52 protein-coding genes, 1 tRNA gene and 1 other RNA gene (1 of these 54 running past the window's edge) are annotated in these 56,420 nt (G+C 64.3%); 36 read left to right on the plus strand and 18 right to left on the minus strand.

The genetic code is table 11. The features are described 5' to 3' along the window. Together AU465_RS16880 and AU465_RS16885 are read right to left on the minus strand one after the other, a co-directional pair. Nucleotides 1–1,129: adenylate/guanylate cyclase domain-containing protein (locus AU465_RS16880; RefSeq protein WP_192249880.1), on the minus strand; the 1,129-nt coding region annotated here is incomplete at its 3' end. A gap of 522 nt (nt 1,130–1,651) precedes the next feature. Further along, nucleotides 1,652–1,727, minus strand: a tRNA-Thr gene (locus AU465_RS16885). A 346-nt stretch (nt 1,728–2,073) separates the two neighbouring features. Here AU465_RS16885 and AU465_RS16890 point away from each other — a divergent pair. Together AU465_RS16890 and AU465_RS16895 are read left to right on the plus strand one after the other, a co-directional pair. Continuing rightward, nucleotides 2,074–3,276, plus strand: coding sequence for a hypothetical protein (locus tag AU465_RS16890; protein ID WP_192249883.1), 1,203 nt, complete (start codon nt 2,074–2,076; stop codon nt 3,274–3,276). A 113-nt stretch (nt 3,277–3,389) separates the two neighbouring features. Further along, on the plus strand, nt 3,390–3,794 hold the full coding sequence (locus tag AU465_RS16895) for a YybH family protein (protein ID WP_192249886.1): 405 nt from the start codon (nt 3,390–3,392) through the stop codon (nt 3,792–3,794). On the opposite strand, the gene AU465_RS16900 is transcribed toward AU465_RS16895, so the two are convergent. Next, nucleotides 3,791–5,395, minus strand: coding sequence for a cisplatin damage response ATP-dependent DNA ligase (locus tag AU465_RS16900; protein WP_192249889.1), 1,605 nt, complete (start codon nt 5,393–5,395; stop codon nt 3,791–3,793). The genes AU465_RS16895 and AU465_RS16900 overlap by 4 nt on opposite strands. A gap of 100 nt (nt 5,396–5,495) precedes the next feature. Beyond that, nucleotides 5,496–6,506 (minus strand): ligase-associated DNA damage response exonuclease, encoded by a 1,011-nt coding sequence (locus AU465_RS16905; RefSeq protein ID WP_192249892.1) that lies wholly within the window; start codon nt 6,504–6,506, stop codon nt 5,496–5,498. A 108-nt stretch (nt 6,507–6,614) separates the two neighbouring features. Here AU465_RS16905 and AU465_RS16910 point away from each other — a divergent pair, with 108 nt between their 5' ends. Both AU465_RS16910 and AU465_RS16915 read left to right on the plus strand, forming a co-directional pair. After that, on the plus strand, nt 6,615–7,532 hold the full coding sequence (locus tag AU465_RS16910; protein ID WP_192249895.1) for a class I SAM-dependent DNA methyltransferase: 918 nt from the start codon (nt 6,615–6,617) through the stop codon (nt 7,530–7,532). 134 nt (nt 7,533–7,666) lie between these two features. Then, nucleotides 7,667–8,053, plus strand: coding sequence for a hypothetical protein (locus tag AU465_RS16915; RefSeq protein ID WP_192249899.1), 387 nt, complete (start codon nt 7,667–7,669; stop codon nt 8,051–8,053). Here the strand turns inward: AU465_RS16915 and AU465_RS16920 are convergent. The 7 genes from AU465_RS16920 to AU465_RS16950 all read right to left on the minus strand — a co-directional run bounded on the left by AU465_RS16920 (nt 8,047) and on the right by AU465_RS16950 (nt 17,511). After that, nucleotides 8,047–8,988: a 2-hydroxyacid dehydrogenase gene (locus AU465_RS16920; RefSeq protein WP_192249902.1), complete on the minus strand. Its 942-nt coding sequence runs from the start codon at nt 8,986–8,988 to the stop codon at nt 8,047–8,049. The genes AU465_RS16915 and AU465_RS16920 overlap by 7 nt on opposite strands. 38 nt (nt 8,989–9,026) lie before the next feature. After that, nucleotides 9,027–10,655 (minus strand): ABC transporter ATP-binding protein, encoded by a 1,629-nt coding sequence (locus AU465_RS16925; protein ID WP_192249905.1) that lies wholly within the window; start codon nt 10,653–10,655, stop codon nt 9,027–9,029. Beyond that, a complete protein-coding gene (locus AU465_RS16930; protein WP_192249908.1) occupies nt 10,652–11,791 on the minus strand; it encodes an ABC transporter permease in 1,140 nt (379 codons plus the stop codon). The genes AU465_RS16925 and AU465_RS16930 overlap by 4 nt, the downstream gene beginning before the upstream one ends. Then, nucleotides 11,791–12,885 carry a microcin C ABC transporter permease YejB gene (locus AU465_RS16935; protein ID WP_192249911.1) on the minus strand — a complete coding sequence of 365 codons (1,095 nt, stop codon included), beginning with the start codon at nt 12,883–12,885 and terminating at the stop codon, nt 11,791–11,793. The genes AU465_RS16930 and AU465_RS16935 overlap by 1 nt, the downstream gene beginning before the upstream one ends. Before the next feature lie 30 nt (nt 12,886–12,915). Beyond that, complete coding sequence (locus tag AU465_RS16940; RefSeq protein ID WP_192249914.1) at nt 12,916–14,793, minus strand: extracellular solute-binding protein; 1,878 nt, start codon at nt 14,791–14,793, stop codon at nt 12,916–12,918. After that, on the minus strand, nt 14,793–16,688 hold the full coding sequence (locus AU465_RS16945; RefSeq protein ID WP_192249917.1) for an extracellular solute-binding protein: 1,896 nt from the start codon (nt 16,686–16,688) through the stop codon (nt 14,793–14,795). Before AU465_RS16945 ends, AU465_RS16940 begins: the two co-directional genes overlap by 1 nt. 157 nt (nt 16,689–16,845) lie before the next feature. Further along, the gene (locus AU465_RS16950; RefSeq protein WP_192249920.1) at nt 16,846–17,511 is read right to left on the minus strand and encodes a c-type cytochrome; all 666 of its coding nucleotides are present in this window, start codon (nt 17,509–17,511) and stop codon (nt 16,846–16,848) included. Between the two features lie 193 nt (nt 17,512–17,704). Between AU465_RS16950 and AU465_RS16955 the strand changes: the two genes are divergently transcribed. Together AU465_RS16955 and AU465_RS16960 are read left to right on the plus strand one after the other, a co-directional pair. Continuing rightward, a complete protein-coding gene (locus tag AU465_RS16955) occupies nt 17,705–18,433 on the plus strand; it encodes a 3-deoxy-manno-octulosonate cytidylyltransferase (protein WP_192249923.1) in 729 nt (242 codons plus the stop codon). Between the two features lie 26 nt (nt 18,434–18,459). Beyond that, nucleotides 18,460–19,323: a prephenate dehydratase gene (locus AU465_RS16960; RefSeq protein ID WP_192249926.1), complete on the plus strand. Its 864-nt coding sequence runs from the start codon at nt 18,460–18,462 to the stop codon at nt 19,321–19,323. 12 nt (nt 19,324–19,335) lie between these two features. On the opposite strand, the gene AU465_RS16965 is transcribed toward AU465_RS16960, so the two are convergent. The 3 genes from AU465_RS16965 to AU465_RS16975 are packed head-to-tail and all read right to left on the minus strand — an operon-like array spanning nt 19,336 to nt 21,057. After that, on the minus strand, nt 19,336–19,635 hold the full coding sequence (locus tag AU465_RS16965; RefSeq protein WP_192249930.1) for a Dabb family protein: 300 nt from the start codon (nt 19,633–19,635) through the stop codon (nt 19,336–19,338). 14 nt (nt 19,636–19,649) lie between these two features. Then, nucleotides 19,650–20,591: an NAD(+) diphosphatase gene (nudC, locus tag AU465_RS16970; protein ID WP_192249933.1), complete on the minus strand. Its 942-nt coding sequence runs from the start codon at nt 20,589–20,591 to the stop codon at nt 19,650–19,652. A gap of 46 nt (nt 20,592–20,637) precedes the next feature. Beyond that, nucleotides 20,638–21,057, minus strand: a complete 420-nt coding sequence (locus AU465_RS16975) for an HIT domain-containing protein (protein ID WP_192249936.1) — start codon at nt 21,055–21,057, stop codon at nt 20,638–20,640. 180 nt (nt 21,058–21,237) lie between these two features. Between AU465_RS16975 and ffs the strand changes: the two genes are divergently transcribed. The 12 genes from ffs to AU465_RS17035 all read left to right on the plus strand — a co-directional run bounded on the left by ffs (nt 21,238) and on the right by AU465_RS17035 (nt 32,970). Next, nucleotides 21,238–21,334, plus strand: an RNA gene (gene ffs / locus AU465_RS16980) — signal recognition particle sRNA small type. Between the two features lie 106 nt (nt 21,335–21,440). Then, nucleotides 21,441–23,252, plus strand: a complete 1,812-nt coding sequence (locus AU465_RS16985) for a DNA polymerase III subunit gamma/tau (RefSeq protein WP_192249939.1) — start codon at nt 21,441–21,443, stop codon at nt 23,250–23,252. Nucleotides 23,253–23,274: 22 nt separating this feature from the next. Then, nucleotides 23,275–23,598, plus strand: coding sequence for a YbaB/EbfC family nucleoid-associated protein (locus AU465_RS16990; protein ID WP_192249941.1), 324 nt, complete (start codon nt 23,275–23,277; stop codon nt 23,596–23,598). A gap of 217 nt (nt 23,599–23,815) precedes the next feature. After that, nucleotides 23,816–24,802 (plus strand): cell wall hydrolase, encoded by a 987-nt coding sequence (locus tag AU465_RS16995; protein WP_192249943.1) that lies wholly within the window; start codon nt 23,816–23,818, stop codon nt 24,800–24,802. A gap of 194 nt (nt 24,803–24,996) precedes the next feature. After that, nucleotides 24,997–25,602: a recombination mediator RecR gene (gene recR, locus AU465_RS17000; RefSeq protein WP_192249945.1), complete on the plus strand. Its 606-nt coding sequence runs from the start codon at nt 24,997–24,999 to the stop codon at nt 25,600–25,602. Between the two features lie 188 nt (nt 25,603–25,790). After that, the gene (locus AU465_RS17005; RefSeq protein WP_192249947.1) at nt 25,791–27,065 is read left to right on the plus strand and encodes a lytic murein transglycosylase; all 1,275 of its coding nucleotides are present in this window, start codon (nt 25,791–25,793) and stop codon (nt 27,063–27,065) included. A 274-nt stretch (nt 27,066–27,339) separates the two neighbouring features. Continuing rightward, on the plus strand, nt 27,340–28,977 hold the full coding sequence (locus AU465_RS17010; protein ID WP_192249949.1) for an ABC transporter substrate-binding protein: 1,638 nt from the start codon (nt 27,340–27,342) through the stop codon (nt 28,975–28,977). Nucleotides 28,978–28,995: 18 nt separating this feature from the next. Beyond that, the gene (locus AU465_RS17015) at nt 28,996–30,063 is read left to right on the plus strand and encodes an ABC transporter permease (protein ID WP_192249951.1); all 1,068 of its coding nucleotides are present in this window, start codon (nt 28,996–28,998) and stop codon (nt 30,061–30,063) included. Next, nucleotides 30,060–30,980, plus strand: a complete 921-nt coding sequence (gene nikC / locus AU465_RS17020) for a nickel transporter permease (RefSeq protein WP_192249953.1) — start codon at nt 30,060–30,062, stop codon at nt 30,978–30,980. Before AU465_RS17015 ends, nikC begins: the two co-directional genes overlap by 4 nt. A gap of 28 nt (nt 30,981–31,008) precedes the next feature. Next, nucleotides 31,009–31,851, plus strand: a complete 843-nt coding sequence (locus AU465_RS17025) for an ABC transporter ATP-binding protein (RefSeq protein ID WP_192249955.1) — start codon at nt 31,009–31,011, stop codon at nt 31,849–31,851. Next, nucleotides 31,848–32,597, plus strand: coding sequence for an ABC transporter ATP-binding protein (locus AU465_RS17030; RefSeq protein WP_192249959.1), 750 nt, complete (start codon nt 31,848–31,850; stop codon nt 32,595–32,597). Before AU465_RS17025 ends, AU465_RS17030 begins: the two co-directional genes overlap by 4 nt. Before the next feature lie 46 nt (nt 32,598–32,643). Continuing rightward, nucleotides 32,644–32,970 carry a DUF2185 domain-containing protein gene (locus AU465_RS17035; RefSeq protein WP_192249962.1) on the plus strand — a complete coding sequence of 109 codons (327 nt, stop codon included), beginning with the start codon at nt 32,644–32,646 and terminating at the stop codon, nt 32,968–32,970. A gap of 12 nt (nt 32,971–32,982) precedes the next feature. Here the strand turns inward: AU465_RS17035 and AU465_RS17040 are convergent, their stop codons facing one another. The 3 genes from AU465_RS17040 to AU465_RS17050 are packed head-to-tail and all read right to left on the minus strand — an operon-like array spanning nt 32,983 to nt 38,134. After that, complete coding sequence (locus tag AU465_RS17040; protein ID WP_281396780.1) at nt 32,983–36,081, minus strand: efflux RND transporter permease subunit; 3,099 nt, start codon at nt 36,079–36,081, stop codon at nt 32,983–32,985. Next, nucleotides 36,081–37,154 carry an efflux RND transporter periplasmic adaptor subunit gene (locus AU465_RS17045; protein WP_192249965.1) on the minus strand — a complete coding sequence of 358 codons (1,074 nt, stop codon included), beginning with the start codon at nt 37,152–37,154 and terminating at the stop codon, nt 36,081–36,083. Before AU465_RS17045 ends, AU465_RS17040 begins: the two co-directional genes overlap by 1 nt. Further along, the gene (locus tag AU465_RS17050) at nt 37,151–38,134 is read right to left on the minus strand and encodes an efflux RND transporter periplasmic adaptor subunit (protein ID WP_246506186.1); all 984 of its coding nucleotides are present in this window, start codon (nt 38,132–38,134) and stop codon (nt 37,151–37,153) included. Before AU465_RS17050 ends, AU465_RS17045 begins: the two co-directional genes overlap by 4 nt. Between AU465_RS17050 and AU465_RS36610 the strand changes: the two genes are divergently transcribed. Together AU465_RS36610 and AU465_RS17055 are read left to right on the plus strand one after the other, a co-directional pair. After that, on the plus strand, nt 38,133–38,387 hold the full coding sequence (locus AU465_RS36610; protein WP_246506187.1) for a hypothetical protein: 255 nt from the start codon (nt 38,133–38,135) through the stop codon (nt 38,385–38,387). The two genes, AU465_RS17050 and AU465_RS36610, sit on opposite strands and share 2 nt — an antisense overlap. Nucleotides 38,388–38,529: 142 nt before the next feature. Then, nucleotides 38,530–39,807 (plus strand): 4-aminobutyrate--2-oxoglutarate transaminase, encoded by a 1,278-nt coding sequence (locus tag AU465_RS17055; protein WP_192249971.1) that lies wholly within the window; start codon nt 38,530–38,532, stop codon nt 39,805–39,807. Nucleotides 39,808–39,813: 6 nt separating this feature from the next. Here AU465_RS17055 and AU465_RS17060 read toward each other — a convergent pair whose 3' ends face one another. Then, nucleotides 39,814–41,067, minus strand: a complete 1,254-nt coding sequence (locus AU465_RS17060) for an NAD(P)/FAD-dependent oxidoreductase (RefSeq protein ID WP_192249974.1) — start codon at nt 41,065–41,067, stop codon at nt 39,814–39,816. Between the two features lie 458 nt (nt 41,068–41,525). Here AU465_RS17060 and AU465_RS17065 point away from each other — a divergent pair, with 458 nt between their 5' ends. The 16 genes from AU465_RS17065 to AU465_RS17140 form a co-directional block, all read left to right on the plus strand. Further along, nucleotides 41,526–42,815 (plus strand): imelysin family protein, encoded by a 1,290-nt coding sequence (locus AU465_RS17065; protein ID WP_376774863.1) that lies wholly within the window; start codon nt 41,526–41,528, stop codon nt 42,813–42,815. Nucleotides 42,816–42,876: 61 nt separating this feature from the next. Beyond that, complete coding sequence (locus AU465_RS17070) at nt 42,877–43,188, plus strand: (2Fe-2S)-binding protein (RefSeq protein WP_192249981.1); 312 nt, start codon at nt 42,877–42,879, stop codon at nt 43,186–43,188. Further along, on the plus strand, nt 43,154–43,639 hold the full coding sequence (gene bfr / locus AU465_RS17075) for a bacterioferritin (protein ID WP_192249984.1): 486 nt from the start codon (nt 43,154–43,156) through the stop codon (nt 43,637–43,639). The genes AU465_RS17070 and bfr overlap by 35 nt, the downstream gene beginning before the upstream one ends. 12 nt (nt 43,640–43,651) lie before the next feature. Next, nucleotides 43,652–45,244 (plus strand): di-heme oxidoreductase family protein, encoded by a 1,593-nt coding sequence (locus AU465_RS17080; RefSeq protein WP_192249987.1) that lies wholly within the window; start codon nt 43,652–43,654, stop codon nt 45,242–45,244. After that, a complete protein-coding gene (locus AU465_RS17085; protein ID WP_192249990.1) occupies nt 45,244–46,323 on the plus strand; it encodes an imelysin family protein in 1,080 nt (359 codons plus the stop codon). The genes AU465_RS17080 and AU465_RS17085 overlap by 1 nt, the downstream gene beginning before the upstream one ends. Before the next feature lie 4 nt (nt 46,324–46,327). Next, nucleotides 46,328–47,434: a DUF1513 domain-containing protein gene (locus tag AU465_RS17090; protein WP_192249993.1), complete on the plus strand. Its 1,107-nt coding sequence runs from the start codon at nt 46,328–46,330 to the stop codon at nt 47,432–47,434. 108 nt (nt 47,435–47,542) lie between these two features. After that, nucleotides 47,543–48,274, plus strand: coding sequence for a tRNA (adenosine(37)-N6)-threonylcarbamoyltransferase complex dimerization subunit type 1 TsaB (gene tsaB, locus AU465_RS17095; protein WP_192249996.1), 732 nt, complete (start codon nt 47,543–47,545; stop codon nt 48,272–48,274). Further along, nucleotides 48,274–48,768, plus strand: a complete 495-nt coding sequence (gene rimI, locus AU465_RS17100; RefSeq protein WP_192250001.1) for a ribosomal protein S18-alanine N-acetyltransferase — start codon at nt 48,274–48,276, stop codon at nt 48,766–48,768. Before tsaB ends, rimI begins: the two co-directional genes overlap by 1 nt. 30 nt (nt 48,769–48,798) lie before the next feature. Further along, entirely contained in the window at nt 48,799–49,599 is an 801-nt protein-coding gene (gene olsA, locus AU465_RS17105; protein ID WP_192250005.1) for a lyso-ornithine lipid O-acyltransferase, read from the plus strand. A gap of 52 nt (nt 49,600–49,651) precedes the next feature. Then, a complete protein-coding gene (gene miaB / locus AU465_RS17110) occupies nt 49,652–51,061 on the plus strand; it encodes a tRNA (N6-isopentenyl adenosine(37)-C2)-methylthiotransferase MiaB (RefSeq protein WP_192250009.1) in 1,410 nt (469 codons plus the stop codon). 83 nt (nt 51,062–51,144) lie between these two features. Further along, a complete protein-coding gene (locus tag AU465_RS17115; protein WP_241855517.1) occupies nt 51,145–52,137 on the plus strand; it encodes a PhoH family protein in 993 nt (330 codons plus the stop codon). An 11-nt stretch (nt 52,138–52,148) separates the two neighbouring features. Next, a complete protein-coding gene (gene ybeY / locus AU465_RS17120) occupies nt 52,149–52,646 on the plus strand; it encodes an rRNA maturation RNase YbeY (protein WP_192250025.1) in 498 nt (165 codons plus the stop codon). Between the two features lie 27 nt (nt 52,647–52,673). Continuing rightward, entirely contained in the window at nt 52,674–53,750 is a 1,077-nt protein-coding gene (locus AU465_RS17125) for a hemolysin family protein (RefSeq protein WP_192250029.1), read from the plus strand. A gap of 12 nt (nt 53,751–53,762) precedes the next feature. Beyond that, nucleotides 53,763–54,233: a VOC family protein gene (locus tag AU465_RS17130; protein ID WP_192250032.1), complete on the plus strand. Its 471-nt coding sequence runs from the start codon at nt 53,763–53,765 to the stop codon at nt 54,231–54,233. A 90-nt stretch (nt 54,234–54,323) separates the two neighbouring features. Beyond that, nucleotides 54,324–55,913: an apolipoprotein N-acyltransferase gene (lnt, locus tag AU465_RS17135; protein ID WP_192250035.1), complete on the plus strand. Its 1,590-nt coding sequence runs from the start codon at nt 54,324–54,326 to the stop codon at nt 55,911–55,913. Nucleotides 55,914–56,053: 140 nt separating this feature from the next. Then, a protein-coding gene (locus AU465_RS17140) for a helix-turn-helix domain-containing protein (protein ID WP_126086026.1) crosses the window boundary here: on the plus strand, nt 56,054–56,420 show its 5' portion. Its footprint extends 56 nt past the window's final position; the window shows 367 of its 423 coding nt (coding positions 1–367); its start codon is at nt 56,054–56,056; its stop codon lies beyond the right edge, outside the window.

Genomic DNA, 56,420 nt, shown 5'->3' on the forward strand with positions numbered 1-56,420 from the left:
AGGCGCCGAGTGCCTTCGCCAAGTTGAAGCTAGGGTCGATGCTGAGCGCCTCGTTGGTGAGCCGGCGCACGTCGGCAAAGCCTTCGCGTGTCATGCTGTAGAAGCACGGCAGCGCGCGAAGGTAGAGGTCGTAGGCGCTGATGTAGTCGGTCGGCTTCATGCGCGCCTGCTTGATCTCCTCCAGCCGGATGCTCGGCTCGACAGCGCCGACAACGCTCTCGGTCACCTTGTCCTGCAGGTCGAAGATGTCGCTCACGTCGCCTTCGAAGCGGTCGGTCCAGACATGGTGTCCGCTGATCGCGTCCACCAACTGCCCACTGATGCGCACCCGCGATCCGGCTCTGCGGATGCTACCTTCGAGCACGTAGCGGACGCCCAGCTCGCGCCCGACCTGGCGCAGGTCCACCGCCCGGCCCTTGTAGGTGAAGGACGAGTTGCGGGCGATCACGAAGAAGGAGTTCACCCGGCTCAATCCCGTAATGATGTCCTCCACCAGCCCGTCGGCGAAGTATTCCTGGTCGGGGTCGCCGCTCATGTTGGTGAAAGGCAGAACCGCGATCGAGGGTTTTTCGGGCAGGGGAGGCGGTGCAGCCACCGAGGCGCTGGCGTCGGTCTCGACGCGGTAGGCGCGCACAGGCCGCTCGATGTTCTTGAGGCGCAGGTTGCCGAGCGGCGTGAAGCCGCAGTCGAGCTTGCCCTGAAGGTGGTCGTAGGCGGTGCCCGAGACGACCACGGTGCCGGGATCGGCGATGCTTTCGAGACGGGCGGCGATGTTGACCCCGTCGCCGTAGAGGTCGCCGTCCTCCTCGCAGACCACGTCGCCGAGATTGACGCCGATGCGGAAGCGAATCCGCTCTTCCTTGGGCGTCTCCGCCTCGTGTTCTGCCAGGGCCTGCTGGATCGCCATCGCCGAGGTCACCGCGTTAACGACGCTCGCGAACTCGCACAGCATGCCGTCGCCGGTGAGCTTCACGATCCGACCCTGGTGCTCGGAGACCAGCGGTTCGAGGAGGTCCTTGCGGTAGATCTTCAGCCGCTCGAGCGTGCCGCGCTCGTCGCGCTCCGTCAGGCGCGAATAGCCGACCACGTCGCAAGCCAGGATCGCTGCGAGGTGGCGCTGCGTGGTCATTGCACCGCTCAGCCAAGCGCCTGCACGCGGGCCGCCCCGCGTCCATGTCCTGCCAACTTCCAGACGCCTCACGTGCATGGTATCCATCTCTCCCAGTCTCCGCCCGTCGCCGATACAGAACGGAGAACGCAGCTTGACCTTGTCTTCACGAGATTTCGCTATTCCGCTTGCGAGGCGTGGAGCGTTCCAGTCGCCGCGCCAACAGCCAACCGACGACACGCCCACGCAGCCTCTGGGGACGCTGACACGCCACTCCCAGAAGGCCGGAGATATTTCCTGCCCTGTGTAACCGGTTGACGCCACCGTGGCGGTTCTTTTGTATCGGGCATCACACCAGACGTTGTGCGTGACGCGCTGGCTGAGCTCGCGTCGCTCAATGCGCAGATCGAAAGCTCAAGACCGAGGGACCGGCGAAAGTCGAATTGGAGCGCCAGCGTCGTCGTGACGATGCTGTTGAGACCGCACTGCGCGACTCGCTCAGCAAGGCGGGCGTCAAACCGACTCCATTTGTTGGGAAATTTTTGGTGCCGCTTGCGTGACTCGAACACGCGACCCCATCATTACGAATGATGTGCTCTACCAACTGAGCTAAAGCGGCCCGGGAAGCCCTTGGGCTTCCAAGATGCGCCGGTTGATAGACTCAACCGCCAGCTAATTCAAGATGGGTGCGGCGAAATCCGGTGCCTATGCGCGGCAATTTCGGTTGGTTGCTGCCCCACGACAACCTTCGGCGCCCGCCACAGCGGCTCGCAGGCCCGTTGGCGGGCTGGCGTCCGGTCCGCCGGGGTTGATCCGGCGGCGGCGACAAAAAATGTTGATTCTTCAACAAAAAACGCCGAAATGGGCGTTGGATGCGTCGGCTAGGCAGCCGCTCGTCCGTTGATTGATTGGTCGCCTGCGGCTAACGATCGATAACTGTGAGCGAACGCGCAGAGGGAGCTCGCTTGGACGCCATCGAGAAAGCGATCCGCAACGCCTTCGAGAAAGGCAATGCCGAGGACAGGGCGTTTCGCGAGAAGGTCTATCGCTCGGCCTTTGCCGCGCTGGACCGCGTCCTGCAGGCCAATCCGAACGTGACGGTGGAGGCCGCCATCAATCGCCGCAAGGCGGTGCAGGCCAAGATCACCGAGATCGAGTCCGAATTCCTGCCGGCCGTCCACGCAGTCCCGGACGTCACACTCCCGTCCGAGAGCGGCACGCCCGCCGGCAACGCCGCGCCCGCGCCCTCGGTCGATACGCCGACCCAATCTTCCGCGCCGTCGGTGGATGCGACGCGAGGTCCCGACCAGGCAGCGCCGTCGCCGTCGATCACTTTCGATGGTCCGGTGCAGCCCGATGCGTCGGATGCGCCGCGCTCGCGCGTGCTGCCCCGCGTGCCCGACATCATGCCGGACGAGGCGCTTCCGAACGCGCCGACCCTCGACGATTCTCCCGGAGCGTCCGTCGGCAACGGCGCCGAAGTGGCGCCGGACCGCGATGAACGGCGGATCAGGGGGCGGCGCCTGCCGCTCACCGCCATCTTCGTCGTGGCGACGCTGCTGGCGGCCGCCGGCATCGGCCTCTATTTCGCGAAACAGACCGGCGTCTTCAAGACGGCGGCTGAGCTCAACACCGGTCCGCCGGAGCCCACCCCGACGCTGGAAGACGAAGACTCCTCACAGCCGGGCGAAACCGAGTCGCCGCAAAAGCCCGGCGAGGCCGACCAGTCGAAGAACTGGATCAACGTCTTTTCGCCCGCCGATCCGACCCATGTCAGCACCCCGTCCGACGCCGGCGCCGACGTGATGAAGGACGACACCGGCCAGTTCCTGCGCATCCGATCCGGCGCATCCGGCTCGGCCATCGCCTTCGACGTCGGCCAGGGCGTGCTGGAAAAGCTCGTCGGCAAGCATGCCATGTTCGACATCATCGCCCGCTCGGAAGAGGGCAAGGAGACGCAGATCTCGGTGGACTGCAATTTCGGCGAGCTCGGCGATTGCGGCCGCAAGCGCTATGCCGTCGGCCACGAGCGCAACGAATACCTGTTCGATGTGCAGTTCCCCGACAAGCATCCGGGCGCCGCCGGCACCATCGCCGTCAATTCCGACTTCGACAAGCAGGGCAAGTCCGTCGACATCTACGAGATACGCGTCTCGATAGCCGAGTAATTGCGGAAGCAATTCACGTCCAGGATCGTTCTTCCGAGGGAAGACCATGAGCGGGCGCGCATCCGCTCGTCCTGGATCGTCTGCCGCTCCCAGCACAAGAAGAGGAAGACGCGATGAACGCCGTGCACTCGAAAGAAGTCGAGGAAATTCGAGGCCTTATCGAACACTGGGCCGATGCCGTGCGCCGGAAGGACATGGACGGAATTCTGCGTCATCACGCACCGGATTTCATCATGTTCGACGTGCCGCCACCGCTGCAATCCAAGGGCATCGAGGCCTATCGGGACACCTGGCCTTTGTTCTTTGGCGCCTCCCCGCAGAAACCTGTGTTCGATGTCGTCGATCTGAAAATCACCGCCGGTACGAATGTGGCTTTTGCGATTGCATTGATGCGCTGCGTCGAGGTGAAGGCGACCGGGTCCAACGACCTGGACTTCCGGCTGACCATCTGTTTCGAGAAAATCGCCGGACAGTGGACCTTCACGCACGAGCACCACTCCGTTCCGGCTGGGGACTAGCCTTCCTGAAGCAGCGCCTGCAGCGTCTCGATACGGTCGGCCTCCGCCGCGGGCTTGTCCCAGCGCAGCCGCGAGATGCGGGGAAAGCGCATCGCGACGCCCGATTTGTGGCGCGTCGAGCGGTTGAGGCCTTCGAAGGCCACTTCCAGCACCAGGCCGTTGTTGCGGTCGGCGCGCACCGAGCGCACCGGGCCAAAACGCTCGATCGTGTTGTCGCGGACATATTTGTCGATCTGCCGCAACTCCTCGTCGGTGAAGCCGAAATAGGCCTTGCCGACAGGCACAAGCTCTTCCGAGCCCTCCGGTCCGGCCCAGACGCCGAACGTGTAGTCGGAATAGAAGCTCGAGCGCTTGCCGTGGCCGCGCTGCGCATACATCAGCACCGCGTCGACCGTGTGCGGATCGCGCTTCCACTTGAACCAGGGACCCTTCGGCCGGCCGGCGAGATAGGGCGAATCCCAGCGCTTCAGCATCACCCCTTCGATGATCGGATGCGGCGGCGCCTGCCGCAGCCGCTCCAGCGCCTGCCAATCAGGGAATTCGACCAGCGGCGAGAGGTCGAAGCGGCTAGGGTCGAGCGTCTTGACGAAGGCTTCGAGTCGGCTTCGGCGCTCGACGAAGGGGAGGCCGCGCAAATCCTCCCCGTCGATCTGCAGCGCGTCGTAGCAGCGCATGAAGGCCGGATATTGCTGCTGGATTTTTGGCGACACGCTCTTGCGGTTCAGCCGCTGTTGCAGGTCGGAAAAGGTTCCGGTCGCCTCGCGCGGATCGCCGACCAGCAGCTCGCCATCGAGCGCCGCCTCGAAATCCATCGCCGCGGCAAGGTCCGGAAAGGCGCCGGAAACATCGTCGCCGGTACGCGAGTAGAGCCGGCGGATGCGGCCCTCGCACACCGCCTGCACGCGGATGCCGTCCCACTTCCATTCCGCCGCATAGTCGGCGTGGTTGAGCTTTTCGAGATCGCCGTCGTCGACCGCGTTGGAGAGCATCACCGGCCGGAACAATGCGAGCGCGGCGCTCCTCGGTTTTTCCGCCCGTCCTTCGAGCCACGCGAAAAGCTCGGTGTAGGGCGGCGTCAGCCCGTGCCACAGCTCCTCGATCTCGACGACGTCGACTTGGCCGAGATCGGCCAGGGCCTGCTTGGCGAGCCGCGCCGAAACGCCGATGCGCAGGCCGCCGGTGACCAGCTTGATGATGGCGAAGCGCGCCGAGATGCTGGCGCTGTCGAGCAGCCGCGCCAGCACCTGCGGCCCGTCCGAGCGGCTCGCCGCCTGCAGCTTGCCGACGACCTCGGCCAGCGTCGGCGCGTGGTTCGGTATATGACCGGGCGGCTGCGGCCAGACCAGCGATACCGTCTCGGCGAGGTCGCCGACATAGTCGTAGGAATAGCCGAACAGCACCGGATCCATGCGCTCGACCACCAGCGTGCGCAGCATCGCCGGCTTCACCGCCGCGATCGACAGATCGCCGGTGATCGCGGCGAGCGCCAGCCCGCGGTCGGGATCCTCGACGCTGCGGAAATAGTCGGTGAGCAGCGTCAGCTTGCCGTTGCGCGAAGGCGTCAGCACCAGCCGGTCGAGGAGCTCAGCGAAGCGGTTCATGGACGGATGCACCACGCCAATAGCGAAAGCCGGCGCGCGGCAGGCCAGAGGGGGGTGCGAAGGATCACCACGCTGGCGACTAGCGGATCGAAAAGCATCATCAATCGCCCTCGTCCTCATAGCCCACGAGGTGCAGCGGCCTTGCCGCGATGCCCTCCAGTTCGCACCAGCGCACCAGCGCTTCCTCGCGGCCATGCGTCACCCAGATCTCCTGCGCGCCCGTCTCCTTGATCGTGGCGGTGAGCTCGTCCCAGTCGGCATGGTCGGAAATGATCAGCGGCAGCTCGACGCCGCCCTGCTTGGCGCGCTGGCGGATGCGCATCCATCCAGACGCGAAGCAGGAGATAGGATCGGGGAAACGTCGCGCCCAGCGGTCGGCGAAGGCCGCCGGCGGCCCTACGACGATGGCCCCGGTGAAATCGGCCTTGCCGCCGCTTTCCACGGTCCCGGGTTCAAGGTCGCCGAGATCGATCCCCTGGCTCTGGTAATACTCGCTGAGCTTGGCCAGCGCGCCATGGATATAAATCGGCCTGTCGTAGCCGGCGTCACGCAGCAGCCGCATGACGCGCTGCGCCTTGCCGAGCGCATAGGCGCCGATCAGGTGCGAGCGTTCCGGAAACTGCGCCGCCGATTTGAGCACGCGCGCGATTTCCTCGTGGTCCGGCGGATGGCGGAACACCGGCAGGCCGAAGGTCGCCTCGGTGATGAAGACATCGCAGGGCACCGGCTCGAACGGCAGGCATGTGGCGTCCTTCTGACGCTTGTAGTCGCCGGAGGCGACGATGCGCATGCCCTGGTATTCGACCGCGATCTGGGCCGAGCCCAGCACGTGGCCCGCCGGATGGAAGGTGACGGCGACGCCGTTGATATCGATCGTCTCGCCGAGGATGGCTGCCTGGGTCGTACCGGCAAAATCCTCGCCGTAACGCAACCCCATGATGTCGAGTGTTTGCTGCGTCGCAAGCACCGAGCGGTGGCCGGAGCGCGCATGGTCGGAATGGCCGTGCGTGATCAGCGCGCGGCCCACCGATCGCACTGGGTCGATGAAGAAATCGCCTGGCGGGCAGTAGAGCCCTTCGGGTCGTGGCTTGAGCAGGTCGCTGGCACGCATCGCTTCAAGATAATGGCTAAATTCCCCGCGGGAAGCCTGTTGCAAGAGACTGCTGACTCGTCCTACAGCCGGCCGCCGGTTCGCTTTGCCGGTCGGATCCTTCGAACCATGAAACCGCTTCAGGCCTCGTCCGGTGACTTGAACGCCGATCGCCGCGTCGACTTCGCCGAGATGCTGCTGGCCTCCCGCGAGCCCGCGCAGGCGGCGGAGCTTTTGCTCGGCGCGCTGGAGCTGGCGCCGCATTGGGCGGCCGGGTGGTTTCGCCTCGGCGAAATGCAGGAGGCCGCGGGCTTTCTCGACCGGGCAGCCCGGGCCTGGACGATGGCGCTGAAGCTCGATCCCGCGGACCGGCTGGGCGCTTCGCTCAAGCTGCAATTGATCGGCCATGCGCCGGCGGCAGCCGCTCCGCCCAGCGCGTTCGTCGAGACCCTGTTCGATCATTATGCCGACGGTTTCGAGGAAGCGCTGGTCGGGAAACTCGGCTACCGGATGCCGGATGTGCTCGACCGGGTCATTCGCCTAGCCAGGCCAGGCCGGTTTCGGCTGGCCCTCGACCTCGGCTGCGGCACCGGCCTGATGGGCGAAAAGCTGCGGCCGTTCGTCGATCGGCTCGAAGGCTGCGACATTTCGGCCGGCATGCTGAGGAAGGCGCGTGCCAATGGCATCTACGACCTGCTTTCCAAGGCCGACCTTCAGCATTTCTCTCGACCTGGCGCGAAAGCCGACCTGGTGGTCGCCGCCGACGTGTTCATCTATGTCGGCGCTCTCGAACGCATTGTCGGAGCGGTTGCCGATACAATCGCCGATGACGGCGTGTTCGCATTCTCGGTAGAGACCACTGCCGGCGGCGATGACTTTGCCTTGCTGCCGTCGCGGCGCTACGCACATTCCGAGGCCTATGTGAGGCGCGTCCTCGCCGTCAGCGGGTTCTCCATCCTGTCGCTGGAGAGCACGACCATCAGGCATGACCGCGGCGAGCCTGTCGGAGGACTTGCCGTGGTCGCTGCGCGCAGGATGGCGGTATGAGGCACCGGCTGCTGCGAAAAAGCCCGAATCGCGTGTCGGGTTACCCAGAGCAATTCCAGGAAAAGTGTGTAGCGGTTTTCCGTCCGGAATTGCGTTAAGACCGATCTAGGGCGGATACCGCGCGGAGGGATACCATGCGCTGCAACATGGTTGTGTTGGCGTCTTGCCTGATGGTGGCGGGCTGCGTCGGCGGCACCTCGATGGCCGAACGCCAGGACGAGGCTGTGCAATCCTCGCTGCAATATGACGATGTGCCTTGCGACCAGTTGTTGGCGCAGCGCAATCAGGTGGCGCAGCAGAACAACCTGCCGATCACCGCCAAGCCGAGCTTCTCCAATCCGGCGATGGGTTTCGGCCCGTTCACGCCGGACATGCGCTCCAAGGCGCAGCGCGACGCCGACAAGGCGAGCGGCGAGATCGACGCCATGAGCCGATCGATCGACCGGCGTGACTGCGGCAAGCCGAAGAAGAAGGACAAATTCGCGCTGCCTGGCTCGAAGCCGTCTTCGCCGACTCAGTAGCCCGCTTCGCGGTCAACCAGGTTCTCGAGCTTTTCGCCGCGCTCGAAGGCATCCATCTGCAGAAGCATGATCGGCACCAGATGGGCCGGGTCGGAGGTCGCCGCCGCATGTGGCGTCACGAACACCTTCGGATGGCTCCACAGCGGGCTTGTCTTCGGCAGCGGCTCGACCTCGAACACGTCGAGGCTCGCTTCCTTCAGCGTGCCGTCGTCCAGCGCCCGCAGGATGTCGGCGTCCTTTTGCAGCCGCCCGCGCCCGGCATTGATCAGCACCGCGCCGCCAAGGCCGTTGCGCCTGCGCAATTCCTTCAGCACGCCGTAGTTGATGATGCCCTGCGTGCGCGGCGTGAGCGGCAGCAGCACCACCAGGATATCGGTGGCGTTGAGGAAGGGGATCAGCCCCGCTTCGCCGGAATAGGTCGAAACGCCCTTCATCGGCCGCTCGGTGCGCGACCAGCCATTGACCGCGAAGCCGAGTGAGAGCAGCACCGAGGCCGCGGCGCGGCCGAGATTGCCGAGACCCATGATGCCGACGGAGATGTCTTCCGCCGCGCGCTGCGGCGGCTCGCGCCAGATCTTCTTCTGCTGCTGCGCCCGGTAGAGCATGCTCTGGCGATGGTGGTCGAGCACCCGCCAGACGACATATTCGGTCATGTGTTGGGTGAGATTGTCGGCGACGACCCTGACGATCGGCACGTCGGGCAGGCCGGGATCGGCGAAGATGTGGTCGACGCCGGCGCCGATCGAGAAGATGGCGCGCAAATTGGGCAGCGACGACAAAAGGTTCGGCTTCTGCTTCCACACCACCGCATAGGTGATCGAGGGATCGCTGGGACCATCCGGCTCCAGCACCACCTCGCGCTCGGCTGCGAGCAGTTCGCGCCAGCGCTGCGGGTGAAAGCCGGTGAGGGCAAGCAGGATTTTGCCTTTTTCCATTTCTCGGAATTCTTTCCTGTATTTCCGTTCGGTTCAGCCTACTCGCTGACCACTCCGGTCGGCGCCGTTTCGATCCGGAACGCGGCCGAGATCAGCGCCCGGGTATAGTCGGTCTGCGGGCGGTCGAAAATCTGCTCGGACGGCCCGGCTTCGACGATCTGACCATTGCGCATGACGATGACGTCGTTGGCAAGGGCGCGGATGACCTTCAGGTCGTGGCTGATGAAGAGATAGGCGAGATTGTGCCTGGCTTGCAGGTTGCGCAAAAGATCGACGACCTGCGCCTGCACGCTCATGTCGAGCGCCGAGGTCGGCTCGTCAAGCATGACGAAGCGCGGGTTGAGCACCATGGCCCGGGCGATCGCGACGCGCTGGCGCTGGCCGCCCGAGAATTCATGCGGATAGCGGTGGCGCGTCTCGGGATCGAGCCCGACCTCCTTCAGCACCTCGACGACCTTGTCGTCCCGCTCGTCGGGCGAGAGTTTCGGCGCGTGGATCTTCAGCCCCTCCTCGATGATCTCAGCGACCGACATGCGCGGGCTCAAGGATCCGAACGGATCCTGGAAGACGATCTGCAGCTCGCGCCGCAGCGGCCGCATGGCGCTGAAGGACAGCTGATTGATGTCGCGCCCGTTGAAATTGATCGCGCCCGTCGAGGAGATCATCCTCGCCAAGGCGAGGCCGAGCGTCGTCTTGCCGGAGCCGGATTCGCCGACGACGCCGAGCGTCTGGCCGGCGCGCACGGTGACGTCGATGCCGTCCACCGCCTTCACATGGTCGACGGTGCGGCGGAAGAAGCCGCGCCTGATCGGGAACCAGACCTTGATATCCTTGCCGGTCATCACCGCTTTGGCAGCGGTATTCGCAGCCGGCGGCTTGCCCTTCGGCTCGGCGGCCAGCAGGTGCTTGGTGTAGGCATGCTGCGGGTTGGCGAATATCTCCCTGGTCGGTCCGGTCTCGACTATTCTGCCCTTGGTCATCACGCAGACGCGATCGGCGATCTTTCTCACGATGCCGAGGTCGTGGGTGATGAAGAGCATCGACATGCCCTTGCGGCTTTTCAGCCCCGCGAGCAGTTCGAGGATCTGCGCCTGCACGGTGACGTCGAGCGCCGTCGTCGGCTCGTCGGCGATCAAGAGTTCCGGCTCGTTGGCCAAAGCCATCGCGATCATCACCCGCTGACGCTGTCCGCCGGACAACTGGTGCGGATAGGCGTCGAGCCGCTTCTGCGGGTCGCGTATGCCGACCTCGTTGAGCAGATCCAGCGTGCGGGCCCGCGCCTGCCGGTCGCCAAGACCCTGGTGCAGCTTCAACACCTCGACGATCTGCTGCTCTATCGTGTGCAGCGGATTGAGCGAGGTCATCGGCTCCTGGAAGATCATGGTGATCTTGTTGCCGCGCACGCCGCGTAGCGTCTTTTCGTTGGCGCTCAGCAGGTCGGCGCCATGGAACAAGATCTTTCCCGATGGATGACTGGCCGAAGGATAGGGCAGAAGCTTCAGCACCGAGAGCGCCGAGACCGATTTGCCCGATCCGGATTCGCCGACCAGCGCCAGCGTCTCGCCCTTGGCGATGTCGAAGGAGATGTGGTCGACGGCCATCGACTGCTTGCCGCCTTGCGCGAAGGCGACGCTCAAATCGCGGATGGAGAGCAGCGGCTCGGTCATTTGAACGTCTTGCGCGGATCGAAGGCGTCGCGCGTCGCCTCGCCGATGAAGACCAGCAGCGACAGCATCAGCGAGATCACGATGAAGCCGGAGATGCCGAGCCAGGGCGCGTTGAGATTGCGCTGCGCCTGCTTCAGCAGCTCGCCGAGCGAGGCGGAGCCGGGCGGCAGGCCGAAGCCGAGATAGTCGAGCGAGGTCAGCGTCGAGATCGAGCCTGAGAGCAGGAAGGGCAGGAATGTCAGCGTCGCCACCATGGCATTGGGCAAGAGGTGGCGGAACATGATGGTGAGGTTGGGCACGCCAAGCGCGCGCGCCGCGTTGACATATTCGAAGTTGCGCGCGCGCAGGAACTCGGCGCGCACCACGCCGACCAGCGCCACCCAGGAGAACAACAGCATCAGGCCGAGCAGGATGAAGAAACCGGGCGGCAGGATCGCGGAGACGATGAGCAGGAGATAGAGCACCGGGATCGCCGACCAGATCTCGATGAAGCGCTGGAACAAAAGGTCCGTCCAGCCGCCGAAATAGCCTTGCACCGCGCCGGCCGCGACGCCGATCAGCGACGAGCCGAGGGTCAGGATCAGCCCGAACAGCACCGAGATGCGGAAACCGTAAATCACGCGCGCCAGCACGTCGCGCGCCTGGTCGTCGGTGCCCAGCCAGTTCCAGTTGCCGACGACGCAATTGGGATCGGCCTCGCCTTGCGGATACTGGCTGCATCGCGCCTTCTTGTCATAGAGCCAGGACGGCTTGGCGGGCGCCGCTTCGGGGATGGCGTTGTTGACCGTCTGGTAGGAGTAGCGCACCGGCGGCCAGATCATCCAGCCATTGGCATTGATCTCATCCTGGATGACAGGGTCGCGGTAGTCGGTGACGGCATAGAAGCCGCCGAACTTCTCTTCCGGATAGGCGACCAGCACCGGAAACAGGATCTCGCCCTTGTAGGAAGCGATGATCGGCTTGTCGTTGGCGATCAGCTCGGAAAACAGCGAAAGCACGAACAGGATGAGGAATATCCACAGCGACCAGTAGCCGCGCCGGTTCGCCTTGAAGTTCTGCAGCCGCCGCTGGTTGAGCGGCGAAAGCCACGGCCGGGCGGCGCGGGCCGGCTTGGTTTCGGCCGAGACCACCGCCATCAGATGTCTCTCCGCTCGAAATCGATGCGCGGATCGACCCAGGTGTAGATCAGGTCCGACAGCAGGCCGACGAACAGCCCAAGCAGCGAGAAGATGTAGAGATTGGCGAAGACCACCGGATAGTCGCGGTCGATCACCGACTTGAAGCCGAGCAGGCCGAGCCCGTCGAGCGAGAAGATGTTCTCGATCAGCAGCGAGCCGGTAAAGAAGGCCGAGATGAAGGCGCCGGGAAAGCCTGCGATGACGATCAGCATGGCGTTGCGGAAGACGTGGCCGTAGAGCACCTTGCGTTCCGACAGGCCCTTGGCCCGCGCCGTCACCACATACTGCTTGCGGATCTCCTCCAGGAAGGAGTTCTTGGTCAAAAGCGTTGTCGTGGCGAAGGCCGACAGCACCAGCGCCGTCAGCGGCAGTGTCATATGCCAGAAATAGTCGATGATCTTGTCCGGCCAGGACAGCTGGTCCCAATTGTCCGAAACGATGCCGCGCAGCGGGAACCAGTCCCAGAACGAGCCGCCGGCAAACAGCACCATCAAAAGGATGCCGAACAGGAAGCCGGGGATGGCGTAGCCGACGATCACCACGCCGCTCGTCCAGACGTCGAAGGTCGAGCCGTCCTGCACCGCCTTGCGGATGCCGAGCGGGATCGAGATCAGGTAGGACAGAAGCGTGATCCACAGCCCGATCGAGATCGATACCGGCATCTTTTCCAAGATCAGGTCGAGCACCGAGATGTCGCGGAAATAGCTGTCGCCGAAATCGAAGCGGGCATAGTTCCACAGCATCATGCCGAAGCGTTCGAGCGGCGGCTTGTCGAAGCCGAACTGCTTTTCGAGCTTCTTGATGAATTCTGGGTCCAACCCTTGAGCGCCGCGGTATTTCGAGCTGACGTTGCCGGCGACATCGAGATTGCTCGCGCCGGCATCGCCACCGCCGCCGCCGAGCCGATCGGTGCCGCCCTGGTTGGTGAGCTTGGCGATGACCTGCTCGACCGGGCCGCCCGGCGCGAACTGGATGACGGCGAAGGAGATCGCCATGATGCCGAACAGCGTCGGGATCATCAAAAGGATGCGGCGCAGGATATAGGCGCCCATCAGGCGGCCTGCCCAGCGCGAAGGGGAGTGTCAGGCTTTGCCAATTTTTGCCGCCTTGCCCTTGTCGACCCACCACAGCGCTTCGACCGGAAAGCCGAAATCGGGCTTCTGCTCGGGAAAGCCGAACATGTCCCAATAGGCGCTTCGGTGATTCGCCAGATACCAACTTGGAATCCAATCGCGCCGCGCGCGCAAGGCTCGATCGAGCGCCCGCATCGCGACGGTAAGGCTTTCGCGGTCCTTGGCCGCGCCGACGGCATCGATCAGCGCGTCGATGGCCGGGTCCGCTATGCCCGGCAGGTTGCGCGAGCCCGAGACGGACGCGCTTCGCGAATGGAAGAAGATCTCGAGGTCGTCGCGGGTCGGCGTGGCGCTGAAGGAAAAAGCGGCCGAGATCAGGTCGAAATCGAAGGTCGATTGCCTGAGCTGGTATTGAGCGGAATCGACCAGCCGGATGGAGGCATCGATGCCGATCGCCTTCATGTTGGCGACCCAGGGCGAATAGACCTGCACGAAGGTCTCGTCTTCGACCAGGAACTCGGCAGGCAGCCGAGCACCCTTGTCGTTGACGACGAAATCGCCGGAGCGTTTCCAACCGGCCTCGGCAAGCAGCTTCGCCGCCTTGCCGAGCAGCTTCCGGTCGCGCCCGGAACCGTCCGAGGCCGGCTGCGTCACCGCCTCGCCGAAGGCCTCCGGCGGCAGCTTGTCACGCAACGGCTCCAGCAGCGCGAGCTCTTCCGGCGATGGTGTGCCTGCGGCGCGAAAGTCGGATTTCTCGAAGCAGGATTGCGAGCGTTCGTACGAGCCGTAGAAGAAGTTGCGCCGCGTCCATTCGAAGTCGAAGCAGAGCGCGATCGCCTGCCGCACGCGCGGGTCCTGGAACTGCTCCCGCCTGTGGTTGACGGCCGTGGCCTGCATCGATGGCACCGTTTCGGCCGGGAATTCATGCTTGACCACCTTGCCGGCGGTGAAGGCCGGGAAGTCGTAGGCCGTCGCCCAGACGCGCGAGGTGAACTCCTCGCGATAGAGGATCTCGCCCTTCTTGAAGGCCTCGAAGCCTGCGGTGCGGTCCTGGTAGAATTCGATGCGGATGCGCTGGAAATTGTTCTGCCCGCGATTGACCGGCAGGTCGTTGCCCCAATAGTCGGCCACGCGCTCATATTCGATGAACGTTCCCGCCGACCAGCGCCCGACCTTGTAGGCGCCCGATCCGAGCGGCGGATTGAGCTGCGAAGAATCGAAGGGATTGGCCGAAAAGAAGGCCTTGGACAGGATCGGAAACCCGACGACGTTGAGGATGGTGCGGGCCGACTGCTTGCCCGAGAATTTGAGTTCGACGGTGTGGGCGTCCACCGCCGCCGCGTCGTCCAGATGGGTCAGCGACAATGCGTAGTCCGGATGCCCCTTGTCCTTCAGCAGCTTGAAGGTGAAGGCGACATCGTCGGCGGTGAGCGGCGTGCCGTCATGGAAGCGCGCCTGCGGGCGCAGCGAGAAGGTGAAGCCATTGCGGTCGTCGGAAATCGTGACGCCGTCGGCGATCAGCCCGTAGACGGCGTCAGGCTCGTCGAGCGCCCGCACCATCAGCGAATCGAAGCACATTTCCATGCGCTGCGGTGCATCGCCCTTGGGCACGAAGGAGTTCAACGTGTTGAAGGTCAAAGGGCTCTGGTTCTGGCCCCAATTGGGCGGCGAGAAATTGAAGGTGCCGCCTTGCGGCGCATCGACATTGACATAGTCGAAATGCGTGAAATCGGGCTTGTATTTCAAATCGCCGAAGGCGGACAGGCCATGCACCTTCACGCCCGTCGGAATGTCGGCAAAGGCGCGGCCGGGGAGCAGTGCCGTGGCCGCCGTTGCAGCGCCGAGCGCCAGGAAGTCGCGACGAGGAAGCAATGTCTGCCGCCTCATCAGTTGCCCCTGTATTTGGTGGCCAGCGCCTTTTCCTTCTCAGGGTCGATCCACCAGGAATCGATATCGGCGCCACGGTAGCTGGGCTGCTTTTCCGGCATGCCGAACTTGTTCCAGTAGGCAAGCCAAACCACCGCGCGGTAGTATTGCGGCACGGTATAGTAGTTCCACAACAGCACGCGATCGAGCGCATGGGTGGCGGCGACGAGATCGTCGCGGTCGGTGGCGAAGATGATGCGGTCGACCAGCGCGTCGACCACCGGGTTCTTGATGCCGGAATAGTTGCGCGATCCCGGCGTGTCCGCCGCCTTCGAACTCCAGAAGTCGCGCTGCTCGTTCCCGGGCGATTCCGATTGCTGGAGGATGCTGGTGATGACGTCGTAATCGAAATTGTTGACGCGGTTGATGTACTGCGTCTGGTCGATGATCCGCAGCGTCGCGTCGACGCCGATCTTGCGCAGGTTGGCGATCCACGGACTGGCGATGACCTGGTCGGTGTCGTTCGAGCCGAGTATCTCGAACTTGAATGGCGCGCCGGTCTTGGCATTCACCATCTTGCCGCCCTTGATCACCCAGCCTGCCTTGGCAAAGAGGTCGACAGCCTGCTTCAGATATTTTCGTTCGGCCTGCGGTGAATCGTAGACCGGCAGTTTGAATTCCTGCGTGAACAGCTCCGGCGGCAGCTTGTCGCGATACTTCTCCAGGATTTCGAGCTCCTTGCCTTGCGGCAGCCCGCTCGACGCCAGTTCCGTGCCCTCGAAATAGCTGTGGGTGCGCGTGTTCGAATTGTAGAACAGCGTCCGGTTCATCGTTTCGAAGTCGAACGGATAGGCCAGCGCGGCGCGCACCAGCCGATCCTGGAACAGCGGCCGCCGCTCATTGAGCACGAAAGCCTGCATCGGTTCGGGCGAGGTTGTCTTGAATTCCTTTTTGACCACGTCGCCGGCGCTCACCGCCGGGAAGTTGTAGGCCGTCGCCCAGCGCCGCGAACTGTTTTCCGGCTTGATGTCGTCGAGCCCGCCCTTGGTGAAGGCCTGCCAGGCGGCATTGTCGTCCAGGATGTAGGTGAAGCGCTGGGTGTCGAAATTCTCGCGGCCGATCTTCACCGGCAGCTTGGCGGCCCAATAGTCCGGCACGCGCTGCCAGACGATCTCCGAGCCCGGCTTGAAGCTGGCGATCTTGTAGGCGGCGGAGCCCAGCGGCGGCTCCAGCGTCGGCTTGGTGATGTCGCGCTTCTTGCCGCTGGCGTCGGTGCCTTCCCACCAGTGCTTCGGCAGCACGACGAGATCGCCGAGGATCTTCGGCAGTTCCCGATTGCCCTTCTGGTTGAAATGGAACTCGACCTCGCGGTCCGAGAGGGCGACCGCTTCGGCCACGTTCTCGAAATAACGGTTGTACATCGGGCTGTTGGCCTTCAGCACATGGAACGACCAGACCACGTCGTCGACGGTGATCGGCTGGCCGTCATGCCATTTGGCTTGAGGGTTGAGCCGGTAGGTCGCCGAGGAATAGTCGGCAGGGTATTTGTAGGCCTCGGCGATCAGCGGGTGGCTGACGCTGCCTTCGTCGGTCGCCTGGTCCATCAGCGTGTCGTAGAGCAGCCCGCCGCCGAACTGTGCGAAGCCGGCGGCCGGCGATCCCTGCACGATGTATGGGTTGAAGCTGTCGAAAGTGCCGACGACCACGGAGTTGTAGCTTCCGCCCTTCGGCGCATCCGGATTGACGTAATCGTAGCGCTGGAAATTCTCGCCGTATTTGGAAGGGCCGATCAGCGAGGAGGTGGTGTGCCATTCGTCGGCGAAGCCGGCCTGCAGACTGACGACGAAGGCGAACGCCAGCATCGATGCGAAAAGTGTCGTCGATGGGAAAAGTGTCCGGGAGCGGCCGACCGTCATGCGTTCTCCTCGTCGCGAGCAGTACCCACCGGCAATCTAGATCATTTGACGCCAGTGAAAACCGCAAGTGGCAGTCTTTGTCGCCCGATATGCGGCTTTCCTAACAGAAAAGCCGGGACGAACCCGGCTTTTCCAAGGTGCCTTCATGACAAATTGTTTATTGCGCGGGCGCAGCCGGTTTGGCCGGCGCGGCTCCTTCGGCAGGCTTGGCGGGTGCGGCACCTTCCGCGGGCTTGGCACCTTCCGCGGGCTTGGCTTCGGCCGAGGCACCCGGCTGCGGCAGCGGCTTCGGATTGTCCGACAGCGTGCGCAGATAGGCGATCACGTTGGCGCGGTCCTCGTCCTTCGGCAGGCCGGCGAAGCCCATTGCCGTGCCCTTCACGAACTTCTTCGGCGAGGTGATGAAGTGGTTCAGGTTGTCGTAAGTCCACTTCTCCTGGCCGCCCTTGGAAAAATCCTTCATGCCGGCCGAATACGCAAAGCCCTCGTGCTCGGCGACAGGGCGGTCGACGATGTCCCACAGATCCGGACCGACCTTGTTCGGGCCGCCCTTCTCGCCGGAGTGGCATGCCTGGCACTTCTTGAAGATGGCGGCGCCCGCCTCGGCATTGGCGGTTGCGAGCAGATCGGCGATCGGCTTGGCTTCTGCGGCTGGGGAAGCTGCGCCACCGCCCTCGGTCGGCTCCTGAGCCTCGATGGCGAAGCCGGGCTTTTCGGGCGCAGGCGAAGCGAACAGCGCGTCCGAGACGATGCCCACGGAAAAGACGACGAAGACGGTTCCGAGGAATCCGGCGAGCAGCTTGTTGACTTCGTTGGAATCCATACGCCCCTTGCTCCCTTTTCCGGCGGACCGTCCCGTCCACTCCGTCCGTCGGTATCGCGAAAGGCCCGGGAGGGCCAGTCAAATCGGGCGGAAACTAGGTCTTTTGCTTCGGCGTTGCAACACCTATAAGGGCGCTTCCAGTGAGACGTTTTGCCACTTTTCCATCCGCTTTCCCGGCCGCCCCGAAAGTCCCATGTCGACATTGATCCTGATCCCAGCCCGCATGGCTTCGACCCGCCTGCCGGGCAAGCCGCTGGCCGACATCGCCGGCGCGCCGATGATCGTCCATGTCGCCCGCCGCGGCGCCGAGGCGGGGCTCGGCCGCGTGGTGGTGGCGACCGACACCGAAGCGGTTGCCACGGCAGTTCGCGAGCATGGTTTCGAGGCGGTGATGACGCGCGCGGACCACGAATCGGGCTCCGACCGCATCTTCGAGGCCCTCACAGCGCTTGACCCGGAGAAGAAGGTCGAAACCATCGTCAACGTCCAGGGTGATCTGCCGACCATCGACCCTGAGATCATCGGCGCATCGCTGCGGCCCTTCGCCGACCCGTCGGTCGACATCGCCACGCTCGGCGTCGAGATCGTGCGCGACGAGGAAAGGACCAATCCGAACGTCGTCAAGATCGTCGGCTCGCCGCTCTCCGCGACAAGGCTGAAGGCGCTCTATTTCACCCGCGCCACGGCGCCGTGGGGCGAGGGCCCGCTCTATCACCACATCGGCCTCTATGCCTATCGTCGCGCCGCGCTCGAACGCTTCGTCGCGCTGAAGCCGTCGCCCTTGGAGCGCCGTGAGCGGCTGGAGCAATTGCGGGCATTGGAAGCGGGCATGCGCATCGACGCCGAGATCGTGCGGTCGCTGCCGCTTGGCGTCGACACGCCGGACGACCTCGAGCGCGCCAGGCAAATCCTTTCAAACTGAGACATCCGTAAGCGAGACATCGGCGCATGCCTGAAAAGACCAACAGAATATCCTTCCAGGGCGAGCCGGGCGCCAATTCCGACACCGCCTGCCGCAACATGTTCCCATCGATGGAGCCGTTGCCTTGCCCGACCTTCGAGGACGCCTTCAACGCGGTCGAGACCGGCAAGGCCGAGCTCGCCATGATCCCGATCGAGAACACGATCGCCGGGCGCGTCGCCGATATCCATCATCTCTTACCGGAATCGCGCCTGCACATCGTTGGCGAGTATTTCCTGCCGATCCACTTCCAACTGATGGTGCTGCCCGGCGTCAGGCGCGAAGAGATCAAGACCGTGCACAGCCATATCCACGCGCTCGGCCAGTGCCGCAAATACATCCGCAAGAATGGCTGGAAGCCGGTGGTCGCCGGCGATACGGCGGGTTCGGCGAAGATGGTCTCCGAGGTCAAGGACCGCACCATGGCGGCGCTTGCCCCGGCGCTCGCCGCGGAACTCTACGGGCTCGATATCATCGAGAAGAATGTCGAGGACACCGACTCCAACGTCACCCGCTTTGTCGTGTTGACCAAGAACAAGCAGTGGGCCGAGCGGCCGTCGCCGGACGCCAAGATGATGACCACCTTCATCTTCCGCGTCCGCAACGTGCCGGCGGCGCTTTACAAGGCCATGGGCGGCTTCGCCACCAACGGCATCAACATGACCAAGCTCGAGAGCTACCAGCTCGGCGCCTTCACCGCGACGCTGTTCTATGCCGATATCGAGGGCCACCCCGACGATCCTCTGGTGAAGCTCGCGCTCGACGAACTGCGCTTCTTCTCGCGCGAGATGCGCATCCTCGGCGTCTATCCGGCGAGCGCGTCGCGCGAGCAGTGGAAGGTGGCGGATTAGACCCGTGGCGCTCTAAAATCCCAGCGGCACGTAATCGATCTCCATGAACGCTTCGACCTCCGGCACCCAGCGGTCGCGCACAAACGCGACGTGGTCGGGGTGCTCGTTGTACCTTGTGTAGGCGGCCTGGTCGGCGAACTCCATCGAGAAGCCGAACTGATAGTCGTTCTTGGGGCTGACCTGGCGCAGCTGCTCGAAATGCGTCACACCATTGATCCCGGTGAGGATTTTCTTCGCATCATGGAGGAACCGTTTCGCCTCCAGCGAATGCGGCGGATGTTTCAGCGTGAACACGACGGTATGACGGATCATTTTGCTCCCTGCTCCTATTCGCTGTCGACCCAGGCGCGGATGAGATGGTGGGCGATCGCGCCTTTCGGCGGCGTGATCAAGCCACCGGCATGCTGCCTGTCCAGCATCGAGCGCACCTCGTCGCGTGGGAACCAGCGGCAGTCTTCCAACTCGTTGAGGTCGGCCTGGATATCCTCGTTGAGCGGCTCGCCGAAGCAGCCGATCATCAGCGAATAGGGGAACGGCCAGGGCTGGCTGGCGTGGTAGACGACTCGGCCGAGCCTTATGCCGGCCTCTTCCAGCGTCTCGCGGCGCACCGCCGCCTCGATCGTCTCGCCGGGCTCGATGAAACCGGCAAGGGCCGAATACATGCCGGGCGCGAAATGCCGGCCGCGGCCGAGCAGGCATTTCTCGCGCGTCACCGTCAGCATGATCGCCACCGGATCGGTGCGCGGGAAATGATCGGTGCCGCAGGCCGGGCAATGCCGCCTATAGCCGCCGGCGCGCATTTCCGAGCGGTTGCCGCATTTCGAGCAGAAGCCGTGGCTGGCGTGCCAGGCAAGCAGCGCCGCCCCTTGCGCCAGAGCGCCGGCCGCCGCCTCGTCGATCAGCCCTTGCATGTAGACCGAGCGATAGTCGATCGCCTTGACTGTCTCGGGGAGCTTTTCCGGTTCGACGCCGGCAGGCACGGCAAGCACCGGCCCACTGTCTGAAAAGCCGAGCAGGACGCCGCGGTCGAGCGAAACGTCGAAGGCCTGGCTTTCCGCCGCCGCGAACCATGGGTCGAAGCTGCCGTCGTTGAGCTTCAGATAAAGCCTGCCGCCATGCATCAGCATCAGCCGCGCCGTCTGATTGGCAAGCGCCTTCTCGACCGCGTCGTCGGCGCGGTTTTCCGATTGCCGGTCGATCTGGTTGCCGGCGAAGCCGACGAACTGGCTCGGCTCGCGCAACGGCGCGTCAAACAGGCGAAAGCTCATGGGAAACTCAAGAGTAGCGCAGGCTCGGAAGTGGACACTGGTCAGCTTATAGCGCTGCCTTGATCGTTTCGGCAAACCGGCGGATGTCGGAGCGCTGGTAGGGCTCGCGCATGCCGTGCCCCCAGACCGGTCCGGGCCAGCCGGGGTCGCCTTCGCTGCGCGCGACGACGTGGACATGCAATTGGCGCACGATGTTGCCGAGCGCGCCGGTGTTGATCTTGGTACAGCCGGTCACCCTCTTCAGCGCCTGCGCCACCATATTGGTTTCGAAGGTCAGCATTGTCTGGTCGAGCGGCGTCAGCTCGTGGATCTCCTCCACGCCCGGCCGCTGCGGCACCAGGACCAACCACGGCCAGCGGCGGTCGTTCATCAGCCTGAGCTCGCAAAGGCCGAGCCACATGAGCTGCTCACTGTCCGCCTCCAATCGGGCGTCCAGCGTGAAACCGGCCTTGAGGCCAGGCAGCATGGGCGTTTCCTTCGCTTTTGTATTATTTTCAAACCGGGGAACGCTAGAGCGGCGGCAAGATGGCTGCAAGCGAATCATTGGCTGCTGCTGCGGATTTGAAGGTCCTCTCTGCTGCATGGCCTGCCCGGTCATTCACCTCTGCCCTTGCATTTCGCCGCTGAATTGCCGATATGGAGCGCGGGAGGTTGGTGGTGGACGATCCACTCGCCAACCGGGTCAGGTCCGGAAGGAAGCAGCCCTAACGAGCCCGGAACGGGTCATTGTTCCAGCCTCCCGCCTCTTCGCCTTTCTCCCGCGACATTGACGGCGCCGAGCCGTGCGGGCGAGATTATGCGCAGGAATCGGCCGCCCTCCGTCGCGGCCGTTGGAGCTTTTGACGGCGAATGAGCGAAGCCGGAAATTTGGGGACGGAAAGCCTGGTAACAGGAAAGGCCGGCGCCTATCGCGTGCTGGCGCGCAAATATCGCCCCTCGAATTTCTCCGAGCTGATCGGCCAGGAGCCGATGGTCCGCACGCTGACCAACGCCTTCGCCACCGGCCGTATCGCCCAGGCCTGGATGCTGACCGGCGTGCGCGGTGTCGGCAAGACGACGACCGCGCGCATCCTGGCACGGGCGCTCAACTACAAGACGGCGACCGTCGACCAGCCCTCGGTCGATCTTTCTATCCCCGGCGAGCACTGCCAGGCGATCATGGAAGGCCGCCATGTCGATGTCATCGAGATGGACGCCGCCTCCCACACCGGCATCGACGACATCAGGGACATCATCGACCGCGTTCGTTACGCGCCGGTCTCGGCCCGCTACAAGGTCTACATCATCGACGAAGTGCACATGCTCTCCACCCAGGCCTTCAACGGCCTGTTGAAGACGCTGGAAGAGCCGCCGCCGCACGTCAAATTCATCTTCGCCACCACCGAGATCCGCAAGGTGCCGATCACGGTTCTGTCGCGCTGCCAGCGCTTCGATCTGAGGCGCATCGATGCCGGCGCTCTCGTCGCGCATCTTTCCTCGATCGCCGCCAAGGAAGGCATTTCCGTCGACGACGAGGCCCTGGCGATGATCGCCCGCGCCGCCGAAGGCTCGGCGCGCGATTCGCTCTCCATCCTCGATCAGGCGATCGCCCATGGCAGCGGCGCGGTCAGCGCCGAGGCCGTGCGCGCCATGCTGGGGCTCGCCGACCGCGCCCGCATCATCGACCTGTTCGAGCATGTCATGAAGGGCGATGTGGCGGCGGCTTTGGCCGAATTCCGCGCGCAATACGATACAGGCGCCGATCCGGCCGCGGTGCTGACCGATCTGGCGGAATTCAACCACCTCGTCACCCGGCTGCGTTTCGTGCCGACCGCCGCCGATGACGCTTCGCTCTCCGAGGACGAACGAAGGCGCGGCGCCGAATTCGCGAGCGCGCTCTCGGTGCGCGTGCTGTCGCGGACCTGGCAGATGCTGCTCAAAGGCATTCCGGAGGTGCAGTCCTCGAACCGCCCGGTCAGCGCCGGCGAGATGGTGCTGATCCGGCTGGCGCATGCCGCCGACCTACCGACGCTGGACGAGGCGTTGAAATCGCTGGAAGGCGCCGCACCTGTGCCGAATGGCGCGCCGCGGCCCAACGGCGCGCCGGCCGGCAATGGCGGCGGCGCCAGTGCTGTGGCACAGGCGCGGATGCCGGCCTCCACCGGCGGCGCGCAGACGATGCGGCTGGTCGAGGCGCAGCCCGTGCCCGCCGCCTTCGTTCAGGCTCCCGAGCCGGTCATCGAAGCACCCGCCGTTCCGGTGGAGTCGCTGGCCGATATCGCGGCCCTGGCCGACGCCAACCGCGACATCGCCTTCAAGGTGATTTTGAAGCGCTGCGTGCGGCCGGTGCGTATCGAGCCCGGCCGTCTCGATGTCAGCCTGACCGACGATGCGCCCAAGATGCTGCTCAACGACCTGACCGCGAAGCTGCGCGCCTGGACCGGCCGCAACTGGCTGGTCTCGCTGTCGAAGGAGGAGGGCGGCCAGACGTTGGCCGAGATGGAGACGACGAAGCGCGAGAACGCCTTCTCCGATGCCAGGAGCGATCCGACGGTCGCAGCCATCCTCGCCCGCTTTCCCGGCGCTAAGATCATCGACGTGCGCATTCCGGAGGTGCCGGAAGCGGACGAAGCCGCGGCCGACCTGCCGGTCGAGTCGGCGCCCGACGACGAAGAAATTTGAAGAAACAAAAAGGACGTTTGCGATGAAGGATCTTCTCGGCCTGATGGGCAAGGCGAAGGAAATGCAGGCCAAGTTCCAGGCCATGCAGGACGAGATCGCCACGCTGGAAGCCACTGGGCAGGCGGGTGGCGGCCTTGTCAGCGTGACCCTGACCGGCAAGTTCGAAATGAAGGCGCTGAAGATTGATCCGTCGCTGTTGAAGGACGACGAGGTCGAGATCCTGGAAGACCTGCTTTTGGCCGCGCACAATGATGCCAAAAATAAGGTCGAGCAGATCATGCAGGAAAAGACCAAGGCATTGACCGCGGGCCTGCCTATACCGCCCGGAATGAAATTGCCGTTCTGAGGCATCTGCCGCCAGTTAATTGATTATGAACGAAAATTGAGCGCGCGCGGCAATATTAACCATTTTGCCGGCTTTGCTCACGGGCTCATTTCGCGACATTCATAAAGTTTTACCCAAGTCCAGAGATTGCTAACCATCTAGCCATCTTTTTGCCTGAAAGAGTCTCATTCTTGCCACATCTCGGGGCGGGCTGGCATCTGGAAATGAGGCTTTTTTGTTGATCGCGACGCGATGGAAGACGCCGCTGCTGCTCATCGGCATCGCCGCTTCCCCCTTGTTCCTGGCCGGCTGCAGCCAGACCGCTTCACATGGCATGTCGGTGGCGAGCCTGACCGACGCCGTCACGCCGAGCTTCCTCAGCTCGCGTTCCTACAAATACTCGATGAAGGACAAGGAGTGCCTGCAAAGGGCGATGTTCTTCGAGTCTAACCGGTCGAGCCGCGACGGCATGATCGCCGTCGGCACGGTCGTGATGAACCGGCTGCGCTCGGGCCGGCACGGTGACACCATCTGCCAGGTCGTCGGCGAGAGTGGCCAGTTCGCCCCCGGCGTGCTGACGCGGCCGATGAATTCGAAGGCGCTGCCTGATGTCGAACTGGCCGCCGAGGCAGTGCTCAAGGGCGAGCGCAAGGCAAAGCTCAAGAATACGATGTATTTCCACACCGCCGGCCTGCGGTTCCCTTACAAGAACATGCACTACACGATGGTGGCCGGCGGCAACGCTTTCTACGAGAAGCGCGGCCACAACTGGCAGCCGCTGCCCGATGAGCCCATGGTCGCCATGGCCTCCGACAAGTCGCAGAAGATCGACCCTGCCGCTCCGGTGCTCGTTGCTTCCGCCGAGCCGGTGGTCAAGACGATTGTCCATGCCGATCCGGCCAAGCAGGCCGCAATGACCGCGGCTGCGCCGGCCCTTCCGGCCAAGACTGCGACCGTTCCGGCAGAGCAGACCTATATAACGGCCTCCATTGCGCCGGCGCAGAAGTCCGGCCGCGTCACGGCGAAGCCGACGGTGGTGGCGATGCAGGAGCCGATGGAGGAGCCGGACGCGTCCCGCTTCGGCGGGACGCTGAAAGGCCGGTATGTCACGTCTGTTCCGAGCGCCCCGCAGGAAGCGGCGATGGGATTCCAGTCGACGCCTGAGAATACCGACGCCATCGGCGCGCTGATCGTCAGCCAGAACCGGCCGCTCGAAGCCTACTGAGCCAACCTGATCGACGATCCGCCGTGGCAGCATGGCGGATCATGCGCCATTGCGGGCTGTTCCAAACCGCTCTGAAAATCCTGGATCAGTTCACCGTTTCACGAAGCGGCGAACTGATCCACCTTTTCGTCTTGACGCAATTCCGGACGGAAAACCGCTTCGCACTTTTCCTGGAATTGCTCTAGATCAGGGCGATGTCGAAACGAATCGCCGGTCCAGAGATCGAACGCCTGATCCAGCTCCTGGCCAAGGTGCCGGGGCTCGGGCCGCGTTCGGCACGCCGCGCGGCCCTCCATCTCATCAAGAAGAAGGAGCAGCTGCTTCAGCCTTTAGCCGCCGCCATGGGCGAGGCGGTTGACAAGGTGCGCATCTGCTCGACCTGCGGCAATGTCGACACCTCCGATCCCTGCATGATCTGCACCGATCCGCGCCGTGACGCCGGCACGCTCATTGTCGTCGAGGACGTCTCCGACCTTTGGGCGCTGGAGCGCGCCGCCGCCATGAACGTGCGCTACCACGTGCTCGGCGGCACGCTGTCGCCGCTCGACGGCATCGGACCGGATCAGCTCAACATCCGCTCATTGGTCGACCGTGTCGCCGGTGGCGGGGTGAAGGAGGTGATCCTCGCCGTCAACGCCACCGTCGAGGGCCAGACGACGGCGCATTATCTGACGGACCAGCTCTCGGGCTTCGACGTCAAGGTGACCAGGCTGGCGCATGGCGTGCCGGTCGGCGGCGAGCTGGATTACCTCGACGAAGGCACGCTGGCCGCCGCGCTGCGATCGAGGACGACGTTTTGAGGGCGGCTAGACGGAGGATGCGCGCTATGACTGGAATGCATCCTTCGAAGCCGGTGTTAAGCACCCCCCTCTGTCCTGCCGGACATCTCCCTCTCAAGGGGGGAGATTGGCAGCTTCGCCGGCAACATTTTCCTTTCGACGTTGGCGATTGGCCAGGGCGACGTCCGATCTCCCCCCTAGAGGGGGAGATGTCCGGCAGGACAGAGGGGGGCGCGACAGAACGCTGCTTTTGCAAACTAGCCCTCGCATTTCTGCTGGTCGCGCTGATCGGGCTTTTCACACATCCAGCCTCCGCTACCCCCATCGACGACCAGTTCCAGGCCTGGCTTCAGAACGACCTCTGGCCCGAGGCAAAGGCCAAAGGCATCTCCAAGAAAACCTTTGACGCCGCCTTCATCGGCGTGAAGCCGAACCTGAAGCTGCCGGACCTCGTCATGCCCGGCGAGAAGCCGACGACGCCGGAAAAGCAGCACCAGGCCGAGTTCGGCCCGCCGGCCAACTATTTCGCCGAGAAGATCATTCGCGCCGTCACCACCGGCGGTCGGACGCGCGAGAGCGCCAATGCAAGGGTGCTCGGGCTGATCGAGAAGCGCTACGGCGTGCCTGGCGACATCGTGCTGGCGATCTGGGGCCGCGAGACCGGCTTCGGCGCCGCCAAGATGCCCTACGACGCCTTCGAGGTTCTGGGCACCAAGGCGTTCATGTCGACCAAGAAGGACGTCTTCCGAACCGAGGTGCTGGCGGCGCTCGATATCGTCGAGCATGGGCTTGCCCCGGTCAACGCGATGAAGTCGTCCTGGGCAGGCGCGCTCGGCCAGCCGCAATTCATGCCGACGTCGTTCCTCAAGCACGCCGTAGACTTCGATGGCGACGGCCGGCCCGATATCTGGAATTCGACGCCGGACGTGCTCGCCTCGATCGCGAACTATCTTGTCCACTATGGCTGGGTGAGGGGACGCGGCTGGGGCGCCGAGGTGATCGCGCCGGCAAACGTCTCCTGCGCGCTCGAAGGACCGGACCAGGGCAAGAAGATTTCCGACTGGGTGGCGATGGGCATCAGGCGCGTCGACGGCAAGGCGTTTTCGGCGAGCGAGCTGAAGGCCGAGGGTTTTCTGCTGATGCCGGCCGGGCGCAGCGGTCCGGCCTTCATCGTCACGCCGAACTTCTATGTGCTGAAGGAATACAACACCAGCGACCTCTATGCGCTGTTCATCGGCCACGCCGCCAATCGCATCGCCAAGGGCGACGCCACCTTCGCCGGCACCTGGGGCCCGGTCGGTGATCTCCATCGGTCCGATATCGCGGCACTGCAGCGGGCGCTGGAGGCGAAGGGTTACGATGTCGGCAGCGCCGACGGCCTGCCCGGCTTTAAGACACGCCGCTCGATCGGCGTCTGGCAGGCGAAGAACGGCAAGGCAGCGACCTGTTTTCCCGATGCGAGCTTGGTCGCGCAACTGAAATGACGGCGACTTCCAAAGGTCAAAAGTTTAGCAGATTTTTCCTGATTGGAGGCTTCGATTAGCCGGCGCACGGGTCGACTCGTGGCGGCCCATTCTGGCCCAATAGCTATCTCGTAAAATGCGCGTTGCGGGTTCGAGCGCCGCCGAATAGGGTGTTGACCAACTGGACAAAAACCAGGACGGTAAGAGGTCGGTGGGCCGTCGACCGGTCCAAAGAATTCTGCAATCCTGAGCCGGGAACTCAGGTCAACAATCAACAAAACAGGGAACGACTACCATGATGCTGGAAAGGTTTGCTCTTCGCTCTCGTGGCTTGCTCGCGGGTGTGGCGATGTCTGCGCTGCTGGCGGTGCCGGCCTTCGCCGTCACGCCTGCCGACACGCTGGTCGAAGGCTTCGCCATCGACGACATCATCTCGATGGATCCGGGCGAGGCGTTCGAGCTGTCGACAGCCGAGGTGACCGGCAATACCTATGATCTCCTGGTCCGCCTCGACCTCAGCGACACCTCCAAGGTCAAGGGCGACCTCGCGGAGAGCTGGAGTGTGTCCGACGACGGCCTGACCTACACCTTCAAGCTCAAGCCCGGCATGAAGTTCGCCTCCGGCAATCCGATCACTGCGGCCGACGTCGCCTATTCCTTCGAGCGCGCCATCAAGCTCGACAAGAGCCCGGCCTTCATCATCAACCAGTTCGGCATCAGCGGCGACAATGTCACCGAGAAGGCCAAGGCGGTCGACGACACCACCTTCCAGTTCGTCGTCGACAAGGCCTATGCGCCGAGCTTCGTGCTGAACTGCCTGTCGGCCACTGTCGCGTCGGTCGTCGACAGCAAGCTGGTCAAGGAACATGTCGCCGCCGCCACGCCGAGCGCCGACTACAAATGGGACAACGACTTCGGCAACGCCTGGCTGAAGACCGGCTATGCCGGCTCGGGTCAGTTCAAGCTGCGCGAATGGCGCGCCAACGAGGCGGTCGTGCTGGAGCGCAACGACAATTACAATGGCGAGAAGGCCAAGCTCGCCCGTGTCATCTACCGCTACATGAAGGAAAGCTCAGCGCAGCGTCTGGCGCTCGAAGCCGGCGACATCGACGTCGCCCGCAATCTCGAGCCGAACGACCTCGACGCCATCGCCAAGAACGCCGACCTCACCACCGCCAGCGCCCCGAAGGGCACGGTCTACTACATCAGCCTCAATCAGAAGAACCCGAACCTTGCCAAGCCGGAGGTTCGCCAGGCGTTCAAATATCTCGTCGACTATGATGCGCTGAGCTCGACCATCCTCAAGGGCATCGGCGAGATCCACCAGTCTTTCCTGCCCAAGGGCGATCTGGGCGCCATCGACGACAACCCCTTCAAGCTCGACGTTGCCAAGGCCAAGGAACTCTTAGCCAAGGCTGGCTTGCCGGACGGCTTCAAGGTGACCATGGACGTGCGCAGCAAACAGCCTGAAACAGGCATGGCAGAATCGATCCAGCAGACGCTCGGTCAGGCCGGCATCAAGCTGGAGATCATCCCCGGCGACGGCAAGCAGACGCTGACCAAATACCGCGCCCGCAATCACGACATCTATATCGGCAACTGGGGCCAGGACTATTTCGATCCGAACTCCAATGCTCAGACCTTTGCCTCGAATCCGGACAATTCCGACGCGGCCAAGATCAGGACGCTGGCCTGGCGCAACGCCTGGGACATTCCGGACCTGACCAAGGAAACCGAGGCGGCCTTGCTGGAGAAGGATTCGGCCAAGCGCGCCGACATGTACAAGGACCTGCAGAAGAAGATCCTCGACACCAGTCCCTTCGTCGTCATCCATCAGCAGCTCGAAGTGGCCGGCCTGCGCAAGAACCTCAAGGGCTTCGCGCTCGGTCCGAGCTTCGACACCAACTTCGTCGGGACAGTCTCGAAGGAATAGTGCCAGCGGACGCGCCGCGTGAGCGTAGCTGAAAACCAGGCGGCGGCCGGGCGCGGCAGCGCCCGCGCCGTCGCCATTCTATCGTCGCTTGGCCGCTTCCTGGTCATCGCGGTGACGACCTATCTCGGTCTTCTCGCGGTGACCTTCTTCATTGGCCGCGTCATCCCCATCGATCCGGTGCTCGCCGTTCTCGGCGACCGGGCCCCCACCGCCGTCGTCGAGCGCACGCGCCGCGAGATGGGTCTCGACCTGCCGTGGATCGAGCAGTTCTATATCTACGTAAAGAATGCCATCCATGGCGACTTCGGTACCTCCGTGCTGACCACCAATCCGGTCATGACTGATATCCGCCGCGCTTTTCCGGCGACCATCGAGCTTGCCACATTGGGCACGCTGATCGGCGCGGTCATCGGCGTGCCGCTCGGCGTGTTGGCAGCGGTCAGGCGTGGCAGCCTCATCGACCAGATCGTGCGCATTATTGGCCTGATCGGCTATTCCGTGCCGATCTTCTGGCTAGGGCTGCTCGGGCTCGTGCTGTTTTATGCCAAGCTGCAGTGGGTCGCCTTTCCGGCGCGGCTCGACGTCGTCTACGAATACACCTTCACGCCGATCACCGGCTTCTATCTGCTCGACGCCGCGATGCAGGGCCAATGGGATGTCTTTTACGACGCCTACCGCCACATCATCCTGCCGGCTTCGCTGCTCGGCTATTTCTCGCTGGCCTATATCAGCCGCATGACCCGCTCCTTCATGCTGAACGAGATGGCGCAAGAATACATTGTGGCCGCGCGCGCCAAGGGCCTGTCGGAAGCGCTCATCATCTGGGGCCACGCGCTGCGCAATGCCGCGGTACCGATGGTGACCGTGATCGCGCTCTCCTACGCCAGCCTGCTCGAAGGCTCGGTGCTGACCGAGACCGTCTTCTCCTGGCCGGGCATCGGCCTCTACATAACCAACTCGCTGCAGAACGCCGACATGAACGCGGTGCTGGGCGGCACCATCGTCATCGGCTCGGTCTTCATCGGCATCAATCTCTTGTCCGACCTGCTCTACCGGTTGCTCGACCCAAGGACGAAGGTCGGATGAGCGCGGAAGTCGTCCAGTCCCGTCGCGAGTGGCTGCTTAGCGAGCGGCCGGCCTCGCGCATGCAGGCAAGGCTCGGCCGCGCCTATGTCGCCTGGCGGCGCTTCTCGGCCAATCGGCTGGCCTTCATTGGCTTGCTAATCATCCTCGCGTTGGTGGTGGTTGCCGCCTTTGCAGGTGTGCTGGCACCCTATTCGCCGACCGTGGGTGATCTGAAGAATGCCCGCCTGCTGGCGCCAGGCGCCGCGCATTGGTTCGGCACCGACGACCTCGGCCGCGATATCTATTCGCGCATCGTCTACGGCTCGCGCTGGACGCTCTATGTCGTCATCCTGGTCGCCGTCATCGCCGCTCCCATCGGCCTCCTGGTCGGCACCGTCGCCGGCTATGCCGGCGGCTGGACCGATGCGATCCTGATGCGCATCACCGACATCTTCCTCGCCTTCCCGAAGCTGGTGCTGGCCCTGGCCTTCGTCGCGGCACTCGGCCCCGGCATCGAAAACGCGGTGCTGGCGATCGCCATCACCTCCTGGCCACCCTATGCGCGCATCGCGCGCGCCGAGACGCTGACGGTGCGCAACTCGGACTACATCAAGGCGGTGCAGCTGATGGGCGCCTCGCCCTTCCGCATCGTGCTGCGCCACATCATGCCGCTCTGCATTTCCTCGCTGATCATCCGGGTGACGCTCGACATGGCGGGCATCATCCTCACCGCCGCCGGTCTCGGCTTCCTCGGCCTCGGCGCGCAGCCGCCGCTGCCCGAATGGGGTGCCATGATCGCGTCCGGTCGCCGCTTCATCCTTGACCAGTGGTGGGTGGCCGCGGCACCAGGTGCCGCCATCCTCATCGTCAGCCTCGGCTTCAACCTGCTCGGCGACGGCCTGCGCGACGCGCTCGATCCCCGGAGTGGTGACCAATGAGCGGCGACCAGTGAGCGGCAATCCGGACATGCAAACAAAAGGCGCGCTGCTCGAAGTCGACGATCTGCGCGTCACCTTCCCGACCCGGACCGGGGTCGTGCAGGCGGTGCGCGGCGTCTCGTTCTCGCTTGGCCGCGAGCGGCTGGGCATCGTCGGCGAGAGCGGCTCCGGCAAGTCGCAGACCGGCCGCGCCATCATGGGCCTCACCCCGCCGCAGGCTGAGGTGTCGGCCAAGAAACTCAGCTTCGACGGCATCGATCTGCTCTCGGTCTCATCCAGCCAGCGCCGGGCGCTGCGCGGCAACCGCATCGCCATGATCCTGCAGGATCCGAAATATTCGCTCGATCCGGTGATGACCATCGGCCGCCAGATCGTCGAGACGCTGCGCACGCATGAGAAGGTCGGAAAGGCAGAAGCGCGCGAGCGCGCGCTGGAGATGCTGCGGGCGGTGCAGATCCGCGATCCGGCCCGTGTCTTCGACCTTCACCCGCATGAAGTCTCGGGCGGCATGGGCCAGCGCGCCATGATCGCCATGATGCTGATCGCCGGGCCGGAGCTGATGATCGCCGACGAACCGACCTCGGCGCTCGACGTCACCGTGCAGCTCGATGTCCTGAACATCCTCGACAAGCTGGTCGCCGAGCGCGGCATGGGGCTGATCTTCATCTCGCATGATCTGCGCCTGGTCTCGTCCTTCTGCGATCGCGTGGTCGTTATGTATGCCGGCAAGGTGGTCGAGCAGCTCAAGGCATCCGAACTGCGCGATGCCCGGCATCCCTACACGCGCGGCCTGCTCAACTGCATGCCGAGGATCGGCTTCGAGCGGCATCCGCTGCCGGTGCTCGAGCGCAAGCCGGAGTGGGCGACATGACGGCAGCGCTTTCCGTCGAAGGGCTGGAAGTGGTCTTCGACCGTTTTCGCGCGCTGAAGGGCGTCAGCCTCGAAGTGAGGGAAGGCGAGTCTTACGGGCTGGTCGGCGAGAGCGGCTCCGGCAAGTCGACGCTGCTGAGGGCAATCACCGGCCTGGCGCCCGTCTCTTCAGGCACCATCACCGTCAACGGCAAGACGCTCGGCAAAACCCGCGACAAGGCCTTTTACCGCGAGGTGCAGATGGTCTTCCAGGATCCGTACGGCTCGCTGCATCCGCGCCAGACGGTCGACCGGCTGCTGCAGGAGCCGCTTGCCATCCACGGCATCGCCGATGGCGAAAAGCGCATCGAACGCGCGCTGGACGAGGTTGGCCTCGGCAACGGCTTCCGCTTCCGTTACGCGCACCAGCTCTCCGGCGGCCAGCGCCAGCGCGTGGCCATCGCCCGCGCGCTGATCCTCGAACCCTCGATCCTGCTGCTCGACGAGCCGACCTCGGCGCTAGATGCCTCGGTGCAGGCCGAGGTGTTGAACCTGCTCGAAGAGGTTCGGCGGCGGCGCAAGCTCACCTTCCTGATGGTCAGCCACGACCTCGCCATCATCACCCACATGTGCGAGCGGCTGATGGTGATGCAGAACGGCGAGGCGGTGGAGACGCTGACCGCAAGCCAGCTGATCGGGCACCGGGTGAGCCAGGATTATACGCGCAACTTGCTGCGGGCCAGCGAGGGGTTTGTAAGAACCGCTTGAACTCGTGCTTGCTTTGCGCGGAACCAACAGTTGCCAGGGAATTCCCATGGAGGAATGGAAGTTTGCAGACCCACCAAATGTCGCGGTGCTATCGGACAGGAGCATATTTGAACGCGGTGACTGGATCGCATACGTTTTGCATGAGGATGACGACGACGATGAAGGCGGCAGTTGGCAGTTCTACAGCAGCGACACCCGAGATTGGGATAAACGCGACATAATGCTCGTCGGCCTGCAAGAGGTGGTTCAGCGGGATGGAAGCATCCTGGCATTGGCCGATTTGCCAAAAGGCTGGCATGCTTGGCGCAACTCAAAATCATCGCCGTGGCAGCGCGCCAAGTCGCGCCCTGTACCTTCCAACGATAACGAGTGACCCGGAACAGCCTTAGGTTGGGCTTTGTACTAGTTCTCCGGTTTCAGAAACGGGCGGTTGTCTCCCGCCTTTCGGCTCCTTGATCCTGAACCACGTCACATATAGCGCTGGCAGGAACAGCAGCGTGATCGCCGTGCCGGCGATGATGCCGCCCATCATGGCGTAGGCCATCGGTCCCCAGAACACTTCGCGCGCGATCGGGATCAGCGCGAGACTCGCGGCCGCCGCCGTCAGCGCGATCGGCCGCATGCGGTGCTCGGTCGCTTCGATCACTGCCGCCCAGCGGTCCTTGCCATCGGCGACAAGATCTTCGATCTGCACGATCAGGATGACCGAGTTGCGGATCAGGATGCCGATCAGCGCCAAAACGCCGAGGATGGCGACGAAGCCGAGCGGCGCGCCGCTGGGCACGAGCGCCGCCACCACGCCGATCAGGCCCAGCGGCGCCACCGCCACCACCAGGAACAGGCGCTGGAAGCTCTGCAACTGCACCATCAGGATGGTCGCCATGATGAACAGCATCAGCGGCACGACGGCCGCGATCGGTCCCTGGCTGTTGGCGCTTTCCTCGACCGAGCCGGCGGTCTGCACCGAATAGCCGGGCGGCAGCTTGGCGATGAAGGCGTCGACCGACGGCTTCAACTCGTTGACGACGGTCGCCGGCAGCACGTCGCCGACCATGCCGGCGCGCACGGTGATCGTCGGCGTTCGGTTGCGCCGCCACACCGTCGGCTGTTCCAGTTCGTAGCGGAAGTTGGCGACCGCCGCGAGCGGGATCGCCTCGCCGTTCCCGGTCGGCAATTGCATGTTCTGCAGCGTCTCGATCGAGCCGCGCTCGGCCTCGCGCGAGCGCGCCACGACATTGATCAGATAGGTCGCGTCGCGCACCTGGGTGATGGTCGAGCCGCCGACCGTGCTGTTCAGCGCGCTGGCGATATCGGACGAGGTGATGCCGAGCTGGCGCGCCTTGTCCTGCAGCACGTCGACCCGCAGCACCCGCTGCGGCTCGTTCCAGTCGAAGGTGGGCGCGGCAAGCTTGGGGTTGGCCGAGATCACACCGGCGAACTGTTGTGCGAGTTCCCGCACCGTCTGGATGTCCGGACCGCCGACGCGGTACTGCACCGGGCGTCCGACAGGCGGCCCGAGCTCCAGCAATTTGACGAAGGCGTCGGTGCCCACGAATTCCTCGCGCAGCAGCTTTTCCAGCGCCGGCTTCACCCGGTTGCGCGCCTCGATGCTCTTGGTGACGATGACGGTCTGGCCGAAATAGGGATTGGCCGGCTGCACGTCATAGGCGAGCACGAAGCGCACGGCGCCCTGACCGATATAGGAGGAGAAATGGTCGACGTCGGGATTGCCGACCAGCGCCCGCTGCTCGAATCGTTCCATCTGGTCGCGCGTCTCGGCGATCGACGAATTCTGCGGCAGGTTCCAGTCGACGATCAGCTCCGGCCGGTCGGAGGGCGGGAAGAACTGCTGCTGGACGAGGCCGAAGCCGGCGATGGAGGCGGCGAACAGAAGCATGGTCGCGATAATCGTCAGCCAATGGCGCCGCACCGATAAGACGAGCACGCGCCGGAACATTGATGTGAATCTCCCCGGCTGGTCGTGATGCTTGGCCTTCATCGTCGCCGGCAGGATGGTGACCCCGAGCAGCGGCGCGAACAGCACCGCCACGATCCATGACACCAGGAGCGACACGGCGATAACGACGAACAGGGTGAAGGTGTATTCGCCGGCGGCACTCGAGTTGAGGCCGATCGGGATGAAGCCGGCGACCGTCACCAGCGTTCCGGTCAGCATCGGGAAGGCGGTGGAGGTGTAGACATAGGTCGCCGCCTTGCGCAGATTGTCGCCCACCTCCAGCCGGGCCACCATCATCTCCACCGCGATCATCGCGTCGTCGACCAACAGGCCGAGCGCGATGATCAGCGCGCCGAGCGAAATGCGCTGCAGCGAGATGCCGAGATAGGCCATGACCGTGAAGGTGATGGCCAAAACCAGCGGGATCGACAGCGCCACCACGAAGCCGGCACGCAGGCCGAGGCTGATGAAGGAGACCGCGAGCACGATCGCCACCGCCTCGAAAAGCGCGCGGGTGAAGCCCGAAACGGCCTCCTCGACGATGACAGGCTGGTCGGCGACCAGATGCACGCCGACACCGACCGGCAGGTCGGCTAGCACCTTCTGCATCTCCTTGTGCAGCGCCTCGCCGAATTCGAGCAAATTGGCGTTGGGCTTCATGCCGATGGCGAGCCCGATCGCGTCCTGCCCGTTGAAGCGGAACAAGGCCGTCGGCGGGTCGACATAGCCGCGCTTGATCGTCGCCACGTCGCTCAGCCGGAAGAAGCGGTCGTTGACGCGCAGGTTGATGGCGCGCAGGCTTTCCTCGGAAGTGAATTGCCCGCCGACGCGCACGCTGATCCGCTCCGGACCGGACTGGATGACGCCGGAGGGCGTGATGGCGTTCTGGGCCTGGAGGCTGGCGACGATCTGCTGCTGGTTGAGGCCGAGCGCCGCGATTTGGCGGGTCGAGAATTCGAGATAGATCGCCTCGTCCTGGGCGCCGACCAGGTCGACCTTGCCGGCATTCGGCACGGTCAGGATCTTGGTTCGGACATCCTCGACATAGTCGCGTAGCTGGCGCGGCGTCAGCCCGTCGGCGGTGAAGGCATAGATGTTGCCGTAGACGTCGCCGAAACGGTCGTTGAAGAACGGCCCCTGCACGCCTTGCGGGAACTGCGCCCAGATATCGTCGATCATGTTGCGCACCTGCAGCCAGGTCGGCACGACGTCGCGGGCCTTGGTGGTCGGCTTCAGGTTGACGAAGATGACGGTCTTGCCGGCTGTGGTGACCGATTTGGTGTAGTCGAGGCTGTCCAATTCCTCGAGCTTCTTCTCGATGCGGTCGGTCACCTGGCGCACGGTCTCGTTGACCGAGGCGCCCGGCCAGTTGGCCTGGATAACCATCGTCTTGATGGTGAAGGCGGGATCCTCCTCGCGGCCAAGATGGAGGTAGGAGAAGATGCCGGCCACGACGAAGACCAGCATGAAATACCAGACCAGCGAGCGGTGGCCGAGCGCCCAGTCGGAGAGATTGAAGCCCTTCATCAGGCCCCTCCCTCGAGCACCTTGACCTTCTGGCCTTCGCTGAGGCTATGGACGCCGGCCGTGACGACGCGCATGCCGGCCTCCAGGCCCGACGCCACCGTGAAGGTGCCGCCGTTCTTCGAGGCGATCTTGACCTCGCGCACGCTCACGCTCGCGGTCTGCGGATCGACGATCCACACTTTTTCGGCGCCATCCTTTTCGAGCAGCGCCGACATCGGCAGTTCGATGGTCGGCGCCACCTTGGTCATGCGGGTCGCCGTGATCGTCGAGCCAAGCCGGAAGGCCGTGGGCGGATCGACGAGCGTCAGGCGCACGCGACGGGTGCGGGTCGAGCCTTCGGCCTGCGGCGCGATCTCGCGCAGCTTGGCCTCGGTCGTGATGGTGGGCAGCGACTGCAGGATGATCTGGAACGGCGTGCCGACGGTGAGATCACCGGTCAGCCGATCGGGAATGTCGACCACCGCCTCACGCGGATCGGTGCGCGCCACGGTGACGACGGTCTGCCCCGGCGACACCGTCTGGCCGACCTCGGCGCCGACCGCGGTGACGACGCCGTCGAAATCGGAGAACAGCCGGGCATAGCCGAGTTGCTCCTGCGACTTGGCTAAAGCCGCATTCGCCCGCTCGACGCTGGCGGCAGCTGCCTGCCGCGCCTGCTGAGCGGCATCGAAGACGGCCTGCGACGTGTTGGCGGAAGCAAGCAACTGACGCTGCCGCTCCTCGCTTGCCGCTGCATTGGCGAATTGCGCCTGGGTGTTCGACAATTCCGCCTTGGAAGCCTGAACGGCGAGCTCCAGCGCTGTCGGATCGAGGGCGGCGATTGTCGTACCCTTGCTGACGAGGTCGCCGACCTTGACGTCACGCGACACGACGTGGCCGAGCAGGCGGAAGGCAAGGTCGGCGCTGTACTGCGGCTCGACCGTCCCGGCGAAACCGAAGGTCTCGACCGACTTCGGTTCGACGACCACCGACAGCACCGGCCGGATGATCTCGGGTGGCTTCTCTTCCGAGCGCGAACAGGCGGCAAGCGATGCGACGAGGATGAGCGCGGAAATGCCAGGTAGCCGCTTCATTGGCCCGCCCCCGCTATCTCGATCGTCTGTCCCGGGCTGAGCAGCTGTCCGCCGGCGGTGACGACGCTCTGACCGACCTCCAGCCCCCTGTCGACGACGACCACCCCGGAATCGAAGGCAAGCACCTCGATCGGCGTCGTCGCCACCGCCTTGGTCGACGGATCGACGACCCACACCGCTGGCTTGCCGGCGGTGGACGTCAGCGCCTGCCAGGGCAACAGCACGGCCTTCACCGCCTTGGCGCTGACGGTGCCGATCACGGCGGCGCCGAGCGGCATGCCGGCGGGCGTATCGGGTATGCCGACCTTGACCCGGATCGATCCCGACGCGGTGTCGACCGCCGGCGAAGTCTCGCGCACTTTGCCCATCGCCTTGACCTGCGGGTCGGAAAGCAGCGTGATCGTCACCGCCGGCGCCGAAGGCGTCTGGGCAACGAGCGTCTCATGCACATTGAACACCGCGTCGCGGTCGCCGTCCTCGGCGATAGTGAACACGGTCTGCGCCGCCTGCACCACCTGTCCGGCTTCCACCTGGCGCGCGGTGATCACGCCGGCCGCACCCGCCTTGAGCTCGGTATAGGACAGGTTTTCCTTGGCGTTGGCCAAAGCGCTTTGCGCGGCGTCGACGCTGCCTTGCGCGACTTTCATCGTCTGGTCGGCGCTGTCGAAGTCGCGCCTGGTGGTAAAGCCCTGCGAAAGCAGCGTCTTTTGCCGCTGGTAGGTGGCCGTGGCCTGGGTAAGCTGCGCCTGCGTCGCGTCGAGATCGGCCTGCGCCGAGCGCAGGTCGGATTCCTGCTCCTGCGGATCGACGCGGGCCAGCACCGTGCCCTGGTCGACATGCTGGCCGACCTCGACGAGCCGCTCAGCGACGCGCCCGCCGACGCGGAACGACAGATTGTTGAGCGTGCGGGCCGCGATCACGCCGGTAAGCGAGGTCCTTGGCGCATAGTTCGCAAGGGCCACGGTCTGCGTCGTCACCATGACTGGCAGCCTCTTTTCCGCGGCCTGCTGCTTCTGGCAGCCGGCGGCCAAAAGCGTAGCGGCGGCGCAGGCGAGCAACAAAAAGATGTATGGACGAGACGAAGGGCGGGGTGGTGATGACGGCAAGGCGGACGATGTCGCGATCCTGCTCATGGTTCCCCTCGGTTCCGCATATGCCATTCCTGACGGCGGCACGTCGCGGATAACAGCGAGGATAATCGATCGCCGGGAAAAGGAAACTGTTTCTGCCTGACGATCGGCCTGCTGGTTAAGATGGATTTCTACCCTGAGGCAGGCCCAATCGACTGGGCCATGGTGCCAACTTGAGGAAAACGTGAAATAAGGCGAGAACAGCTCATCAACGAAACGGGCGCGCCTGCCCGATGAGGGACGAGATGAAGAATTCAGCCATTTCCGAACGCAAGAACCAGTCGATCTCGCGCGGCGTCGGCATGACCACGCAGATCTACGCCGATCGCGCCGAAAATTCGGAAATCTGGGACGTCGAAGGCCGCCGTTATATCGACTTCTCGTCAGGCATTGCGGTCGTCAACACCGGCCACCGCCATCCCAAGGTCATCGAGGCGGTCAAGGCGCAGCTCGACCGCTTCACCCACACCTGCCATCAGGTAGTGCCCTATGAAAGCTATGTGCGGCTGGCCGAGCGCCTGAACGGCATGCTGCCCGGCAAGTTCGACAAGAAGACCGTCTTCGTCACCACCGGCGCCGAGGCGGTCGAGAACGCGATCAAGATCGCCCGCAACGCCACCGGCCGCCAGGCGGTCATTGCCTTTTCCGGTGGCTTCCATGGCCGCACCTTCATGGGCATGGCGCTGACCGGCAAGGTCGTGCCCTACAAGGTCGGCTTCGGCGCCATGCCGGCCGACGTCTTCCACGCGCCGTTCCCGGTCGCGCTGCACGGCGTTTCGGTCGCAGATTCGCTTGCCGCGTTGGACAAGCTGTTCAAGGCCGATGTTGATCCGGCCCGGGTCGCGGCCATCATCGTCGAGCCGGTGCAGGGCGAGGGCGGCTTCTACGAGGCGCCGCGCGATTTCATGGCAGCACTGCGCAAGATCTGCGACCAGCACGGCATCCTGCTCGTCGCCGACGAAGTGCAGACCGGCTTTGCCCGCACGGGAAAAATGTTCGCCATGGAGCATCATGACGTGGCGCCCGACATCACTACCATGGCCAAGAGCCTCGCCGGCGGTTTCCCGCTGGCGGCGGTCACCGGCCGCGCCGAGATCATGGACGCGCCCGGCCCTGGCGGTCTCGGCGGCACCTATGGCGGCAGCCCGATCGGCGTCGCCGCGGCGCACGCCGTGCTCGATGTCATCGAGGAGGAAAAGCTCTGCGACCGCGCCAATGCGCTAGGCGCCAGGCTGAAGCAGCGGCTGGAATCGATCCGGGAGGATGTGCCGGAAATCGTCGATATCCGCGGCCCGGGCTTCATGAACGCGGTCGAGTTCAACGATGTGAAGAAGGGCCTGCCGTCGGCCGAATTCGCCAATGCGGTGCGGCTGAAGGCGCTCGACAAGGGCCTCATCCTGCTCACCTGCGGCGTCTACGGCAACGTCATCCGCTTCCTGTCGCCGATCACCATCCAGGACGGCGTCATGACCGAGGCGCTGGACATCCTGGAGAGCTCGATCCGCGAAGTCCGCGCGGCTTGATTTAGTCTAGCCCGTCGCCCTCGCGGGCTCGTCCTGGCTGAAGGCGGCGAGCGCAGCCTTCAGCGCATCCGGACCTGCCGCAACGGTCTGCGGCGCTGGCGAGAAGCCGGCGCCGAGCATCTTGCGGCCAAGCATGTGGTCGGCCGGACGGTTGACGGATTCGATGCCGAGCAGCCGGTTGCCCGCATAGTGGTAGATGGAGAACTTGTTCTCGGCCGGCTCGCCCAGCACGACATGGCTGTCGCCGCCTTGCGTCAGGCCGACCATCTGCAGCTTCATGTCGCCGATATCCGACCAGAACCACGGCACGGCCGAGAAGGGCTCCGTGTGGCCGAGGATGGTGCGCGCGGCAAGCCGCGCCTGGTCGGTGGCGTTCTGTACCGATTCCAGCCGCACGTCGCCGCCGGTGAACCAGTGCCGGTAGGAGGCGGCATCGCCGACGGCGAGGATTTCCGGGATTGAGCTCTGCATATGCTGGTCGACGCGGATGCCGTTGGCAATAGCGATGCCGGCGGCTTCCGCCAATTCGACATTGGGCACGACGCCGATGCCGATGATCAGTATTTGCGCCGGCAGGTGTTCGCCACTCGAGGTGACGGCGGTAGAGACGCGGCCGCCTTCGCCGTCGAGCTTGGCGATGGTGGTGCCGGTCAGAATGCGCACGCCCATCGCCTCCAGGCGTTGCCGCACATGGCTTGCGATCACCGGCGCCACCGCGCGGCCGAGCAGCCGGTCGACGGCCTCGACGACGGTGACCTTGCGGCCGGCCGCCCTGAGCGTCGCCGCGATCTCGAGGCCGATGAATCCGCCGCCGAGAATGACCACGTCTTCGCTTTGCGCGCTCAACTCGCGGATCAGCCGCGCGTCGGCCAGCGAACGCAGCGATACCACGCCGGCGAGTTCCACGCCCTCGAGCTTGAGAAGGCGCGGCCGCGAGCCGGTCGCGAGCACCAGCCGGTCGAAGGGAATTGCGCCGCCGCCAGCGACTGCCAGCCTGTGCGCGCCGGCATCGATGCTGTCGATGCGCACGCCCGGCCGGTAATGGATGGCATTGCCGGAATAGAAGGCTTCGCCGCGCAGGGGCTGAGGCTTCGCCTCGGCATCCTTGATGAAGGTCTTGGACAGCGGCGGCTTGTGATAGGGCAGTTCGTTTTCGTCGCCGATCAGGATGACCGGTCCGTCATAGCCTTCCTCGCGCAGACTTGCGGCCGCCTGGACGCCGGCATGACCCGCACCGACAATGACCACCCCGTTCTTCATCGCAGTCCTTTTTCGCTTTCGAATCTAGGATCTTCCGCCAGGTGGCGATTGTCTGGCGCCGCCGCAAGAGCCCTGGTCCGGGTCGCACCCAGAATGGCCGCCTGTCAATCCGGATGTTGGGCAGCGCCGCCGGGCTTAAAGTTGATAATTGTAGTTTAGAATAATTCTAAACTGTTGTTTCAATTGAATTTTCTCTGCTTCACCAGTTGACTTCCGACCTCTCCGCCGCTTTATGGAGGGCTGCGCTCCCGGCGCATTCCTTTGATGTCTGGGCCTTGAACCCTTTCGATTGGAGGCATTTCGGTGTCTTTTGCTGATTGGTCGCGCCATTGCGCGGCAACCTTGCCTTTTCCGGTCATTCGTGCCTGCGCTGGCGTCGCGCGCCTGCGGCCGCATGCCTATGTCATTGAATTTCTGAGGAGATGGGATTGATGAAAGCGATAATTTCGCCGCGACTTATTACGCCACGTTGGGGCAGCAGGCTTGCCGCGATCGGCGCCACCGCGGCGTTGACGGCCGCCGTGTTCGTGCTGCCGGCAAAAGCCGAAACCGACGCGAAGGCGGTGATCAAGACCTACGCCGACATCGCGCTGGCAAAGTATGAGGATTCGCTGACCACCGCGCAGGCGCTCGACAAGGCCGTCGACGCGCTCATCGCCAAGCCTTCGGCCGAGACGCTCGACGCCGCCCGCGATGCCTGGAAGGCCGCTCGCATTCCCTACCAGCAGACCGAGGTCTATCGCTTCGGCAACAAGATCGTCGACGACTGGGAAGGCAAGGTGAATTCCTGGCCGCTGGACGAAGGCCTGATCGACTATGTCGCCAAGAGCTACGGCACCGAGTCGGACGAAAACTCGCTCTATACGGCCAATGTCATCGCCAACAAGGAAATCGAGATCAATGGCGAGAAGGTCGACGCCTCGAAGCTGACGCCCGAATTCCTCTCCGGCACGCTGCAGGAAGCCGGCGGCGTCGAGGCCAATGTCGCGACCGGTTATCACGCCATCGAGTTCCTGCTCTGGGGCCAGGACCTGCACGGCACCGGTCCCGGCGCCGGCGAGCGGCCTTACACCGACTACGATCTCAAGAATTGCACCGGCGGCAACTGCGACCGCCGCGCCGAGTATCTGAAGTCGGCGAGCGACCTTCTGGTGTCCGACCTGCGGGAGATGGTCGACAACTGGAAGGACGACGGCGCGGCGCGTAAGAACCTTACCGACGGCGAGCCGAACGCCGGCATTTCCACCATCTTCACCGGCATGGGCTCGCTCTCTTATGGCGAGTTGGCCGGCGAGCGCATGAAGCTCGGCCTGCTGCTGCACGATCCGGAGGAGGAGCACGACTGCTTCTCCGACAACACCTACAACTCGCATCTCTATGACGCGGTCGGCATCCGCGCCGCCTATCAAGCCAGCTATACGCGTCTAGACGGCACCGTGGTTTCCGGCCCGTCGGTGTCGGATATGGTGAAGGCTGCCGATCCGGCGATCGCCAAGCAATTGTCTGACAAGCTCGACGTGACGGTCGCCAAGATGGAAGCCATCAAGGCGCGCGCGCTGGCTGGCGAGGCCTATGACCAGCACATCGCCGAGGGCAACACGGAAGGCAACGCCACGGTGCAGGCGGCGATCGATGCGCTGATCGATCAGACCAAGTCGATCGAGCGCGCCGTCGGTTCGCTCAAACTCAACGTCATCGCCTTCGAGGGCTCCGACAGCCTCGATGCGCCGGACAAGGTGTTCAAGTAAGATTGTCGGGCCAGTAACAGCCAAACGGCGCCGGAATGGCGCCGTCAGCCAGAGCAAGTAAATGCTGATCTGCCATTGCAACATCATCACCGAAAAGGAGATCGAGCAGACGATCATCGGTCTGCTGGATGAAGATCCCTGGCAGCTTATTGTGCCGGCCAAGGTCTATCATGCCATGCGCAAGCGCGGCCGCTGTTGCGGCTGCTTCCCAAATGTGGTGGAAACGATCATTCGGGTCACCGAGAACTACCACGCCCGTTCAGAGGGGAGCGGCGCGGACATCGTTTCACACCTGGATCGCGTAAGAGGCTTGCGCGTCCAATACGGGAGCAGATTCCATGAAAGGCGAACCGCAGATCATCGAGCGGCTTAACGAAGCCCTGTTTCTGGAGCTCGGAGCCGTCAACCAGTACTGGGTCCACTATCGTCTGCTCGAGGATTGGGGCTACACCAGGCTGGCAAAGAAGGAGCGGGCGGAATCGATCGAGGAAATGCATCACGCCGACCGGCTGGTGGGCCGCATCATCTTCCTCGAAGGACATCCGAACCTGCAATCCGTCGCACCGCTGCGCATCGGCCAGAACGTGAAGGAAGTGCTCGAATCCGACCTCGCCGGCGAATATGACGCGCGCACGTCCTACAAGCGCTCGCGCGAGATCTGTCATGAGGCGGGCGACTACGTGTCGATGAAGCTGTTTGAGGATTTGCTGGCAGACGAGGAAGGCCATATCGACTTCCTGGAGACGCAGCTCGACCTGCTCGCCTCGATCGGCGAGGAAAAATACGGCCAGCTCAACGCCGACTCGGCCAACGAGGCGGAATAAGGACATGCGGGAATGCGGCGCGCCGTAGATTTCTTGCGCCGCTTGCGGCGGGCCCGAGATGGTGGCCTGCCGCTTCAGAACAATCCGCGATACCCGAATTGTCGCGCGGGTTCGCTTTTGCTGGCGGTCACGCTTTCTGCTTCTGCCACGGCCGGCGAGCCGGGCCCCGCCGCCAGCCGCACCGATCTGACGCTGAAGGATCAGGCGCGGGTGCTGGCCGTCACCAGGCCGACCACGGATTTCTCCAAGCCCGAGCCGTTCGAATTGATGCAGGGCGGCGCCGGCACGTCGGAGAAGGACGTCAACCGCGACGCCTTCTCGCAGTCTTCCGCCAACATCACTTTCGAGGAGGAGGGGACCTTCAAGCTCGGCAACGCGCTTTTCCGCAAGAACTGGGTGTCGTCGCCGTCGTCGACGCAGGCCTCCGACGGGCTCGGCCCGCTGTTCAACGAACGCGCCTGCCAGAATTGCCACCTGAAGGATGGCCGCGGCCACCCGCCGGAAGGTGGCACAAGCTCCACGTCGATGTTCCTGCGGCTCGCGCGCGACGCAAGCAACGCGGAGGAGAAGGCCGCGCTTGCTGATCACAAGGTGCTGAACCTTCCCGATCCGGTTTACGGCTCGCAACTGCAGGAACTCGCGGTTCCAGGCCTCAAGGGCGAGGGCCGCATGCGTGTCGACTATACGGAAGAGAAGGTTGTGCTGGGTGACGGTGCGGTCGTTTCGCTGCGCAAACCCAGCTACTCGATCCAAGACCTGGCCTATGGCCCGCTCGATCCACGCACGACTTTGTCGCCGCGCCTGACGCCGCCGATGATCGGCCTCGGCCTGATCGAGCAGATTGCGCCTGCCGACATCTTGGCAAATGCCGATCCGGACGACCGCGATGGCGACGGCATCTCCGGCCGGCCGAACATCGTTCGCAATGGCGGCGAGATCACCTTGGGCCGCTTCAGCTGGAAGGCGCAGGCCGCATCGATCCGCCAGCAGGCGGCCGACGCCTTTGCCGGAGACATCGGCATCTCGACGCCGGAGGTGCCGCGACATTGGGGCGACTGCACCTTGGCTGAGAAGGATTGCCTTGCCCTGCCGAATGGCGTGCAGCAGCGCCTGGGCACGACGGAAGCGCCGCCCCCGGTCATGGATCTCGTCACCTTCTATTCGCAGAACCTTGCCGTGCCGGCGCGGCGTGATCTCGGCAAGCCGGAGGTCCTTGCCGGCAAGAAGCAATTTTATGAGATGGGCTGCATTTCCTGCCACATGCCGAAATTCGTCACCCTGCGCGGCACGCCCAACAAGGCGCAGGCCTTCCAGCTGATCTGGCCCTATTCCGATTTCCTGCTGCACGACATGGGCGAAGGCGTCGCCGACGGGCAGCGTGTTGGGGAAGCGAGCGGCAGCGAATGGCGTACCCCGCCGCTCTGGGGCATTGGCCTGACCGCGACGGTCAACGGCAACGGTTTCTATCTGCATGACGGGCGCGCGCGCACGCTCGAAGAGGCGATCCTCTGGCATGGCGGCGAGGGCCGGAAGGCGCGCGACCGTTTTGCCGCCGCCGATGCCGCGAACCGCGCTGCGCTGATCAAATTCCTGGAGTCGCTCTGATGTCGAAACGCCTGGCCGCCGCCTTTGCCCTTCCCCTGTTTCTGGCCGGGGCATTGCCGGCCTCGACCGCGGTCAAAGCCTCCGATGTCATCGGACGCGCGATCGATGGCTTCGTGCGCCCGGCCTATGCCAGTCTCGACGATCATGCAGCGAGCCTGACCAAGGCGATGCACCAGCTTTGCGCAGCACCGTCTGAGCAAAATCTCGATGCGGCGCGCGCGGATTTTTCGGCCACCGTCGAGACCTGGTCGGTGGCTGAGATCATCGCCTTCGGGCCGATCAAGGAGAACAACCGGCTGGAGCGCATGCTCTACTGGCCGGACCGCAAAAGCATCGGCTTGAGGCAGGTGCAGGCGACGCTCGCCGCCAAGGATCCCTCCGCCACCGATCCGGCGCAACTGGCGGGAAAGAGCGTTGCGATGCAGGGGCTCGGCGCGCTGGAATATGTGCTGTTCGGCGATGGCGCCGAGGCGCTTGCCGAGAAGGACGAGCCCTATCGCTGTGCCTATGGCGCGGCGGTCGCCGGCAACATCGAGGCGATCGCCAGCGAGGTCCGCGACGCCTGGAACAAGCCCGACGGCTTTGCTTCGCTTTGGGCCAATCCAGGGCCGAAGAACCCGCTCTATCGCGATGGCACCGAAGCGGTGACGGAACTGGTCGGCGTTTTCATCAACGAGCTGGAAATGATCCGCGACGTGCGCCTTAAAGGCTTCCTTGGCGCAAAGCCGGAAGCCGACAAGCCGAAGCAGGCGATCTACTGGCGCTCGCAGAACACGACGAACTCGCTGGCCGGGAACCTGTCCGGCATAGACCGGCTGTTCCAGGCCTCGAAGCTTGGCGATGCGCTGCCCGCCGATGCGCAATGGATGGCGCAATCCATCCACATTCAGCTCACCAACGGCGTGGCGACCGCAAAGTCCGTCAACGGCCCGATCGACAAGGCGCTCGCCGATCCGGCATTGCGCGACAAGCTCGACCATTTCGCGCTGATCACCTCCAGCCTTTCGACCCTGATCGGCACCCGGATGACCGCCGAGTTCGGGCTGACCGCCGGCTTTTCGTCGCTTGACGGGGATTGATGCTGTGAAGACCCCGCTCATCGATCGCCGTGATTTCCTGCGCGCTGCCGGCGCGAGCTTCGCCGCCGCCATGACACCGCGCGCCTGGGCGGATACGCTGGCGGTGGACGCCGTCTTTGCCACGGCCTTCGTCAAGCGCGACGGCAGCTTCGGCGCCGCCGTGCTCTCCGAGGCCGGCAAGATATTGCATACCTTCGATCTGCCCGACCGTGGCCACGACGTCACCTTCGATCCGGTGTCGAAGCGCTCGGTCGTCTTCGCCCGCCAGCCCGGCACCTTCGCGGTGGTCTTCGACCATGCCGGCCGCGAGAAGCCGTTGACCATCGCCAGCATCGCCGGCCGGCATTTCTTCGGCCATGGCGTGTTCTCGCCGGACGGCGCGCTGCTCTATGCCGCCGAGAATGATTTCGACAACGCCGCCGGCGTCGTCGGCATCTATGACGCGCGGGCGAAGTTCAACCGCGTCGGCGAGTTCCCGACCTACGGCATGGGGCCGCATGAACTGCTGCTGCTTGGCGACGGCCGGACGCTGTCCATTGCCAATGGCGGCATCGAAACGCATCCGGATTTCGGCCGCGCCGAGCTCAACATCGCGACGATGAAGCCCTCCTATACGCTGGTCGACCGCATCACCGGCGACCTGATCGAAAAGCACGAGCTGCCGCCGCCGCTGCACCAGCTCTCGATCCGTCACATGGACCGCGACCAGGCGGGCACCGTCTGGTTCGGCTGTCAGTATCGAGGACCGGCGACCGACCGCCCGGCGCTGGTCGGCCGCGCCGCGCGCGGCAAGGAACTCGAGCTGCTGGAGATGCCGCAGGAGGTGCTCTCGGGCTTCCGCAACTATATCGGCTCGGTTGCCGCCAATTCCACCGCCGGCACCGTCGCCGTCACCTCGCCCGAGGGGAATTCGCTCGCCGTCATCGACGCTGCCAGCGGGCGGATTGTCGCGACCAAATCGCTTGTCGAGGTTTGCGGCCTGGCCCCGGATGGCGCCGGCTTCATGGCGACGACCGGCGCTGGCGCGATCGTCGGCGGTGCCGGTGCTACGCGTTCCGAGCCCGACTATGTCTGGGACAACCACATGCTGCGCATCGCGGCTGCGGTCTGACGGCCGGAAGCAAAGCCGCTTAACATTTATGCGGCCTGGCACTTGCGGCGGCGGGCCATGCCGGGCAGAGGGAAGGCGTTCGTTAACCGGCCCCATGAAGCTGCCCGCATGAAAATGCTCGCCATCGACTGCGCCGCCAGTCTCTGTGCCGCCTGCGTCTATGATGCGGGCGCGGGCGTCGAGCGTGGTCGCCATGTGCTCGACCTCGGCAAGGGGCATGCCGAGCATCTGATGGCCGTCATCGAGGCCGCCTTGAAGGCCGGTGGGATCGGCTATCGGGAGCTGGATGCCGTTGCCGTCTCGATAGGCCCTGGTTCTTTCACTGGCCTGCGCGTCGGCGTGTCAACCGCGCGCGGCCTGGCGCTGGCCCTGAAAATCCCGGCCATCGGCGTGACGACGCTGGAAGCGCTGGCGGCGGAGGCTGCAAATGCCTTTCCCGGCCGCGCCGTGCTTGCCGCGCTCGACGGCGGCCGTGAGGAAATCCATGCGGCTCTTTTCGACAAAGCGTTAGCCTTGACTTACGGTCCAGCGGTGGCCACGCTTTCCGAGGCGACCGGGATGGCAGTCAACGCGACCGCGGTTCTCGCTGGCACCGCCGCGCCGCTGATTGCCGCGGCGGCCGGACATGGTTTCGATATCGGGCCGGTTGTTGCCACGGCGGACATCGCCACCTATGCCCGGCTGGCCGCTGCCAAGGGGGCGGGCGAAAAGCCGAAGCCGCTTTATCTGCGTGGCGCCGACGCCAAACCGCAGGCTGGTTTCATTCTGCCAAGGCAGGGCCATGAAGCCGGAAAGCCGGGTTTTGGAAAAGATCATGGGCCAAAGGGAAAAAAGTCCTGATGCGCATACCTTTCTTTCAGCCGCGCCGCAGGGACTATGCGCTGGAGCCGCTGACGGTTGCCGACAGCGCCGCCGTCTCGGTGCTGCATCGCGAGGATTTTGTCCGGCCCTGGACCGACGGTGAGTTCTCGGCGCTGCTCGAACAGGAGACCGTGTTCGGCTACGCCGCGCGCGAGACGGGACAGGGATCGAAACCTCCGGTCGGTTTCGTGCTGGCGCGTCTGGCGGCGGGCGAGGGCGAGATCCTGACCGTTGCCGTCGCCCGCGCGCATCGCCGCCAGGGGCTCGGCTGGCAATTGATGGATGCGGTGCTGCGCGAACTGCACGCGCAGCGCGCCGAGGCGCTCTTCCTCGAAGTCGACGAGACCAATCAGCCGGCCATCGCGCTCTACCGCAGGCTTGGCTTCCGCCAGGTCGGCCAGCGTCCGAACTACTACCGCTCGACCGAGCACGGCCCGACCGGCGCGCTTGTCATGCGCCGCGATCTTCGCTAGCCAGACCGCCGGGTGTCTGGGCCGGAGCGAATGATCAAGAAATTGCGGATTTTCCTGGCGTTCGCCCTTGTCGTGGCCGGTACGCTGGTGCTGGTGCCGCTGCAACTCCTGTCGATGAAGACCAGGCTCTGGCCGGAGACGGTCGTCCTGAGAATCTGGCACAGCATGATCCTCAAGGCGCTGGGCATTCGCGTGCACGTCAAGGGCGCGCTGTCCAAGGAGCGCCCGTTGCTCATCGCCGCCAACCACATCTCCTGGACCGACATCATGGTGCTCGGCTCCTTTGTCGATGTGAAGTTCATCGCCAGGGCAGACATGGAAAGCTGGCCGATGATCGGCATGCTGTCCAAGCTGCAGCGCACCGTCTTCATCGAGCGCGAGCGCAAGCGCACCTCCGGCGACCAGGCGAGCGAGATCGGCAGGCGCATGGCCAAGGGCGACGCGATGGTGCTGTTCGCCGAGGGCTCGACCGGCGACGGCAATCTGGTGCTGCCGTTCAAGAGCACCTTGTTCGGCGCGGCCTCGATGGCGATTTCCGAAGGGGCCGCGGACCAGGTGTTCATCCAACCGGTGGCGATCGCCTATACCCGGGTGCATGGCGTGCCGATGGGCCGCCGTCACCGGCCGATGGCCGCATGGATCGGCGACCAGCATCTGATGCCGCATCTGAAGGTCCTGCTGGCCGAAGGCGCGGTCGATGCCGAGGTGCATTTCGGCGATCCGGTGCCGTTCGCCAAGGGTTCGAACCGCAAGGAAACGGCAAGATTGATGGAAGCCAGGGTCCGCGAGATGATGCAGACCGCGCTCGCCGATCCCCGCCCAAGCCGCTGAATCAGCCAGAATCGTCTGTTTTTTGTCACGGAAAGGCGTTAGAAGCCGCCCGATGGAATTGAACACGATCGAAAGCCACGACATCGGCACGGCGCCCGAGCATGTGGCCAGCCCAGCTCCGGCGGCGAAAAAGGTCTTCGTCAAGACCTATGGCTGCCAGATGAATGTCTACGATTCCCAGCGCATGACCGATGCGCTGGCCGCCGACGGCTATGTCGCGACCGACGCCGTCGAGGACGCCGATCTGGTGCTGCTCAACACCTGCCATATCCGCGAAAAGGCGGCCGAAAAGGTCTATTCCGAGCTTGGCCGCATCCGCGACATGAAGGCCGAGCGCGCCGAGACCGGGCGCGAGCTGCTAATCGGCGTCGCCGGCTGTGTGGCGCAGGCCGAGGGCGCTGAGATCATCCGCCGCGCGCCCGCGGTCGATCTGGTCATCGGACCGCAGACCTATCACCGTCTGCCCGATGTGCTTGCGAGGGTCCGCGGCGGCCAGAAGATCGTCGAGACCGACTACGCCATTGAGGACAAGTTCGAGCATCTGCCGCAGCCGAAGCGCGCCGAGCTCGCAAAGCGCGGCGTGACTGCGTTCCTCACCGTTCAGGAAGGCTGCGACAAGTTCTGCACCTTCTGCGTCGTGCCTTATACGCGCGGCTCCGAGGTATCGCGCCCGGTGGCGCAGATCGTCGCCGAGGCCGAGCGCCTCGCCGAGGCCGGCGTGCGCGAGGTGACGTTGCTCGGCCAGAACGTCAATGCCTGGCACGGGGAGGGCGAAAATGGCGAGGAATGGGGCCTTGGCCGGCTGCTTTTCCGCCTGGCAGAGATTCCTGGGCTGGCGCGCCTGCGCTACACGACCAGCCATCCGCGCGACATGGATGACGAATTGATCGCCGCGCACCGTGACCTGCCCGCCTTGATGCCCTATCTGCATCTACCAGTGCAGTCTGGCTCCGACCGGATACTGAAGGCGATGAATCGCAGGCATACGGCACGCGACTATCTGACCCTCATCGATCGCATCCGCGCCGCGCGCGGCGACATCGCCATGTCCGGCGACTTCATCGTCGGCTTTCCCGGCGAGACGGAAGAGGATTTCGAGGCGACGCTAAAGCTGGTGCGCGAGGTGAATTACGCCTCGGCCTTCACGTTCAAATATTCGCCGCGCCCCGGCACGCCGGGCGCCGAGATGGAAGGCCATGTGTCGGAAGCCGTGAAGGATGAGCGGCTGCAGCGCCTGCAGGCGCTGATCAACGACCAGCAGAAGGCGTTCATCGCCAGCCTGGTCGGCCGCACGGTCGGCACGCTGATCGAGAAGCCCGGCCGCCGCCCTGGCCAGAAAGTTGGCCGCTCGCCCTGGCTGCAGCCAGTTATTGTTGACGACAAGGCCGGTGGAATCGGTGACATTATCGATGTACGAATCACGAAGACAGGTCCAAACAGCCTGTTCGCCGAACTGGCCTGACGGCCTCGGCAGATGAGGAGAGACGGTTGAGCGCTGCTGAACTGAAGAATCCGCCCCAGAACCAGGCATCCGGGGCCTCCGACATGGCGCACATCGTACTGACCTTCGACAACAACAAGCTCGCCAGCGCCCTTTACGGCCAGTTCGACGAGAATTTGGCCCGGCTCGAGCAGAAGCTCGGCGTCGACATCCGCTCGCGCGGCAACCAGCTCGCCATCAAAGGGACGGCTTCGGCCGCCGAACAGGCGCGCCGCGCGTTGGATACGCTCTACGGCATCCTGCAGAAGGGTGCCGACATCGGCCAGTCGGATGTCGACGGCGCCGTGCGCATGGCGATCGCCGCCGACGATCAGCTGACGCTGCCGACCATGGAGCGCAAGGGCAAGGTCTCGGCTGCCCAGATCGCGACGCGCAAGCGTACGATCTATGCCCGCTCGCTCAACCAGGACGCCTATATGCGCGCGCTGGAGCGCTCCGAAATGGTCTTCGGCATCGGCCCGGCCGGCACCGGCAAGACCTATCTGGCGGTGGCCCATGCGGCGATGCTCTTGGAGCGCGGCATGGTCGAGCGCATCGTGTTATCGCGCCCGGCGGTCGAAGCCGGCGAGCGGCTGGGCTTCCTGCCCGGCGACATGAAGGAGAAGGTCGATCCGTATCTGCGGCCCCTCTATGACGCGCTCTACGACATGATGCCGGCCGACAAGGTCGAGCGGGCGATCGCCGCCGAGGTCATTGAGATCGCGCCTTTGGCTTTCATGCGCGGCCGCACGCTGGCGCATGCGGCGGTGATCCTCGACGAGGCGCAGAACACCACGCCGATGCAGATGAAGATGTTCCTGACCCGTCTCGGCGAGAACTCGCGCATGATCGTCACCGGCGATCCGACCCAGATCGACCTGCCGCCCAACACCAAGTCGGGCCTGGTCGAGGCGCTGCGCATCCTCGACGGCGTGCCGGGCATTGTCACGGTCCGCTTCAACGAGGGCGACGTCGTGCGCCATCCGCTGGTTGCCGAGATCGTCAAGGCCTACGACCGTGACGGCAAGCTGGCCAGGGGCCTCGGCGCCGAAAGCTGATCAAAAGCCACATGGCTGAAGATACTGGATCCTCCACCGGAACGCCGGTCGATATCGATATTTTCGTTGAGGCCGGCGACTGGCCCGCGGAGGCCGAGCTGGCGCGCCTGGTCGATCGGGCGGTCGCCGCCGTCTTTGCCGAGACCGGCGCAAGAGGCCCCTCCGAGCTCAGCATCGTTTTTTCCGACGACGCCCATGTCCAGACCCTCAACGCCGATTGGCGCGGCAAGGACAAGCCGACCAACGTCTTGTCTTTCCCTGCCTTTTCCTTCCCGAAAGGCGGCAAGCTGCCGCCGATGCTGGGCGACATCGTGCTGGCCTCCGAGACCGTCGCGCGCGAGGCTGCCCTGGAAGACAAGCCGCCGGCGAACCATATCACCCATCTCGTCATCCATGGCCTGCTGCATCTTCTGGGCCATGATCACGAGACCGACGCCGAGGCCGAGGAGATGGAAGCGATCGAGCGCGCCGCGCTTGCGAGGCTTGCCATTCCCGATCCCTACGCGTAACAAAAAAGACCAATTGACCTGATGGCGATGAACGACAAACCAGAAACTGCCGCCCGTCCGGACGCCGGCAGTGCGGCCAGGCCTTCCGAAAAGTCGGAAGAGGGCTCCAGTCCGAGTATTCCGACCGGCAGCGCGGCCGCCGAGCCGTCGCATGCCGGTCCTTCGCTCTTCGATCGCGTGCTCGGCCTGTTCAGGCACCGCAACGGCACCAACCTGCGCGAGGAGATCGCCGACGCGCTGGCTGAGACGGCCACCGATGCCGAATCCTTCTCGCCCGGCGAACGCGCCATGCTCAACAACATCCTGCGGCTGCGCGAAGTACGCGTCGAGGACGTCATGGTGCCGCGCGCCGACATCGAGGCGGTCGAGATCACCACTTCGCTTGGCGATCTGCTTGGCCTCTTCGAACAATCCGGCCATTCCCGCATGCCGGTCTATTCTGAAACGCTCGACGACCCGCGCGGCATGGTCCACATCCGCGACGTTCTTGGCCACATCACCAAGCTCGCCCGCGTCAAGAAGGGCCGCGCGAACAGAAAGACCCCGGCGCCGACCGTTCTCGATCTCGCCCAGGTTGACCTGACCCGCACCATCGGCGATCTCGATCTGATCCGCCCGGTGCTGTTCGTGCCGCCCTCCATGCTTGCCTCCGACCTGATGGGACGCATGCAGACGATGCGCACCCAGATGGCGTTGGTCATCGACGAATATGGCGGCACCGACGGCCTCGCTTCGCTGGAGGACATCGTCGAGATGGTCGTGGGCGACATCGAGGACGAGCACGATGACGACGAGCCGATGATCACCCAGGCTGGCGACGGTGTGTTCGTCGTCGACGGCAAGGCCGAGATCGACGAGGTCGCCAAGATGATCGGCGAGGATTTCGCCGCCGGCGAGCATGGCGAATATGTCGACACGATCGGCGGCATGATCTTCAACACGCTTGGCCGCGTCCCGGCCAGGGGCGAAGTGGTGCAGGCCATACCGGGCTTCGAGTTCCATGTGCTCGACGCCGATCCGCGCCGCGTCAAGCGGGTGCGCATCGTGCAGAGCCCGAAGGGCGAACGGCAGCGCCGCCGCGCGGCGCGCACCGAGCAGGCCTGATATCGTCGCGCCATGCCGGTCGACGATCCGTTCAAGCATGCAGTCCTTGGTTCCGGCGTCTTCTATCGAAATCCACGCGCGGCTCTGGCCTGGCTTCAGGCGGCGTTCGGCTTCGAGCCGAGCATGCTGGTGAGTGATAGCGATGGGCGACTTGTCCATGCCGAAATGCGGTTCGGCGACGGCTACATCATCGTCGATCCCGAATGGGCCGCGCACATTGCCAGCCCGGCCTCTGTCGGCGGCAAGAACACGCAGTCGGTTTGCATCCGTTTGAGGGAAGACCTCGACGCCCACTGCGAGAAAGCGCGCGCCGCGGGGGCCGAAATCGTCGAGGAGCCCATCGATCATTTCTACGGCGAACGGCAATACCGAGCCCGCGATCCCGAAGGCCATGTCTGGACCTTCACGCAGACCGTGCGCGTTGTGCCCAAGGAGGAGGCCGAGCGACTGAGCGGCCTCAGCATCGAAGGATGGCACCGATAGAAAGACGTTCCTCAAGCCACCGTCATTTGGAGCATCCGGCTTGGCCTGTTAAACCTCTGGCTCCCTGATTCGCGCGACTTGGGAAGCTAGATGCAGCGCTTTGCCGGCCGGATAATTCTGCTGTGGGGATGGCGGCGGTCGCTGGTGGCGTTTGTCGCGGGAGCGCTCGCGATTCTCGCCCAGGCGCCCTACGATTTCTTCGCCGTCTGCTTCGTCTCGTTTCCGGTGCTTGTCTGGCTGCTCGACGGTGCCACCGGTGAAGCTTCCGATGGCTGGCTCAAGCGCCTGCGGCCGGCCTTCGCCATCGGCTGGTGGTTCGGTTTCGGCTATTTCCTCGCCGGCCTCTGGTGGATCGGCCAGGCACTTCTGGTCGAGGCCGACAGCTTCGCCTGGGCCTTGCCCTTCGCCGTGGTCGGAATCCCCTTCGCGCTCGCCTTTTTCTACGGCTTCGCGGCGGTCGCGGCGCGGCTTTTCTGGAGCAGCGATATCGGCCGCATCGCCGCGCTCGCCTTCGGCTTCGGCCTTGCCGAATGGCTGCGCGATTTTCTCTTCACCGGCTTTCCCTGGAATGCCGTCGGCTATGCCGCGATGCCGGTGCCGCTCCTGATGCAGAGCGTGTCGGTGACGGGCATGATCGGCATGAACGCGCTCGCGGTCTTTGTCTTTTCCTTGCCGGCGCTTGTCGCCGCGCGCCGGCATCTCGGGCTGGGCTTAGCCTTGTTCGTCGTCCTCGTCGCCGCTCATGTCGGCTTCGGTTATGTCAGGCTCGCCGCCTCGGCCGAGCCGGCCACCCGCTCGATCGACGTTCGCATCGTCCAGCCCGCCGTCGATCTCAGCGAGAAATGGGACGCCTCGGTGCGCGACCGCATCTTCGCCACGCTGATGGGGATATCGGCGAAGGCACCGGAGCAAGGACATGCCAGGCCGCAACTGATCCTGTGGCCGGAAACGTCGGTGCCGTTCCTGTTCACGGAGCGTCCGGACGCGCTGAAGGCGCTGGGCGATATGCTGAGCGACGGCCAGATGCTGGTTGCCGGCGTGGTGCGCGAGGAGGGCGGCGCGGGCAATGCCGGCAGCCGTTATTACAATTCCGTGGTGGCGATCAACGACAAGGGCGAGATCGCTGACGCCGTCGACAAGGTGCATCTGGTGCCGTTCGGCGAGTATCTGCCCTTCGAAGACCTGTTCGAACGTTTCGGCATCGGTCAGCTCGTCGCCGGGCCGATGAATTTCGCCGCCGGCAACGAGCGGCATCCGATCGCGGTGCCGAACGGTCTGCGCGCCGTTCCCTTCATCTGTTACGAGGTCATCTTCCCTGATCTTGTGGCGGTTGACGCCGCGTCATCTGAACTTATTGTGAACGTCACCAACGACGCCTGGTTTGGCGACACGCCCGGCCCGTACCAGCACTTCAGGCAGGCGCAGATTCGCGCGGTGGAGAATGGATTGCCTTTGTTGCGTGCTGCCAACAACGGCATCTCCGCGGTTGTCGATTCGCGTGGGCGCATCGTCGATGCGCTCGCGGTCGACGCGCGCGGCGCCATCGACGCGCATGTGCCGGTTTCCGGCCACGCCCTGCTGTCCGCCGACCAGCGCCGCATTAACGGATTGCTGATCATGTTGCTGTTTGCCCTCGCGGCCTTCACATTGAATGTAAGGCAGCGGCTACGGGTGAATTGACAGTCGGCACATTAGAAACTCATACTGTAACGCCTAAAATTTTCTCGAAGTCGGTCGGAGGGGTCTGTTGGGGCAGGTGGCTCCGGCTTCGTTTGGGCGGGAAAAAATAGAAAAAGCCGGAAAAATTCGGCGAGGAAAAAATGACAGAAGAGAACAAGAAGAAGCCGAATCCGATCGACATTCATGTCGGGAGTCGTATTCGGCTGCGTCGCAATATGCTTGGAATGAGCCAGGAAAAGCTGGGTGAAAATCTCGGCATCACGTTTCAGCAGATACAGAAGTACGAAAAGGGGACGAACAGGGTCGGCGCCAGCCGTTTGCAGGCCATAGCCTCCATCCTGAGCGTCCCTGTCGCCTTCTTCTTCGAGGACGCCCCGGGTCAGGAGGCCGGGGCCGGCAATCGGGGATTCGCCGAGGATGCCTCGATGGCCTTCGCCATCGAATTCTGCGGCAGCCCAGAGGGGCTTCAGCTCAATCGTGCCTTCGTCAAGATTCCCGACGTCAAGG

It is taken from the genome of Mesorhizobium silamurunense (genome assembly GCF_014843905.1).
Lineage (GTDB): Bacteria > Pseudomonadota > Alphaproteobacteria > Rhizobiales > Rhizobiaceae > Mesorhizobium > Mesorhizobium silamurunense.

Bases quoted from the DNA above. Each gene is read 5' to 3' on its own strand.
- AU465_RS16895 (WP_192249886.1), top strand. From the start codon at position 3,390: ATGAACGCCGTGCACTCGAAAGAAGTCGAGGAAATTCGAGGCCTTATC.
- AU465_RS16900 (WP_192249889.1), bottom strand. From the start codon at position 5,395: ATGAACCGCTTCGCTGAGCTCCTCGACCGGCTGGTGCTGACGCCTTCG.
- AU465_RS16905 (WP_192249892.1), bottom strand. From the start codon at position 6,506: ATGCGTGCCAGCGACCTGCTCAAGCCACGACCCGAAGGGCTCTACTGC.
- AU465_RS16910 (WP_192249895.1), top strand. From the start codon at position 6,615: ATGAAACCGCTTCAGGCCTCGTCCGGTGACTTGAACGCCGATCGCCGC.
- AU465_RS16915 (WP_192249899.1), top strand. From the start codon at position 7,667: ATGCGCTGCAACATGGTTGTGTTGGCGTCTTGCCTGATGGTGGCGGGC.
- AU465_RS16920 (WP_192249902.1), bottom strand. From the start codon at position 8,988: ATGGAAAAAGGCAAAATCCTGCTTGCCCTCACCGGCTTTCACCCGCAG.
- AU465_RS16925 (WP_192249905.1), bottom strand. From the start codon at position 10,655: ATGACCGAGCCGCTGCTCTCCATCCGCGATTTGAGCGTCGCCTTCGCG.
- AU465_RS16930 (WP_192249908.1), bottom strand. From the start codon at position 11,791: ATGGCGGTGGTCTCGGCCGAAACCAAGCCGGCCCGCGCCGCCCGGCCG.
- AU465_RS16935 (WP_192249911.1), bottom strand. From the start codon at position 12,885: ATGGGCGCCTATATCCTGCGCCGCATCCTTTTGATGATCCCGACGCTG.
- AU465_RS16940 (WP_192249914.1), bottom strand. From the start codon at position 14,793: ATGAGGCGGCAGACATTGCTTCCTCGTCGCGACTTCCTGGCGCTCGGC.
- AU465_RS16945 (WP_192249917.1), bottom strand. From the start codon at position 16,688: ATGACGGTCGGCCGCTCCCGGACACTTTTCCCATCGACGACACTTTTC.
- AU465_RS16950 (WP_192249920.1), bottom strand. From the start codon at position 17,511: ATGGATTCCAACGAAGTCAACAAGCTGCTCGCCGGATTCCTCGGAACC.
- AU465_RS16955 (WP_192249923.1), top strand. From the start codon at position 17,705: ATGTCGACATTGATCCTGATCCCAGCCCGCATGGCTTCGACCCGCCTG.
- AU465_RS16960 (WP_192249926.1), top strand. From the start codon at position 18,460: ATGCCTGAAAAGACCAACAGAATATCCTTCCAGGGCGAGCCGGGCGCC.
- AU465_RS16965 (WP_192249930.1), bottom strand. From the start codon at position 19,635: ATGATCCGTCATACCGTCGTGTTCACGCTGAAACATCCGCCGCATTCG.
- nudC (WP_192249933.1), bottom strand. From the start codon at position 20,591: ATGAGCTTTCGCCTGTTTGACGCGCCGTTGCGCGAGCCGAGCCAGTTC.
- AU465_RS16975 (WP_192249936.1), bottom strand. From the start codon at position 21,057: ATGCTGCCTGGCCTCAAGGCCGGTTTCACGCTGGACGCCCGATTGGAG.
- AU465_RS16985 (WP_192249939.1), top strand. From the start codon at position 21,441: ATGAGCGAAGCCGGAAATTTGGGGACGGAAAGCCTGGTAACAGGAAAG.
- AU465_RS16990 (WP_192249941.1), top strand. From the start codon at position 23,275: ATGAAGGATCTTCTCGGCCTGATGGGCAAGGCGAAGGAAATGCAGGCC.
- recR (WP_192249945.1), top strand. From the start codon at position 24,997: ATGTCGAAACGAATCGCCGGTCCAGAGATCGAACGCCTGATCCAGCTC.
- AU465_RS17005 (WP_192249947.1), top strand. From the start codon at position 25,791: ATGTCCGGCAGGACAGAGGGGGGCGCGACAGAACGCTGCTTTTGCAAA.
- AU465_RS17010 (WP_192249949.1), top strand. From the start codon at position 27,340: ATGATGCTGGAAAGGTTTGCTCTTCGCTCTCGTGGCTTGCTCGCGGGT.
- nikC (WP_192249953.1), top strand. From the start codon at position 30,060: ATGAGCGCGGAAGTCGTCCAGTCCCGTCGCGAGTGGCTGCTTAGCGAG.
- AU465_RS17025 (WP_192249955.1), top strand. From the start codon at position 31,009: ATGCAAACAAAAGGCGCGCTGCTCGAAGTCGACGATCTGCGCGTCACC.
- AU465_RS17030 (WP_192249959.1), top strand. From the start codon at position 31,848: ATGACGGCAGCGCTTTCCGTCGAAGGGCTGGAAGTGGTCTTCGACCGT.
- AU465_RS17035 (WP_192249962.1), top strand. From the start codon at position 32,644: ATGGAGGAATGGAAGTTTGCAGACCCACCAAATGTCGCGGTGCTATCG.
- AU465_RS17040 (WP_281396780.1), bottom strand. From the start codon at position 36,081: ATGAAGGGCTTCAATCTCTCCGACTGGGCGCTCGGCCACCGCTCGCTG.
- AU465_RS17045 (WP_192249965.1), bottom strand. From the start codon at position 37,154: ATGAAGCGGCTACCTGGCATTTCCGCGCTCATCCTCGTCGCATCGCTT.
- AU465_RS36610 (WP_246506187.1), top strand. From the start codon at position 38,133: ATGACTGGCAGCCTCTTTTCCGCGGCCTGCTGCTTCTGGCAGCCGGCG.
- AU465_RS17050 (WP_246506186.1), bottom strand. From the start codon at position 38,134: ATGGTGACGACGCAGACCGTGGCCCTTGCGAACTATGCGCCAAGGACC.
- AU465_RS17055 (WP_192249971.1), top strand. From the start codon at position 38,530: ATGAAGAATTCAGCCATTTCCGAACGCAAGAACCAGTCGATCTCGCGC.
- AU465_RS17060 (WP_192249974.1), bottom strand. From the start codon at position 41,067: ATGAAGAACGGGGTGGTCATTGTCGGTGCGGGTCATGCCGGCGTCCAG.
- AU465_RS17070 (WP_192249981.1), top strand. From the start codon at position 42,877: ATGCTGATCTGCCATTGCAACATCATCACCGAAAAGGAGATCGAGCAG.
- bfr (WP_192249984.1), top strand. From the start codon at position 43,154: ATGAAAGGCGAACCGCAGATCATCGAGCGGCTTAACGAAGCCCTGTTT.
- AU465_RS17080 (WP_192249987.1), top strand. From the start codon at position 43,652: ATGCGGCGCGCCGTAGATTTCTTGCGCCGCTTGCGGCGGGCCCGAGAT.
- AU465_RS17085 (WP_192249990.1), top strand. From the start codon at position 45,244: ATGTCGAAACGCCTGGCCGCCGCCTTTGCCCTTCCCCTGTTTCTGGCC.
- tsaB (WP_192249996.1), top strand. From the start codon at position 47,543: ATGAAAATGCTCGCCATCGACTGCGCCGCCAGTCTCTGTGCCGCCTGC.
- rimI (WP_192250001.1), top strand. From the start codon at position 48,274: ATGCGCATACCTTTCTTTCAGCCGCGCCGCAGGGACTATGCGCTGGAG.
- olsA (WP_192250005.1), top strand. From the start codon at position 48,799: ATGATCAAGAAATTGCGGATTTTCCTGGCGTTCGCCCTTGTCGTGGCC.
- miaB (WP_192250009.1), top strand. From the start codon at position 49,652: ATGGAATTGAACACGATCGAAAGCCACGACATCGGCACGGCGCCCGAG.
- AU465_RS17115 (WP_241855517.1), top strand. From the start codon at position 51,145: ATGGCGCACATCGTACTGACCTTCGACAACAACAAGCTCGCCAGCGCC.
- ybeY (WP_192250025.1), top strand. From the start codon at position 52,149: ATGGCTGAAGATACTGGATCCTCCACCGGAACGCCGGTCGATATCGAT.
- AU465_RS17125 (WP_192250029.1), top strand. From the start codon at position 52,674: ATGAACGACAAACCAGAAACTGCCGCCCGTCCGGACGCCGGCAGTGCG.
- AU465_RS17130 (WP_192250032.1), top strand. From the start codon at position 53,763: ATGCCGGTCGACGATCCGTTCAAGCATGCAGTCCTTGGTTCCGGCGTC.
- lnt (WP_192250035.1), top strand. From the start codon at position 54,324: ATGCAGCGCTTTGCCGGCCGGATAATTCTGCTGTGGGGATGGCGGCGG.